This is a genomic window from Pseudolactococcus hodotermopsidis, from assembly GCF_011170085.1.
Classification (GTDB): domain Bacteria; phylum Bacillota; class Bacilli; order Lactobacillales; family Streptococcaceae; genus Pseudolactococcus; species Pseudolactococcus hodotermopsidis.
On sequence record NZ_BLLI01000005.1, the window covers coordinates 1 to 57,671 of the forward strand.

Sequence of the window (57,671 nt, forward strand, 5' to 3'; positions counted from 1 at the left end):
TGAACGACGAAGTCGTGAAGAGTTTAGGGAAGTAGCTATGCACAACGTGCCTTAGCGGTTTACCGCTTAGGCGTTGGGTTAGCTACTCCCTTAATGATTGAACGACGAAGTCGTGAAGAGTTTAGGGCCTAGCTATGCACAACGTGCCTTAGTGGTTTACCGCTTAGGCGTTGGGTTAGCTACTCCCTTAATGTTTGAACGACGAAGTCATAAAGAATTTAGGCGCTTGTTACATACAACGTATCTTTACGATTTATCGCTTAGCTGTTGGAGGTAACTACTCCTAAAACATTTACTTCACAAATTATTTTACCAAAAAAGGCGGAAAACCGCCATGATTATAACTCGTTAAAAAGCGCTTGTGAATTTTCATCATCTGGTACAAGTGTCAAATATTTTTCAAGGACAGCTTTGGCATCGGTTTTCCGAGCATTTCTAAGCAAAATTTGAGCATAATCTCGTAAAAATTCTGGATTATCTGCTAAAACGCTCCCGCTAATCTCATCATAAATTGGCAGTGATTTTTCGTCATTGTCAAGCTCTTGATAAGCTTTAGCAATGTTCCACTGGGCAAGCGAGTGTTCCTCGTCTAGCAAAGTTTCAAGCCCAATCACTGCCTCAAAATCGTTTTCTTCCATGTAGAGATTGGTCAGTAAAAAGACGGTTTCGTCATGCAAATCGGGCAAATCAAGCGCTTGGCTCAGATAATTTTCAGCCTGTTTTAATTCATGCAAGGCATAGGCGATTCGGCTGGTCAGATGAATCAGCGGCACATCAGTCGGATTCTTCGCTAAGCCTGTTTTAGCAACTGCAAATGCGCTGTCGAAGTCATTTTCTTCTACCAGTGCTTGTGCGTAAGGATAGGCATAGCCATCAAAATCTGGCGCTAGCGTGTCTAACTGTTTGAAATAATTAATGGCACGGCTAAATTCACCAATTGCAAAATTGACTTGCGCTAATTCAAATAAAACGTTGTCATCATGATCAAGTTCTAGTGATTTTTCAAGGAATTTCTCAGCATTTTCAAACTCACCTAGCAAGGCATATGCCGTGCCAATGCGCTGATAAGTTGAAATTTTTGTGAGTTCTAATATCTGCCGTTGGCTGAGTTTTGCGAAATGTTCGATTGCCTCACGCCATTTCCCTTGATTATAATAAAGCTCAGCAATGGCGAACGTGACTAATGGCGACTCTGTTAGACTTGCCGCCTCATTGAGCTTAGTGAGAGCAGCCTCCCAAACACCGTCAGCTTGGTATAAATCAGCAATCATCACAAGAGCCGCAACATAGTTGTCATCAGTCGGTTCAATCTTGTAGAGAAGTTCCAGCGCGCCGTCAAGATCGCCGTCGTCGAATTTCATCTCAGCAAGATTGAGTAAACTGTCAGTATTTTGAGAATCAACTTGCAAAATTTTCTCATAAACTTTGCGACTTTCAGAAATAAATCCCATCATTGATAGATATTCCGCCAAATCCGTCAGCAAGTCCATGCCGTCAGTCGCAACCGCTTTGTCTAATTCAAGTGCCATTTCATCAAATTTACCCGCATGCAGTAGCTCGACTACTTTTTCAGAATGTGTCATGTTGCTTACCTCTCCAAATAAAATTCAAAACGCTCGCCAACATATTGTGATAAAACGTACTCGAATGGTGTTTCATCGTTATTAGCAAAGTAAGAAATTTGTGTCAAAGCCAAAATAGCAGCGCCAGTCTTGACTGACAAAAAAGTCGCAATTTCTTTGTTGACAATTTTCGCTGAAATCACTTGCTCACTTCTGCCAATTTTTTTGCCTGCATTTTCCAAAGTTTCATAGAAATGATTGGTAATGTCGTGTTTGGCAAAATCAGCAATCAAACGGTAAGGTATGCTTGCGACTTCATAGCAAATCGGCAAGTCATCTGCATAGCGAATGCGCTCCATTCGGATAATTTGTGCACCTTTTTTGAGTTGTAATTTATCGCATTCGACTTCGTTTGCTGCTGTTTTTTGATAACTGAGTACCTTTGAAGTCGGCGTTTTACCGAGATTTTTGATAATATCTGTGAAACTGGTTGTGCCACGCATTTTTTCACGCACACGGTCGCTAGCAACAAAAGTCCCAGAACCAACATGGCGTACTAAAATTCCCTCTTCGACTAAGCTGGTTACAGCTTGACGTAAAGTCATGCGCGACACACCAAACTCTTCTGCCAGTTCGCGCTCGCTTGGCAAACGTTGCCCCACTTCGTAAATGCCCATTTCGACTTGATGTTTGAGTTCATCATGTATTTTGATATATATAGCTGTCATTTTTTTTCTTCCTGTTCTTTTTTTACAGATTTTTTAATCATCTTATCTATCGGCGCATCGTGGATGAGCGCTGTGTTCAGTACTGTTGCAACAATTACCCCAGAAAATGTATCCAGTACGCGATTGACCGCATAAATCACGTAGTCGGTTTCAGTTATCGTTAGCGCGATAATCAAAAGCGTTGCGTTTGCGCCAACAAGACCTGGATGAAGGTCGAAACCGTCCATGATGACAATGTTGATAAGCACAAAGAACGGCAGCAAAATCACTTGAACAGCAAAGTTATGGTGACTCAGGATATAGAGAAAGTAGTAAACAACGGCAAGAAAGCCACCCAAAGCCGAGCCAATAAAACGCGCTTTAGAGGCGTGAAGTGTCGCTGTATAAGACTCTCGAATAGCAATTATCGCAGCAACACCCGCAATCATAGCGGCAGACTGCCCCCGATGAAAAAGATGTGTGAAAATGAGAATGATAAAAATTGCAAGCGCTGTTTTTATCGTCCGAAGTCCGAGACGAAATCGTCCAAATTGGAATGACATAAGAAACCTTTCAAAATAAATTATCTATACCAATTATACCACAAAATAACGTTTGCATTTTGTTTATTTTCATGTTATACTTATTAGGTATTGTGTTTATTGCAATATCTATCTTAAAATAAGGAGAACAAACATGGCTAACATTAAATCTGCCATCAAACGTGCTGAGTTGAACGTTGTTCAAAACCAACGTAATTCTGCTCAAAAAACAGCTTTGCGCACTCAAATCAAAAAATTTGAAACTGCCGTTGCTGCTGGCTCTGATGATGCGCAAGCATTGTATGTCGCTGCATCTGCTGCAATCGACAAAGCTCATTCCAAAGGTTTAATCCATAAAAATAAAGCTAACCGTGATAAATCACGTCTCGCTAAAAAATTGGCGAAATAAGCTGATTTTGGATTAAAGATGAAAACTCCCAGATTCTTTTCAGAGAATTTGGGAGTTTTTGTTTGGGAACACATTCAAATTAGATGACTTAGGCTTTATCATCACTGCCAACAACTTTAATCTTAGATGAAACCAAGCCATAGACTTCTTTCATGCCATATTCTCCGTATTTTTTAGGATTAATGACTTTTTCATCTTGCAAGTCAGTCGCATAATTGACTTTACAAATACCACGTTTAATCGCCTTGCGAACTTGTTCATCAGGGACACCACTTTTAATTGCATCAGTCTCCTATTTTTGGAATCTTTGCTTACACGAAAATGTAAGCGTATCTATCTTTATTTTACTATACTCAATTCGTTAAAAATAAAGAACGCTTTCAATAGCTTCACTATCGGCATAAGCCAAAATTCTCTTTTGGATTGTTTTATCATAGGTCATACTTACAGTATATCGTGCGTTTCGCTTTTTTATCGAATTGAGTATAAAAGCAAATACAAAGGGTGATTAATCGCTTTTTCCTTACTCGTTTCAGTTTGTTTATATAGCTGAAGTGGCAGACTTGCGACCGCCTCAGATAAAATTCTCACACATGAATGAACTGCGGTCATCTGCATAGCACTTCGTTCTGTAACAGGTTTGCCAGCTGTTGTTCCTCCCATTAAAAAATGATAGCTACTTCCAACAGTGCTATCGCTTGGTTTGTCTCTTGATTTGAATAAACCTGTAAGTATTCCCATACACATCAACCTCCTTTCTGATTTTGGACATAAGAAAAGTACCTATCGACTTGATAGATACTTAATAATAATTTTTGATTTTATCTCAATTCAATTTACGATATATTAGTCGGAAAGCATTGTCAAATATGACTCTAGTCTCTCATCTACATATCCTGCAAATAATTTCTCCATAGCTGCTAGATTGTGTTTAACATGATAGTCATCAAAAGCTGTATAATAATTGACCCTATCAGTAAACTTAATATCAATTGGCGGAAACCCTGCTTTCATCAACTCTAGGTTGACTAGCAATCGACCTGTTCTACCATTCCCATCAATAAATGGATGTATGCTTTCAAATTCAATATGAAATCGTGCCAACCGAGGAATAACATGTTCGTCACTCTCATGATATTTTTTCATTAACTGCTCCATACTTGGTGCAATCATATAAGGTTGAACAGGTTCATGTGCTGCTCCCATAATGCGTACAGGAACTTTTCGATAGATACCTCTATCTTCTTTCTTATCGGCCAAAACAAGATAATGAATTTGCTTGATGATACTTTCAGAAATTGGTGCATTTTCCTTCACTAAACTGCTAACAAATTCAAATGCTTCTTTATGACCAATCGCCTCCATATGGTCTTTTAACGGTTTCTTATCAATAGTGAGACCACGTAAAACCATATCTGTTTCACGAAGCGTTAAGGTATTCCCTTCAATCGCATTAGAATTATAAGTATATTCTACAATAAATTCTTCCGTCAACCTCTCTAATTCCCCTGAAGTTAGTGGACGTTTGGAATCAAGTTCACGTTTTTTTTCATCAATCTTTTTCAATTGATTCTCTTCTGACTTGTACCTACCATCAGAAGGTTTTACAACATCATGAGGAATCTTCCAAGCACGTCCAAGTTGAATTGCACCAACTATTTTTCCTTCAGCACAAAGAATCCTAACTCTTCTATCAGAAATCCCCCACTTCTCGGCGGCTTGTTTCACGGTAATATACATGGTATTCCTCCAATCTTTCACTAATTATAACCTTTTATCGGAACAATAGCAACTTATCGGAATAACATGGAACGAATTAACGGAACAATAGTAAGCTTTTTTAAATCACAAATAGCCCTCTATCATCATAGACACTTGCGCCGTTATCATTGCCACATCTAATTGCTCTATCAAGTGCCATAATAGTCGCAATCGCACCGTCAATCTTCTCCGTGGACTTTTCTTTATCAGCTTTGATATTTCCTGCGGGGTCAGTTCGGATGAAGATAGTAAAAAAAATTAAATTTCAAATCCATCTTCGAGTATAAATTTTCTAAGCAATTCATTTACTTTCATGTTCACCTGAAAAGGTTTAATTTTTTCTCCTTCTAACTTTTCAATAAACTTTCTAGCTTTCTCTTTATCAACTGTATTTATTAAATCGTCAAAACGTCCAAATTCATTGATATTACCTTCAGTAACTCTCAAATTCATCAAATTACGAAGCTTTTTTTCGTCAATACCCAACGCAGTGGATATGTTGTGAATCTGATCATTTTGAGATTTTGCTTGGTACTCATTGATATAATCTCGTAATGTTTTACTGGCATCTGGTGTCTCAGCGCCACTTTGAATATCGTGCAAGAAAATATTGGCATATTTCTGTTCTTCTTGCGACAAAGTTGCAAAAGTTTTGTGTAGTTCATCCAATGCTCTTTGTGCCTCTTCAGAACCGATAACTTTCAAATACTTAGAAAATCTAGAATTCATATAATCTGCATCAATTAGACCAGTATCAATTTCATTAATATATCCATCCAAATCAAACGGAATATCGTCCCCACTAGGTCCACCTCCACCACCTGGACGCGTTAATTCTTTATACCGCAAGACGAGAATCAAATAGGTTTTCTTATCTATTTCTAAAGTAACACTCGTTTTCGGTTTCCCAGAACCATGAGAAAACTCATATGTTAATTGTTCCCAAGTAAATCCTTGAACCTCTGCCGCTTCTAAAAGATCATTAAAATCTTTAAACAGACTGGCAAATTTCGCTTTTTCTTCCTGTTCATTAGGTAAGTTTTCAAAATTTTCGACACCAGCATTTTCAAACACCTCTTTAATTTCATGGTAAATTTGATTCATCTTAGTTAAGTTCTTTTCTAACTTGTCCACAAATAAATCAATAGGTTTATCGCCTGAATATAATTTGAGTGCCGCATCGACGTTTTTCTCCATAGTATTTGGTTTTCGATAATAACGGATGGTGCCATGTGGCTTTTCTTTTCCAAACAAACGATTCGTTCGAGAAAAAGCTTGAATAATATTTTCATACTTCATCAATTTGTCTAAATAAAGGGTATTTATCCATTTTGAGTCAAACCCTGTAAGCATTTGGTCCACAACAATTAATAAGTCAATTTGTTTTTTTGGTTCACGTTCAATAAATTTATATTGAAACTTGTGTGCCAAGCGATGAGAAATATCTTGTTTGAATTTTCCGTGAGTGCCAATTTCAAAACTTTGCCCATATCTCTTATTGTAATCTTCAATAATTTCAACAAGACCATCTTCTTTATAAGCAACGTCACCACCATTATCAATGGTTGAATCAAATAATGCGGTCGTTTTTAAGTCAGGTTTTGCAATTTTTAATAACCGATAATATTTAATAGCTTCTGGAATACTGCTAGTTGCAAAAATAGCATGAAATTTCCCCGCTCGGCTCAAAGTCATCCAATTATTAACAATATCTTCGACCACTTTTTTTTGATGTTCGCTACCCACATTAATTTTTGTTGGATCTATATATAATTTTTTTAAACCAGGATATTGCGTTTTTGGTAAATAATCTTCTATTCCCTTGTGATAAATACCTTTATCATCTTTGAAGCCTGCCATTTTTATTTTATCCATAAATTTATAAAACACTTCAGATTTGGCGGGGTCGCTAATCGCTTCTTCTTCATTTGTTGCTTTTGCTTCGTGAATTGCCACAACTTTACGAACTTCGTTATCTTTGAAAGTTGATACTTTACAAGGGTCAAAACCAAGAACGTTTTTATCCCTAATGCCATCAGCAATTGTGTATCGATGTAACTCGTCACCAAACACATCTGAGGTAGTGTTATGTTTTCGTTCATTTTCATCTTTTATTGGCGTCCCAGTAAATCCGAAAAAGATGGCCTCTGGAAATGTTCTTTTTATCGTTAACAGCATATCTCCAAAAGTAGAACGATGAGCTTCATCTATAATAAACGCCATTCGTTTTTTATTCATATTTTCAATATCTTTGGCATTCATCCCCCCCTCATCATCTTTAATATTACTCATTTTTTGAATCGACGTCACAAGCAACGTATCAGCTGGATTTGAACTTTTAAGTTTCGTTTTTAGCACTGCGGTATTTTCAGTAGCTTGAACAGATTCATTTTCATCAGCAAATCCACGATATTCTCGCAGTGATTGTGTGCCAAGCTCAATTCTATCCATCAAAAAAATGACTTTATCCGCATCTTGTGAGTTTGCAATAAGCTGTGCCGATTTGAAACTTGTCATGGTTTTTCCAGAACCAGTTGTGTGCCAAATATAGCCACCACGTTGATTTTTCTCATCCCATTGAGTTTTAGAAACCTTATCAGAAATAGCATTTGCTGCATAATATTGATAACTACGCATGACTTTTAAAATGCCATCCGTATCATCTGCGACAGTGTAAAAACCAATCAATTGATGAGCCATCGGAATCGAAAGCAAACTCGCTGCAATGTCTTTCCAATTTTTTACAATTTCATTGTTAAAGTCTTCCCAGTGGAAATAATAGTCTGGGTTAAACTTGTTATCTGGTCCTGGATTTGCGAAATATTTTGTTTCATTAGGTTCCATCGCAACAAATATCTGAACTAAAGAGAATAGCCCTGTAAAGATTCCTTCGCCCGCATATTTCTCGATTTGATTAGATGCTTGGCTTACAGGAATACCGCTTCTTTTTAATTCAATATGGAATACAGGCATTCCGTTAATCAGAAGCATGACATCTCCTCGGCGATTATTAAGGATTTTAGACTTCGTTGGAAACTTAGGCTGTTGCGCAATTTGATATCTGCTCTGTCCAGCTGCTATCTCACGACGATCATAAATCTTTAGACTTACTTCTTTCCCAAAATGAAGTATATCTTCTGAATTATCTCGTTTTATCGAAATGGTCTTCCCGTTAATGAAACTGTTTAATTTTAACGGTGTGCGTAAATTATTGATTTGTTCAATAATTTGTGCCATTTCACCCGATGTTAAAGGCTGACCATTTAAACGGTCTAGCTCTTTATTATTGTCATATAAAATTTTCGCCCAATTATCGATTAATTCTTGTTCTGTCGGATTTTTTAGTACTTTTCTCTCCCAGCCTTTGGTAAATAGGAGGTTGATTAAAGCTTCTTCAAAATCAGATTCTTTTGTAAAAGTTGTCATTATTTTTGTCTCCTAAATAAACATTTTTTCAAGCATAGCTTTTTTGATATTTTTTAACTTATCAAGCTCACGCTGATGAAGGGTAATAAGATTGTCGAGTTGTTTGAAAAAGATGCCGATTTTCGTTTGTTCTTCATAACTAGGTGTCTTAATCTTCAAATCAGATAGTATTTTCTTATTTAGCCCTCCACGAGTTCCATCGCCAGATGATGACATTCGAAGTTCGTCGTATCTATTACCCAAGTTCTGAAATACAAACTCATAATATAATGTTTCGTCGGGTTCGATTGCTGCGATTGACTGATTTGTTGTAAGCTGAACCTCGTTAACAGCGACTATTCCACGAGTTTTACCTTGACCCGCTAACGCAATCAAAATTGAATTTTCTTTCACCCATCTTGCACTTGAATTATCCAAACCTACTTTTGAAATCATGTCATTGGTACCAGTTAATCTTTTTTTATTAACTTCCCCTGAAGACATCCAAGGTATTTCTTTTGGCTCCCAATATTCGGGCTTCTGAGTGCTAGGTGTTCCACCCGCAAGAATATTTGAATGGTCACCTAACTTCCGCTGTTCCCAAGCGTCAGTAAACCCATCAAAGCGAACTTCGGGAAATTTTTCTCCTTTTTTCGGGAACATTTTTTCAAGCATAGCTTTTTTTATATTAACAGTCTTTTCATACTTACGCTGATGAAGGGCGATGAGGTTGTCGAGGTCGGCAAAGAACACGCCAACGCGTTTCTGTTCATCAATGTTCAATGGGATATTGATGTCCAACTCGGTTAACATATCCATAACGATGTAAGGAATATTCCCCGTTCTTGCTTCTTCTGATATTTTGCGTGGAAGTCTATTTCCGATTTCTGAATATAAGAAACTCCTATCGGCGCGAAAACCTGTTAAGACGTATGTACGTTGGTATGCGTTGAATTTGCCATCCGCCAAGTGCATATATCCAACCGTTGCCCCATTGCCCGCTATGGTTATTGCAGGGCCTTCAAATGCAGGAATGTCGATTCTATACTTCTTTATACCTGATGTATAAAAATCAAATTTGCCGTCTTCGACCATTGCATTTGCATCCAACTTTCCCGTTGTCACATCAACGAACTCACCCAACTTCCGCTGTTCCCAAGCAGTAGCATTTTCTCCATTAAATTCTTTGAAACGAATCTCTGGAATTTTCTTTTTTTCTTCCATACTACTCACCTTTAATCAGCGATTGAAATTCGCTAAGTCCTTTTATATCAAAGTCAGATCCATCAAGTTCTCCAATCATCTGAATCAATGACTGTTCGACTTTTACTAATTCATCCGTAACATCCGCATATGTTACGGCATATTTATCGGTAAGCTCTGCAATTTCGCTAACTAATTTATTCAAAACAGTATCTGGCAACTCGCTAATGCCATTAACAATAGGTGAAATCCACTTTTGTGATAATAATGCGCTTGCTTCATCATCTGACAGTGATTCAATAACCACCTTTGTTTTTAAATGAAGTTCGTTATCTGCTTTTTTCACTTCTGCTTTTATTCGCTTTTCTTCAGCCATTAAGTCTGAAACTATTACAACTTTAGCCTCAAAGCTATCCTCGGGGAAAGAGAATTTTGCTTGCAGTTGTTTCAGATAGGCATTAACTTTTGCTTTTGCATAGGTCTTATCTTTTTTGGATTCAATATGATGCCATGCAACTTCGGTATGTTGCGCAATAAAATCTAGTTGTTCTGCCTTTTTAGCCTTTGCATCTAATAAACGACTATAAGCATTAAGTCCATCAATTTCAAGATTAGACACTTCTGAATAAATTTCTTTAATTTGCTTATTCACCTCTGCAGTCACAAATGCGTCGTTTGAATCGTTTAGAATGCTTGAATCTTTTTCTTCTTCACTAAATGATTCAATGATTTCACTGTATTCATTGACAATTTCCAACAAACGATTTTGTTTCTCGGTCAATTTCAATAACTCTTCAGATAAAAGAGATTTCTGAACTAAGTCAAAAGGTAAGATATGTCCAATAAAACCGTCTTGAACTTCAGTATCTTTTCCATCTTTCTTCTTAATGACGATGTTTTCATCAACTTTTTTCACAGCCCCAAAACCTTCTGTTTGAATCATTTCAAGATCAATAGATATAATTTGCCATTCGTCATCTAGCACTTGATATGCTTGATATTTATCAACTAACGGTGTCCCATTCAAGCTATCGAAAATATAATGACTTAACCTTGTTTCTTCTTGTGGTATTTTCACTTTGGTTGACTCATCAATAAGTTCTAGAACTAGGTATTCCCGCAACCCTTTAAACGCATTTTTATAATTTGATGTAAAAGATTTCACTTGTTTATTTGCAAGAATAGCTTGTTTCACGTTATCAACTTTAACTGTTACATAAGGCGAGCCATTGTCTTCAAATAAAGCTTGTTTTAAGTTAGGAAATGCTTCCCAATATCCGTTAAGACGATTAATTTCAGATTTTGGTATGCCACCAAACATGGTCGCATAAATATCCCATGATTCATTTGCTTCAGCTGAATCAATATACCGTGGAATATTTAAATTGTAGTCATTTTCTCGAATTTCATTTTTAGTTACCACTCGTGAATATTTTTCAATCTTTTCTCTATTTATAACCGTATCGACGATTTTTTTAATGTCGGATGCTTGTAATTTATTATTTTTCCCTTCTTTGATAAAGCCTTTTGAAGCATCAACGATCAGTACATCATCATTTTCTCGTTGTTGTTTGAGAACCAGAATAATAGTCGGGATGCTAGTACCAAAGAAAATATTTGCTGGGAGGCCAATAATTGCATCAATTTTATCTTTTTCAATTAGATTTTTCCGAATTTCTCCTTCTTCCCCACCACGAAACAGAACGCCATGAGGCAAAACGATCGTCATGATACCATTTGATTTAATATGAAATAAATCATGAAGCAGGAAAGCGTAATCTGCTTTTGTTTTAGGCGCAAGACCGTATTCTGCATAACGTGGATCATTGTCTTTATTTGAAGGGTCCCATTTTTGAGAATACGGTGGATTTGAAACAACGGCATCCACATATAAAGGGTCATAAGTATTTACTGGATCATTATCATCAAAGAATGGCCAATCTTCTTCTAAGGTATCGCCATTTCTAGTCATAATATTATCAGGTAAAACCCCACGCATCACTAGATTCATACGAGTCAAATTATAAGTATTCCCTTTCAACTCTTGCGCGTAATACTTAATATTGTTTTCATCATTAATATGTTTAGCAACAGATTGACCAATATTAATTAGTAATGAACCCGAGCCACTCGTTGGATCATAAATTTTTATTTCATCACGATCCTTAACGTGATTTGCAACAATTTCTGACATCAATAATGAGACTTCATGAGGCGTATAGAACTCTCCCGCCTTTTTACCAGCATTTGCGGCAAACATACTGATTAGGTATTCATAAATAAAACCGAGAACATCATAGTCCTGTTTACCATTCATTGGAATTACCTTAATAAGTTGAATCAAACTACTTATTGCTTTGGTTTGTGAAGCAGCAGAATCACCTAACTTGGTTAATCCAGTTTCTAAAGTAGTAAAAATTCCATCAAAAACCTTCTTATGGCTTGAATTAATCAAACGACTAAAAGCAGATAATGCATCATGTACATCAGATACATTAAAGTCTATCCCTTTTTCAATCCATGTAGAAAACAAATTATCATATGAAATGAAATAACCAATATTTTGTTGGATAAATTTCACCTGTTCTTCATCTTCTTCGGTTAAATTTTTGATGTCCTCTTCATCGTAATCATTTTCCTTTAAAAAACGGACTTCCTTATCTGAAAGGAATTTATAAAAAACAAATCCTAAAATATAATCCTTATATTCGTTGGCCTCAATTTTTGAACGCATTTCATTTGCTGAAGCCCATATTTTTGATGCTAATTGCTGTTTGTTCATAGCTATTGCTTTCCTCCAATTGTTACTTTTCTTCTGATTTCTTAATTTCTATAATATCTCCAATATCAACTTCCAAGACTAAACAGATTTTCACCAATGTTTCTAACGACACAGTTTCATCTCGTCCCATCTTTGCAATGATATTCGTGCTGATATTTGCTTCGTCCTTCAACTGAGTTTTGTTCATCCCTTTATCAATAAGAATTTTCCAAAGCTTATTATAGCAAATCGGTATCATCTAGTCAGCTCCTTCTATAAAACTACAAATACCATTATATTATATCACGAAACATCAAGAAATAATACCATCTAAATCATCTTTTTTTACTGACGCTTGGGAACAGCGGAAGTTAGGTGACCATTCAAATATTCTTGCGGGTGGAACACCTAGCACTCAGAAGCCCGAATATTGGGAGCCAAAAGAAATACCTTGGATGTCTTCAGGGGAAGTTAATAAAAAAAGATTAACTGGTACCAATGACATGATTTCAAAAGTAGGTTTGGATAATTCAAGTGCAAGATGGGTGAAAGAAAATTCAATTTTGATTGCGTTAGCGGGTCAAGGTAAAACTCGTGGAATAGTCGCTGTTAACGAGGTTCAGCTTACAACAAATCAGTCAATCGCAGCAATCGAACCCGACGAAACATTATATTATGAGTTTGTATTTCAGAACTTGGGTAATAGATACGACGAACTTCGAATGTCATCATCTGGCGATGGAACTCGTGGAGGGCTAAATAAGAAAATACTATCTGATTTGAAGATTAAGACACCTAGTTATGAAGAACAAACGAAAATCGGCATCTTTTTCAAACAACTCGACAATCTTATTACCCTTCATCAGCGTAAGTATGTTTATAATAATGAATAGTTTATAATAATGGATAGTTTATAAGAAAGGAATGAATTACATGAACAACCAAGAATTTTTACACACCTACTTCAAAAAATGGGTAGCAACCTACAAAGTCGGCGCAATCCGAGATGTAACCATGACGAAATATCAAATGAGCCATCATTGGTTGCAACAACTTGTGCCGAATCTTAAGCTTTGTGAGGTAACACGTTTATCCTATCAAGGACTACTAAACGACTATTCCCAATTCCATGAACGAATAACAACGATGGATTTTCACCATCACGTCAAAGCAGCTATCTTGGATGCCGTTGACGAAGGGCTCATCGATCGAGATCCCACCCGACGTGCAATCATCAAAGGAAAACCACCACGCCCAAAGAAAAGCAAATTTCTCAACCAGTTTGAATTACAATCTTTAATTAGCCATTTAAATCTAAAAGAAGAGATAAATTGGGACTGGCTTATCTTATTAATCGCAAAAACTGGGCTCCGTTTTTCTGAAGCACTCGGTCTTACACCTAGCGATTTCGATTTTGCTAGACAGACCATCTCTATCAACAAAACTTGGGATTACAAAAAAAATGGTGGATTTCAACCTACTAAGAACAAATCTTCCGTTAGAAAAGTGTCGCTTGATTGGATGACCGCTATTCAGTTTGTAGGGCTAATTAAGGATAGACCTATCGACCAACCTATCTTCGTAAGAGAAGGGCAAAAAATTTACAATTCAACACCTAATGGCATTCTGGCTCGTCACTGCAAATCTCTAGGCATTACCATTATTTCAATCCATGGTTTGCGACATACACACGCTTCATTGCTTCTTTTTGCTGGCGTCTCAATCGCCAGCGTATCAAGGCGACTTGGTCACTCTAGCATGAGTACTACGCAAAACACATATCTTCATGTTATTCAAGAATTAGAAAATCAAGATACAGACATAGTAATGCGGTGTTTAGCTAATCTTCAATAACTATTTATGGACTCTCCTGCACATTATTTAGCGGAGAGTTTTTATTATTTTCCCAATATGATGTGTTCTATGACATCTATTTTGGAGTGACAACCTAAAAGCACAAAAAAGTATCCAAGCCACTAACTCAACAGCCCTTCGACCGCTGTAACCAACCCGCACACTCAGCGGTTACCCTAAAAATCGCATCATATCGCCATTTCAAACACTTAAAAAGGCTCTCTAGACACAAGTCCAGAAAGCCCAATAAGTCTTGTAAATAAAGGGTTCAAGCCCTATTTTACCCGTTGTAGCAATGCTACCAACTCAACGTGATGTGTCTGCGGAAACAAATCAACAGGCTGCACCTTCTCAAGCGCATATCCCAGTTCTTCAAATCGCACGACGTCACGCGCAAATGTGGCTGCATTACACGAGATATAGACAATACTGCGTGCGCCCACATGAACTGCCGACTTGATAAAAGCCTCATCAAGTCCTTTGCGTGGTGGGTCAACGACAATCACATCGGGTTTTATCCCCTCAGAAAGCCAGTCAGCCATGACAGTCTCGGCTTTTCCTGTCACATACGTTGCATTTGTGATAGCATTCACTTCAGCATTTCTCCTAGCATTTTCAACCGCAGTCGCAACGACCTCGACACCATAAACGTGCGCAACTTGCTGAGCGAGCGACAGCCCAATCGTTCCAATGCCCGAGTAGGCATCGATGACAATGTCGCTAGGCTGCAAGTCTGCAAATTCAATCGCTTTGGTGTAAAGAATTTCAGCCGCTTTCGTGTTGACTTGGTAAAATGATGGCGCAGAAATCTCATATTTGTGACCGAGCATAACATCCGTGATGAAATCTTGCCCATATAACACCTGCCAATCACTACCAAAAATGGCATTGCCAGTGGTCGTATTAACATTCTGCATGATTGATTTTATGGCTGGAAATTGTGTCGTCAGTGCATTCAAAACATTATCAACTTTGAAAAATGCTACCTTGCGCGTCACAAAAATAACCATGATTTCACCAGTCGCATGCGCACGGCGAACGACAATATTTCGCATAAAACCAGTATTTTCAACTTCATTATAAGCCTTGAGACCGCATTTTCGTAGCAAATCACGCGCAAAAACGACAACTTCATCAATCTCAGGTTGCTGAATGAAAAAATCTTCAACAGGAACGAGCGCATGCGAATGTTTGCGGAAAAATCCAGTTTCTAGCACACCATTAACCGCACGCACAGGAATGCTAGCTTTATTGCGATATTTCGTAACATCTGGACTAGGAATCGTCTCAGCAACAGGAAAATCAGCTTTACGCGCTGTTTTAGACAGCAACTCAACAATCTGCTTACGTTTAAATTTCAGCTGCTCGCCATAATCAAGATGTCCAAAATCAGCAATCCCAGTCCGCAAATAATCAAGATTGATATCAGTCACGCGATGCGGTGAAGTCGTCAAGTAGGTGTCAACCTTACCAAATCCGAACTTCTTTCCCGTTTTCAGCACACGCATTTTGATTCGCTCGCTAGGCAAGGCATTCTCGACAAAAAATGGATAACCGTCAATTTTGACAACACCAGCACCCTCATGAGTCAAATCAATCACGTCCACTTCAAAAATATCATTTTTATTAAAATTAGTCATATCTCATTATAACACATCTTTTGAGGTGACAAGTCTGCGCATTAAAAAAACTGAGTTGTTTCACTCAGTTTTACATATGAAAAATGATCAAACCAACAAATTCTTCCGCAACTTCTCCTGTTCAGTCAAACTAAATTTCAAGCCTTCCGAAACAAATTCATCAAATCCACCATACAAACGCAACATTTCATCATAAGCTACCTCAAGATTATCCTTTTTGACCGTCAGCATATCATACAAATTAGCCAACAAAACCGAATCACTGGTCACATCACGATAATCCGCCATTTTCGCCGTTACCATATCAGCATTATAAATATTTGTGAGCAGAAAATCTGCCAAAATCGTTTCTTTAGGCACACCTAAAATACCCAGAATTATCGCAACCCCAAAGCCTGTTCGGTCTTTTCCGCCACGACAATGCTGAATAATCCCGTAATTGTCCGCATTGAGATAAACTTCCAGCATTTGCCGATAAATAGCACGGTTGCCCGCATCTGTCACAAAAGTTTTCATCATGTCAAGCATATCTTGCCTAACAGTCATGAACTTCTCCGTTTTACCCGCTTGAATCAGCTCAACCGATGACTTGCGCACGGCGTTTTTTAAGTCGCGAGACTCACTCGCATACTCAGCAAGCTCGGCTTTGGGTGCAAGCGCATGGTAAGCAACACCACCTATCTCAGGATCGGGCTCAGTCGCCCGCTCAAAATCGCTGCGAAAATCAATAATCGTCTTTATCCCAAAATCATCCCGCAAGCTGTCTGCCTCTGCTGGATAAAGCTTAGAGAGTGCATCACTGCGGTATAAAATGCGAGACTTTACCTGACGACCAGATGTCGTCTCGTATCCACCAAAATCACGGAAATTATCCAATTTTTTGAAAGTCATTTTTCTCCTCACTAAAACATCAGAAAATTATTTCCGATACATTTTGAATTGTAAAAATAAGTCATTATAAATCCCCAAATATTCGGGTCCGAGATTTTTATAAACTTCCAAATGCGCAATTACCGCCTCATCTGGATAAAATTGCTTATCATTTTTAATCTCGTCAGGCAACAAGCTTTCAGCTTTGCGGTTGGGGGTCGCATAGCCAACGTATTCAGCATTTTGCGCTGCATTTTCAGGGTCTAACATGAAGTTAATGAAAGCATATGCCGCCTCGTAATTTTTGGCTGTTTTGGGTATCACGATATTGTCAAACCAGAGATTCGAGCCTTCGCTCGGTACTATATAATGCAGATGTTCGTTTTCATCGACCATTTCTGCCGCCTCGCCAGAAAAAGTTACCGCTGCCGCTGCCTCGTTGTTAATCATGTACTGCTTGATTTCGTCAGCAACAATCGCCTTGACGTTAGGTGACAGCAACTTCAAATGTTTATAAGCCAAGTTGAGCTGCCCCATATCAGTCGAGTTGAGCGAGTTGTTTTCGGCATTTAGCGCCATGCCGATAATCTCACGCGCACCGTCAATCAACATCAGATTATTTCGATAAGTCTCCGACCACAAATCATTCCAATGCTCAGGCGCATTTTTGACAAATTTATCATTGTAAACAATGCCGACTGTTCCCCAAAAATAAGGAATCGAATAGTTATTTTCAGCATCAAAATCAAGATCAAGAAAACGACTGTCAATATTAGCCAAGCCCTTAATCTTCGACTTATCAAGCTTGACCAACAAATTCTCCGAAATCATCTTGTCAATCATGTACTCGCTTGGAATCGCGATGTCATAAGTCGTCCCACCTTGCTTAACCTTGGTATACATGGCTTCGTTCGAGTCAAAGGTCACATAACTGACCTTATATCCCGTCTCTTTTTCAAACTTTTTGAGCAATTCTTCGTCAATATAATCGCCCCAATTGTAAATGGTAAGCTGATTAGTGAGACTTGATGTGCCGCTATCCGCGGACAATTTGACGGAGAACACCCCAAGCACAGCAATAATAGCTAGAACGCCGCCCATAAAATACACTAATCTTTTCATTATTTATCAGAATCATCCGTCTCAAAATTAACTTTTGGTGCATTTTTTGCCGATTCATCAGCAGTGAAATATTCTGCCTTATCAGCACCTTTCATACTTGCCACGATTGAGCTTGGAAACATTGAGATTTTCGTATTATAGGTTTTGACAACCTTGTTATATCTCGTTCGCGCAACCGCTATCCGATTTTCAGTACCAGCGATTTCATCTGATAACTGGATAAATTGCTTGTCAGCCTTAATGTCAGGATAAGAAACTTGCAAAGCAACCATCGCACGATAAGCAGAAGTCAATTGGCTGTTTGCTGTCGCTGTTTCAGAAACCGTACTTGCCTGTTTCATCGCATTTTGCGCATTAGCAATCTCTTCAAAGATTTTATCCTCATGATTCGCATAACCTTTTACGACCTCAACCAAATTCGGAATCAAATCGTTGCGCCGTTGTAGCTGCGTATCAATGTTGGCATAAGCCTCATCCACATTATTTTCTTGTTTCGCAATACCATTTCCAAGACCAAAAAATGCTACAATTACAAGCGCAAGAACGGCAACAAGACCAACCACAAGACCATTTTTTTTGATAAAATTCATTTTATTCTCTTTTCTATATATTAGCGCATTCAAATCAAAAAATGAACACACATTGTCATTATACCATAAATTAACGCCCAGCACCGCCACCAGAAGATGAGCCACTGCCAAAACCGCGACCACTCTTACGCGACGATGAGCCACCAGAACCACGACCACCGCCACGATTGTTGAGTAAGGTCATAATCAACCACAATATAATGTCGCCATGCCCTGTCGCAACCGCTAAAATGACACCGATAATGATGACAACAAGCAGAATAAGACCCGCAAAACTATCATTTCCCTCCTCAGGTTTATTAACACCTGAATTTTGAGTTGACGTTTGCGCACCAGACACTTGCAATTGCCCCGTCAAAACACCTGAAATCGCCGTAATTGTCTTTGAAATTGCCGTATCATAATCATTTTTATCACGATAAGGTACAAAATCATCGTCCAAAATTCTACCAACTTTGCCGTCATTAAGCTCGCCCTCAAGCCCATCACCAACCTCAATCCAGACACGTTTTTCTTGCTTAGCAATTAAAACAAGCAAACCTTTATCACTATTACCACCAATTCCAGTTTTCTCGAAAACCGTATTAGCATAATCTTCAATCGTGTGGTCTTTCAGTGTTGGCACAGTCAAGACGATAACCTGCGCCACATCAGTCACATCAAGCCTATTCAGCTCACTATTCACAACATTTTCAGTCGTATCCGTCAGCATAGCTGCATCGTCATAAACATAAGTACCATTTTGCCAAACAATCTTTTCAATGTCGTCAGCACCATTTTCATCGTTGCGCCATTTAAAAAAGCCAAAAACGCCAGCCACAGCCACTAGTACAACGGTTATCACGATAATTTTTTGCGTGAATTTATTTTTCATCAGCAGACCTCATAATCATATAATAGCCAATAACAAGCAAAATTGAGAGGATAAAAACAAGTGCGCTCAAAGCGTTGATTTCAAGCGAAATGCCTTGTCGCGCCCGAGAATAGATTTCGACGGATAAAGTCGAAAAACCATTGCCTGTAACAAAGAAAGTCACGGCAAAATCGTCCAGCGAATAAGTAAATGCCATAAAAAATCCTGCAATAATCCCAGGTGTCAAAAAAGGCAAAATAACCTCTGACATAGCTTGACGATGTGTTGCACCCAAATCATAAGCCGCATTGACCATATCAGCATCCATTTCTTGCAAACGTGGCAAAACCATTAGCACAACAATGGGAATCGAAAAAGCAATATGCGCTAGTAAAACAGAGGTAAAACCGAGTTTAAAACCGATTGAGGTCAGCAATATCAAGAAACTTGCACCAATCATCACATCTGGCGAAACAAGCAAAACGTTATTTAAAGACAAAATCACATTTTGCGGTTTTTTCCTAGCTTGATTGATATAAATTGCACCAAATGTTCCAATAATCGTTGCCAAAAATGCTGAAAGAAATGCTAGTAAAAAAGTTTGTACGACAATCAGAATCAGCCGTTTATCAGCAAATAAATCTTGAAAATACTCGAAAGTAAAACCTGTAAAAGCAGTCATATTTCCATTTGCATTAAAAGCATAGAAAATGAGATAAAAAATCGGCAGATATAACAGTGCAAAGACGGCTATCAAATATAGATTTTCAAATTTGAATTGACGTTTCATAGCTTATCACCTCGCTCCCGTGTCAAGAACATGACCACAAACATTGTCACAATCAAAACCATACCAATGGTTGCACCCATGCCCCAATTTTGCGTGACGAGAAAATGTTCTTCTATCGCTGTGCCAAGCGTAATCACGCGATTGCCACCAATCAAGCGCGTTAGCATAAAGAGACTCAGACTAGGAATGAAAACTGCCTGAACGCCCGCTCTCACGCCATTCATAGACAGAGGAAAGATAATCTGAGTAAAACTCTGACGGCGCGTTGCGCCCAAATCGTAACCAGCATTAATCAAATTGTCATCAATCTCATCAATAGCGTTAAAAATGGGTAGCACCATAAAAGGAATCTCGATATAAGCCGCAACGAAAATGAAAGAGAAATCGGTAAAGAGAATCTGCTGCGAGCCAATTCCCATGAAATTCAGAAAACCATTAACCGCACCATTTTGCCCGAAAATGCCGATAAAAGCATAGGCCTTGAGCAAAAGATTAATCCACGTCGGCAAAATAATCAGCATCAGCCAAAGTTGCTTATGCTTGAGTTTGGTCAGAAAATAAGCCGTCGGATAACTGATAATCAGCGTTGCGACTGTGATAATGCCCGCATAAATCACGGAATTGACCGACATTTTCAGATAAGTCCAGCTGGTAAAATAAGTCGTATAATTACCCAAAGTCGCCCGACCGTCAATATCAAAAAAAGATTTGTAAATCAGCAAGATAATCGGCGCAATCACAAAGAGGAAAAGCCAGAGCCAATAAGGCGCGGCATAAAATTTATTTTTTTTAGTCATCATTTTTTTCCGTTTTTTCAATCAATTTAACATGCCAACGATGATCAGCCTGAGTCATTTCTTGCATTGTGTTAATCAGCATAACAAGCCAAACGAAAGCGATAGCAAAAGAGATAATCTCAAAAAAAGTAAGCGACAAATAATGAACCCCCTTAAAGAGAATCGCTGCTAATATCAACAGTCCCATTGTTACCGCCGAAACAATCATAAATTCCTTAGAAATATCGGGTAGCAGCCATTTTAACAAAAGAATCAAAACGCCAATAGACATGACAATCCCATAAGCTGCCCAGTTATGGACAAGGCGTGTCCATGAGCCGATATTAGCTGGAAAAATGCCAACGCAGGCAATCAAAAGCGCTAGCAGATAGTAGAAAAAGCGCACCACACGAGCCTTAGCCGTATAATAGCTACTGCGAGAAAACTCGGAAAAAAGATAATCCGTAATCGTCAGCAAAATCAGCGCCGAAAAAACCAACGTGAAGTTAAATTGCCAGTTATCTGTTGCCCTAGCCGTTCCTAAAAAACTGAAATTTATCTGCCACCAATCCTTTTGACTATTCATCGCCATAGCAAGGAAAATACCGCCAATCGAAGTCGTAAAAAGCATATTTATCAGGTCAGACACTCGCACAGAAACAGCAGCTGAAATCATAAAATAATTCATAATTGCCGAAAAAACTAGGACAAAAAGCGAGGCTGTTACTGGGTCAAAGCTAACACCGTTAAACGTGTGGCGCATGACATAGAAAATAATTGCCGCAATCGCCAAAATAACAAGTGTATAAGTCACTGTAAGCGTCAAAGTTTCACGTAATTTAGTCAACCAATGACGTTTGAGCTTGATGTGTTGCGACTTGATATAAGCCACCAGAAAAGAGAAAAAACCAGTCACAGCACCAAAAGCAAGCGTAACATTCCCAACGGTTACAATTTCATCGCCTGTCAAAATAATCTGCTCTTGTTTTGTCATGATAAAGGCAATCAAAGCAGCAAACCACGATAAAAGGCTCGGAATTAAAAGTCTGTGGAGAGAAAAATTTTGCCGACTCCCCGACACATTATCGGTCAGTTTGATAACAAATTTATCATCCCGCGTTTCAAGAATCAGCGCATTTTCCTTGCCAGCAACTTCTTCTGTGAGTTGGCGGGCTATCTCTTCAGGTAATTCAATGTATTTTTTCATGGTTTTACCTTTCTAAGAATAGTATTAAACTTCTTGGTCAACCTCTTCTTCGCGAATCGCATTGATAATCCCTGCCTCAGCGACCTCATCCTCAACATACTCCTCAATCCGCGCATCAAATTCAGCCTCTGTCTCATTAAGTCGCATGATGTGAATGTCCTCAGGCTCAAAATTCAAACCAATCACCTCGCCAACAATCGCTTGGCGCGTCGAGTGAATCATCCATTCTTGACCCAGCTCATCAACAGCAATAATCTCATAATGCACCCCACGAAAAAGCTGTGTCGTCACCTTGACAACCAGTTTGCCCTCGTCTGGCAAAGTCAACTGCAAATCTTCGGGACGAATCACCACTTCAACCGGCTCATTCTTCTTCATACCGCCGTCAACCGCCTCAAACTGCTTACCATTAAACTCAACCAGATAATCATCCAGCATAATCCCCGTAACAATGTTGGACTCGCCAATAAACGTTGCCACAAAGCGATTGATTGGCTCATCATAGATGTCAACAGGCGTGCCAGACTGGACAATTTCGCCCTCATTGATAACAAAAATCCAGTCACTCATGGCAAGCGCCTCCTCTTGATCATGCGTAACAAAAACAAAAGTTATCCCAAGTTTTTGCTGCAATGCGCGCAGTTCATACTGCATCTCCGTGCGCAATTTCAAGTCGAGAGCACTTAAAGGCTCATCCAAAAGGACAACCTTAGGCCGATTGACAATGGCACGGGCAATGGCAACACGTTGGCGCTGACCGCCAGACAATTTCTGAATCCGCCGATGTTCAAAACCAGTCAACCGCACCATTTTCAGCGCCTCTAAAACACGTCTGTCAATTTCAGCCTTACTGATTTTCCGAATTTTCAAAGGAAAAGCAATATTGTCAAAAACATTTTTGTGTGGCAAAAGCGCATAATTTTGGAAAACCGTATGCACATCTCGCTTGTTAATCGGCACATCATTGATACGCTCGCCGTCAAGAAAAATATCGCCACTCGTCGCATCCATAAGCCCCGCAATAATATTAAGAATCGTTGATTTCCCAGAACCCGACGCCCCGAGTAACGTATAAAATTTCCCCGATTCCAGCTCGAAATTGATGTCGTTTAGGACGACTTGACCGTTGTCGTCAAAGATTTTTTTGACGTTTTTGAATTGGATGATTGGATTAGTTGTCAATTTTTTCTTCCCCCAAAATCCGAACCTCAGGCTCAAGCGTAATTCCCGAAGTTTTTTTAACCTGCGCAATCACATAAGCAATTAACTTCTCATAATCACTCGCCGTCCCATTGCCACGATTCACCATAAAACCCGCATGTTTTTCAGACACTTGCACGCCACCGATTTGGTATCCTTGCGCGCCAGATTCTTGGATCAGCTGACCAGCAAACTGCCCAACTGGTCGCTTGAAAACTGAGCCACAACTCGGATAATCAAGTGGTTGTTTCAATTCTCGCAAATGCGTCAGACGTGCCATTTCAGCCTTGATAAGTTGATAATCGCCATTGGACAGAGCAAATTTTGCCGAAAGTGCGATATAATGCGCAGTCTGTAAGAGCGATCGGCGATAACCAAACTGCAACTCATTAGCAGAAATCGTAAATATCTTGCCATTTTTATCCATGACTTGCACGCTTGATAGAATCGTTGCCATCTCACCACCATAAGCACCAGCGTTCATAAAAACAGCGCCACCGACAGAGCCAGGAATACCACAGGCGAACTCAAAACCAGTCAGCGAATTTTCAAGTGCAATCTGTGTCGTCTCAATCAAATTTGCACCTGCTTCAGCCTCAATTTCATAGCCGTCCGTGTGAATGGCGTTCATCTTTTCAAGTAAGATAACAAAACCACGAATCCCGCCGTCACGTACAATCAAATTGCTAGCATTTCCGAGAACAAGAAAAGGGGTCTGAGTCGCATTTGCCAACTTGACTATTGTTTGTAACTGTTTTTTATCTTCAGGAAAAGCTAGAAAATCAGCCTTACCACCAACTTTTGTAAAGGTATAATTTGCCAAAGGTTCATCAAATTTGATCAAAATCTCTGGTATTTTCTTAATAATTTCATTTTTAGTTATCATTTTAAGCTCATTTCATATTAAAAAATAGCTTGTACATTTTCGTACAATACTATTATTTTACCATATTTTAGCTAATTTTATCAGCGCAAATCTCTACAAACAACATTTTTATTGACAAAAACGTTCTTTGAAATTTTCAATCGTTTTTGAGTCTTTACGACAAGATAAACCAGTTGAATATTTTAATTGCCTAATTTCTTTCTAAAATTATCAATCTGCAATTGTTGATATTCCCGTACTGTTTTTTGTTCGTCTAACAATTTATTGCTCCGCTATTATTTTTTCTTTTATAATATCTTACCATATATTGGCACTCGATTTCATGTTCTCATAATACCATTTTAAAGGCTTTCACTCAATAAGCAACTATTTCACAACATTGACACCGACTGTGTCAACATGTAATTCTAGCAATTTGCCTGAAAAATTTTCAGCTTGAATTTTAGCTTTCAAATTCACCAGTTTAGCCACTGCTACCATGACCATAATCGTCGGCCCAGCACCTGATAAATAGGTCGCAAATGCTTGTTCAGCATGCCCAATCTCACGAATTTTCGCAAATTCTGGCACTAGACTGCCACGATAATTTTCATGGAATAAATCTTCTTCAATCATTTGTCCCGCAAGCAACATATTGCCTGTTAAAAGCGCTGCAATGGCAACATTTGCCACAGAACTGGCAGCTACGGCTGTTTTATAAGCAAACTCACTTGGTAGCACCTTGCGCGAATCGCTCGTTTTCAGCTCATAATCGGGAATAAAAGCAAGTAAACCAGTTTCTGGCATTTGCGCCACAACATGGCTTGTCTTGGCATCACGCGTACTGGCAATGACGAGATTACCAAAAATCGCAGGTGCCACATTGTCAGGATGTCCCTCAATTTTCGTCGCAAGTGCCAATTTTTCAGTCGGCGTCAACTGCAAATTCCCAAGCTGATTGGCAAGCTCAATTCCCGCTACGATAACCGAACTTGACGACCCAAGTCCGCGCGCTAGTGGAATATCACTCGTCATTTTAAGTTGATGAGGCGTGAGGTCGGCACACACTTCTAATGCCGTTTCAAGGAGCAGATTTCGTTCGTCGCAAGGCACTTCTGCACCCAAATCATGATGAATATGCCAAACATCCGATTGTGCCAGCACCTCAATTGTCAAATAAAGCGATACCGCAAGTCCAACAGAATCGAATCCTGGTCCGAGATTAGCAGATGTTGCGGGTACTGATATTTTCAAACTCATATTTTAAATCACCTTAATCGTATTACGCAAGGTAAAACCAGGCAAAGCTGAGATTTTCTCAACCAAACTATCAAACTGGTTCAAATCCATTTGATGTGAAATAATGGCAATACTTGCCCGATTTTCAGCCAAATTTTCTTGGAAAACTTGCCCAAATGACACATTTTCAGCCTCAAAAAGCTCAGCTAATTTCAAAAGTTGACCCGTTTTATCCTCAGTTTCAATGGCAAAATAATATTTGTCAAGCAAATCTTCTTTTTTCGCATAAACCGTTTCACGCGCAAAATTGTTAAATGGCGCAACTTTTTCGCCTTTAACAATACCATGCGCAAGGGCAATAATATCAGCAACAACAGAAGTAGCCGTTGGTTTTTGACCCGCACCAGGACCATAATACATGGCCTCACCAATACCGATAGATTCAACAAAGACAGCATTCATAACACCATTGACTGTCGCCAACTGATGATTTTTCGGCAAGAAAGTCGGCACAACCTCGGCATAAATACCAGATTCACGTTCAACAATTTCACCAACAAGTTTGATAACATAACCAAGTTTTTGCGCCAAAGTCACATCTTCAGGTGTGATATGTCGGATGCCCTCATGTCGAACATCCTCAAAGTTAATCGTCATGCCAAAAGCAAATTGACTGAGAATGACCATCTTATAGGCCGCATCAATGCCGTCAACGTCGTTTGTTGGGTCAGATTCGGCATAACCAAGGCGACTAGCCTCAGCCAGAGCCTCGTCATAAGTCCACCCCTCATCCACCATCTTGGTCATCATAAAATTGCTCGTACCATTTGCCACAGCAAGAATTTTCGTGATTTTGTCAGCTTGATAAGCACTCGCAAGCGTGCGCAAAATCGGAATGCCGCCCGCAACTGCTGCCTCATAGTAAAGTGCCACGCCATTATCACGCGCAATCGCAAGCAATTCAGCACCATGTACCGCAAGCAAATCTTTGTTAGCCGATACCACATGTTTTTTAGCTTGCAAAGCCTTTGTAATAAAAGTTTTTGCTGGTTCAATACGCCCCATTAGCTCGATAACGATGTCAATGCTAGCATCATTAAGAATTTCGGCAATATCCGTCACGAAATGATAAGCTTTTCCTTCCGCTAAAAGTGCATTTTTTTCAGCTTCATCCTTGACTAAAACCTTAGCAATTTTGATGTCAGCATTCGCCGCAGCCGTAATTTTCGCACCATTTTCCTTAAGCAAAAAAGGCACACCGCTTGCGACCGTCCCAAAACCGAGTAAAGCTATATTGATTGTCATATTAGACTCCTTTATTTGAGCTTCAAACTAACTTTCTAGGAAAGTTTGCGACTTCGTCGCACCGCTTTCAGCATCATGTTTTTAAATATTGTTATTACAATTATAACAGAATTTTCAGAACATTTCTATTGTCAGGCTTAGAAAGTTTTTATTATTTTTATCAGAATAATGCAACGATTAGCAATTTAGCGACTTTTCGTGTATAATTATATCAAAAGCAAACAAAGGATGTCAGCAAATGAAGTTAATTTTAGAGAAAATCAATAAAAAATTCGCCGAAAAAACGCTCTTTACGGACGCATCATTTACATTTGAAACAGGCAAAATTTATGGTTTATTAGGTCGAAATGGTGCTGGAAAAACAACGCTTTTTAATTGTATTTCTAAAAATATGTCGCTTGACAGTGGGCAAATTGCGCTGACAGACGAAACAGGAGAAGCTCATCAAGACTATGATAACACGGAAATTGGCTTTATTTATACGCAACCAATTTTGCCTAATTTTATGACCGCGGTGGAATTTGTTCAATTTTTCATTGACATCAACAGCACACGCCTTGTCACGCAAAAGACGGCGAGCGACTATCTGATTGCCGTTGGTATTCAAGAAATAGACCATAATAAATTACTCAAAGATTTTTCACATGGCATGAAAAATAAAGTTCAAATGTTAATCTCTGTCATAACCGAAACACCTGTTTTATTGCTTGATGAACCCTTGACAAGTTTTGATGTTATTGCTGCTCACGATATGAAAAAATTGATTTTATCTTTGAAAAAGGACACCGTTATCATCTTTTCAACGCACATTTTGCAACTAGCGCAAGATATGTGTGACGAAATCATCCTATTGCACAATGAAAAATTGACTGCTGTTAATCCTGAGATGATTCATGACAAGAACTTTGAGTCTGAAATCATTGAACTGTTAAGCGACAATTATGGTGTTGCCGATAAGGAAACTGCTCATGAATAATTTTATCAAACTCAACTGGTATTTTTTCCATTCTATCACTATCCATAAAGTTAATGGACTGATTTATTTTGCCAAGAAACTCCCATTTCTTGGTCAACATATTTCAGATACAATTTATAAAGACAAAGTGATTAAAAACGTTTTCTCCGTTCTTGTTAGCATTTTTAGTTTTTTGACTAGAACACTTCTGAGTGCCTTGATAGTGGGCATTTTTGCAGTAGCTTTTTCGGTCTTGGACGGTTTGATTCACTCAGGCAGACCTATGGGAATACTTGAGAAATCGCAGGCTCAAGCGGCCATTTTAGCCATGTTACTCATCACGGTTGTTTTGAAAAATAGCTTTAATCTTTTTTATGGGGCAATTTCAGAAGATATACTCGACTTTATTACCTATTTTCAACTTTCATATGTCAAAACAGTTACAACTCTAAGTTTTTATAAAGAATTAAACAAACTATTTTTCTATCTCCTACCACTCTTTACCCTAGCTACTCTTGCCAAAGCACAGGCGTTAAACTGCCTTTTGACTTACATTGCCTTTCAACTTTTTTTCTTCACGCTAGCACAATTTTTATCACGGAAAACGATTCCAAGCAGACTCCCAAAATCTCTTAAACTTGGTCTGTTTAGCACTTTATGTCTCATTTTTATTGGTCTTTTCCTTGTTTTTTATCTATTCATTGGAACAGCTGTTCTCTTCTCTCTTCCCCTTGCTTTACTATTACTTGTTATGTCAGCTTTCTTTATACGTCAAATTCTTCTTTTCAAAGGCGAAAAAAACTATATTGAAACACTTGTTAGCTCGAGTTATCTCGCAGTTGATGAACGTGCTATTGTCAAGTTAGCCTTGAAAACTAAAGAGTTTAATGAGGGTATCGCCATGCAAAAAAAATTGACTTATAATGGTCAACAAAATTTTGGCAAAGGCACCAGCATGCTCAATAAACTGTTATTTTATCGCTACAAAGATACTTTATATAAAGGGATTTACAAACGCCTTGCCTTATTTGGTCTCTTTTTGTTGCTCGTTATTGCAGCCGCTCTCATTTCTTTTGTCAATGGTAAACTTCTGTTCACGATAGATGAAAACGACTTATTAATTTTTTTTCCGGGTCTCTTTTTTCTCATGTATTGTATCGGCTATGGTAAAAAAATTGTTCAAATGTGCTTTTTAAATTGTGATAGTGCCTTACTCTATTATCCATTTTACCGTAAATCACAGACGATTTTATCAGGTTTCAATGAACGTTTCAAGAAAACTTTCATGCTCAATGGTATTATCATTCTCTGTATTTTTGCAGATACTCTTATCCTTTGTCTCATTTTTGGCAACCATATTTCGCCCAATTTCTATCTGATTTTAATACTCTTTTTAATCGCCTTGAACTTTCTCTTTTCATTCCATGAATTATTTGTTTATTACCTCTTACAACCTTATACCAGCGACTTAAACGTTGTCAATCCTGTTTATAGATTTATTTCATGGATTTTCTACATGATTTGTTATACGAGCTTGCAAATTCATCCAAAAGGTTATATTTTCCTTGCTATTTTGACGATTATCAGTCTTCTTTACGTCAGTATCGGTTACCTCATCATCAAACGCTATGCCCCTAAAACCTTTAGATTCAAAATATGAAAAATAATAAAGTCCAATTTCAACCCTGAAACTGGACTTTATCTATAGTTATAATCAATTACTTAGACTTTCCAAATAACCCTTTAACAGCTTGAACAGGCTTGTGATTCAGCAAATCAAGCATGGCAGTTAAGCGTTTAGGTGTCACAACGCCTTCGCTCATCATCGCAAGCCCACGCAAGGGTGTTTCCATAAGCGAAGCCTCAAACATCTTACGCCAACCATCGTCCTCCTCTTCTTTGGTACCCCCAGCCGTCAATGTCGCTTCTTGCTTGTTGCGCGCAACCTTGGCAATCGCTTTGCCGATAAGCGTGTGTTGAATATCACCAAGCGTTGAGTTGGCATGATAAGGCTGAGTTGGTAACTCTTGCGGTAACTCATTACCATAGATTTTGGCAAACTCTTCGTCAGAAATACTGAAAATACCTGTCTCGTCAATGGCACTTGCAATATTTTGATAAACAGCATTAACAGTTTGTGAAGGCTCAATACCCTGAATTTGAATTTCCCCACTTGCTTTTATATCACGGCTTGAAGCTGCGATTTGGACTGTATAAGTCCCCGTTTCAGTTACCCAGTCAGCTTTTTCAACATCATAATAAGCAAAAGTCCGATCATCGTATGAAAAATTGACGACTTTTTTCTCACCTGGATTGAGCGTAATTTTGTCGAATCCTTTGAGTTCGTGGGCGGGTCTTGGGCGTTTACTATCAGCTGGTGCTGCAATATAAAGCTGAACAATTTCAGCGCCTGTCATCTTGCCAACATTTTCAATCGTAACTTTAGCACCTGTCTCTGTAATCTGAGCCTTGCTATAAATAAAGTCGGTATAAGTCAAGCCGTAACCAAAAGGATAGGCAACATCGCAAGCCACCGTATCATAGTAACGGTAGCCAACAAAAAGGCTTTCGCGATAAGTAACAAGACGTGAGTTGGTCGCAAAATAGCGATAAGAGGGCGTGTCCTCAAGTTTCAAAGGCCAAGTTTCAGCAAGTTTGCCAGACGGCGACTGAGCACCAGTCAGCAAATCAGCAGTCGCTTGTCCTCCCGCCTGACCACAGAGATAAGTCAGCAAAATACCTTTAACTTTGTCTGCCCAAGGCATGGCAACAGGCGAACCACATTGCAAAACGACAATTGTTTGAGAATTAGCCTTAGCGGCAGTTTCAATCATATGATTATGCGAGTCAGGCATGGCAAGGGTTTCACGGTCAAATCCCTCACTTTCATAATCATCAGTCAATCCCACAAAAACAAGGACAAGGTCGCATTCACTTGCCAAACGTGTCACTTTCTCTAAGTCTTTGCCACTCGCGTACTCTAGCGCATAACCCGCAGTCTTTAGCGCATCAAAAGCGTTATCAACCTTAAATGGATTGATTCGACTTGAACCTGCACCTTGATAACGTGGTTTTTTGGCAAATTCGCCAATAATCGCAATTTTCTTATCTGCTGAGATAGGCAAAATTTGCGCTTCATTTTTTAATAAGACGGCTGATTCTCTAGCAATTTTGCAAGCAAGTTGGTGGTGTTTTTCCTTGCTAAATGTCGCTGCAAAATATTTATTTTTCTTAGCTTTAAGTGCGAGTTCGACCAAGCGAATGACACATTTATCCAAATCAGTTTCTGACAACTGACCAGTTTTAACAGCTTCCGCAACAATTTTATCCAAAAAATTACCAGAATTTGGCATTTCAAGGTCAAGTCCTGCCCTAACACCAATTACACGGTCATTTACCGCTGACCAATCGCTGATAACAACACCATCAAAGCCCCACTCATCACGCAAAATTTCCGTCAACAAGCGATGACTTTCACTTGTATAAATACCATTTAGCTTATTGTAACTAGACATGACTGTCCACGGTTGCGCATTTTTGACACATTTTTCAAAAGCCGAGAGATAAATTTCACGCAAAGCACGCTCATCAACAATCGAATCCGATACCATGCGCCACTTTTCCTGAGAATTTGCCGCAAAATGCTTGAGCGATACACCAATTCCCTTACTTTGCACACCTTTGATATAAGCTGTACCAAGTTCGCCAGAAATATAAGGATCCTCGCTAAAATACTCAAAATTTCGCCCACAAAGCGGACTGCGTTTAATATTGATACCTGGTCCCAAAAGCACTGAAACTTGCTCAGCACGTGCCTCTTCGCCTAGCGCCACCCCCATTTCATAGAGCAATTCACGGTCAAATGCCCCTGCTGAAGTTACAGCAGGTGGGAAAGCCGTTGCCTTTTTACTCGCATTAATGCCAAGATTATCAGACTGATCCTCTTGCTTACGTAAACCATGCGGTCCATCCGTCATCATCAAACTCGGTACGCCCAAACGCTTAATTTCCTTAGTCTGCCACGTATTTTCGCCACTTAGTAAACTTGTTTTTTCGCTCAATGTCATCTGAGCAACAAGGTCGATTGCTTTTTGTTTAAAATCAGTCATTATAATTTACCTTTCAATAATTCTTCTGCTTGTTCACGTGGCATTTTTCCTGTATTGACAGCGGTCATAATCTTTACCGTTTCATCACGCAATTTATATTTGGCAAGAACTGGTAAAGAAATCAGCATGCCAAAAGCTGGCACAAGCAGATAAATTGCCCACAAATTATCGTTAAAACCCGCATTTTGCACAGCCCCTTCACCAACAGTAAAATGAATCAGCCAAAGCATAAGAGCCGCTGCCGCTGTTGAAATTGCAGCAACAATTTTCGCTGCAAAAGTTTGAATCGCAAAAGAAATTCCTGGCGCTAAAATACCTGTTTTATAATGCCCATACTCAGCACAATCAGGCGTGAACATGAACATCAAAACACCAACAAAACCACTTGGAATCGCACGCAAAAATGAGAAGATATAAAGCACCAACAAGTTATCATAGCCGATAAAATAAGCTGCGACATTGAAAGCCACACCAATCGCTGATGACCAAAAAAAGACGTAAAATTTATCTATCTTCCGTGTTACAATAGGAATCGCAACAGCTGCCAAGATTGACGGTACAGCCGTTAATAATGCCAAAGTCGCCATAAGTCCCTCATTGCCTAAGTTATATCTAGCAACATACATATGGAGCATTGAAGCAACATTAAAACCACCTGATAAGATAAAAGCAATATAAAATATCAAGAGATACTTGTTATTTTTAACAAAAGAAAACATCTGTCCAAAGCTAATATCAATCTCATCATCCTTGGCTTTCACGCGCTCCTTTGCCGTAAAACAAATCGGTGCCATAAAAATAAGCGCCGCAATTGACAAAACGAGCGCCGATGGCAACCAACCACCAATCGACTCACGTACCAAGGGTACGATAACATAGACCGCTAAAGTCGCAATCATGGCAAAAATTCGCCCAATTGAAATCAACTCCGTCCGCTCTTCTTGCTGATCCGTCATCGTCGTCACAAGTCCAAAAATCGGCACATCACAGACTGTATAAGAAGTATCCCAAAGAATATAGCCGAGCGCTGCCCAAGTGATTTTCAGCCAAATCGGTACATCACTAGGAATAGCAAAAAGAAAAATCGTTGTAATCGGAATCGCTAAAAGCGACATTTTTATCCAAGGTAGAAATTTACCCGATTTGAACTTAATTTTATCAACCATTCCACCAAAAATCGCATCATTAACTGCATCCCATACCTTGACCAATAAAGTAATGACAGTTACGGCAAGAACAGGAATACCAACATCAGTAAAGTAAGTCAAAAGATAAGTCAGAAGCAAATAATAAAAGATATTTTGCCCCATAAAATAGAGTCCATAACTGAACTTTTCAATCGTCTTTGTTTGTTTCATAAAACCCCTTTTATATTTGTAAACGTTTCCTTTTGTTATTCTACCATATTTAGTAATGATACTCAACTCAAGTGACAGTTGATGAAAGATTAGCAGGAAGTTTTGTCTTTGTGCTTGAACGCCTCTACATATTTATGCTATACTTTTTATTGTAAAGAGGTTAAAGATATGACAAGTGAACAACTTTTTGAACTAATTTTAAAAACTGGACGAGAAAATAATGAGATTTTGATGATTGGAAGCGAGGGGTCACGCAATAATCCGTCGATTACACCTGATATTTATCAAGATTTTGACATTACTTATTTTGTCGAAAATGAGCGTTTTGCTGATTTTAAAAGTTTTAATCGTACAATGTTCGGCGAGATAATGATTGAACAGATTTTGCCTGAAAGCAATCGTTGGTGCTGGCTCATGCACTTTATGGACGATAATCGACTAGATTTAAAGATTCAGCCTATCTCTAGCGTATCAAATTATCTGTTGGCAGATACGCTCAACACAATTTTACTCGACAAAACTGGCAAATATTTGACTTTACCTGCTACTTCTGAGCGCAGTCATTTTATTAAACGCCCAAATCAACAAGAATTTGACGACACGATTAACGAGTTCTTTTGGCTGGCAACTTATGTGGTCAAAGGTATTTTACGTCATGAATTTTTATATGCGACATATTTTTTTGAGCAACATGTTCGCCTTGAATTTTATAAACTCTTAGCTTGGCACGTTGGGATTGAAACTGATTTTTCTATATCTCTTGGCAAAGCTAATAAAAAATTACTAGATTATTTTTCTGAACTCACACAAACTTACGACTTGTCAAGTTTATCTAAGATTGCTTTCGCCCTGAAATTTTCAGTCAACTTAGTCATCAATATTTTACCAAACTTGAGTCAAAACTTGCAATTAACCTATGAGTTTTCAGCTGTTGAAAAAACAACAGACTACATTTTCCGCAAACTAAAAAGCCTGTGATGGCTTTTACTTTTTTCGTCTTGATTTTGTAATTATCAACCAAGCCGTCACAAGAATAGCCAAAATAACAATAAGTAAAATCAGAGCTGTCTTGAAATCGCCATTTGATACACGCTCGCCAAGCAGGCAATAAAGAAAAGTAGACGGTACAGCTACTGTCAGCACAGATAAAATAAATGTTCGATAAGTCATACCTCGATTTGAAAAAACAATCGGCAATATCAGATTCGGCACAATCGGAACCAGATAGACAACAAAAATTACTTGTCTTTCCGACTTTGCCTTATCAATCAAGCTGCCAATTTTATTAGAAGCCTTGCTAGACGACTTTTCATCAAAAAGGAATGACTGAATCTCACGACTGAACAAAAATAAAAGTGAATTACTGATGAAAATGCCGACAATGCTGACCGCTGCACCCAAAAAAGCCCCGTAACAAAGCCCCGATAAAATGCTAACGGAACTTGGCGGAAAACCTGGAATAAAAAACGCTACGACTTGTAAAGCAAGTAAAACAGGTAGCGCTTTAGCACCATATTTTTCGATGTAAGAGGTTATATCAGCCATATCCTTAGGATGTTTGAGGATTTGCTGAAGTATCGGATATAAATTAACCGCAAGCAAAGAAAGGATGCCAACAAAGATAACGGATACGAGAGTTATAAATATGATTTTTGATTTTTTCTGATTTTTCATTACATATTATATTATACACTAAAAAACGACAATTGCCATTCTTATTTTTCTCTCACAAAAGTCTTAACAATCTCAGCAATATACATATCATGATAATCATGCTCAGGATAGTAGTCGTCAACACTTTTATCAAGAAAATACTCAGGCAAAATAGGTGCTTGATACAACTTTTTCATGACAAAAACGATTTCAGCCTCCTCAAAACCGACTGTTTCCTCAAACGAAATCGGTGTTAAACCAGATTTAGCGATTTTAGCCTCATCACGACCACTCGTTTGCCCTAGATAAGTCAATTCTTGACGGAAACCACGACCAAAAAAACTCAAGGTAAACGTATCATTAGCGTCCACAAAGTTTTTGGTATAGCGTTGGGGACGAATGTAAATCGTCGCCACATTGCGCTGCCACAAAAAACCGAAACCGCCCCAACTTGCGGTCATTGTATTATGTTTATCAGCCGTTCCCGCTGTAATCAGCAACCATTCTTTGCCAATTTTTGTAAAGGGATTCATGTCTAATTTATTGCTATTGATTTCTTTAAATGCCATTATTATTTTATTTCCTTTTCTAACAAATGCCCTGACTTATTTTCGATTTTTAATCACAAGCAATTTTATATCTTCGGCTTTATTTTCAAATGTTCAAACAAATTTCAAAAATGTCCGATAATCGCGGTCAAACAACTTTTCTTCCAATATAAGCCACTATACCAGCTCATGTTCCCGTACTTGCGAAAACGAAAAGAACGTTTCATCACTTGATAAAATAGACTTTCCACTACCCGATATACCGATAATCATTGTTTTTCATACGACTATTGTTCAAATTGACAAAAGAGCCTTACGACTCTCATTTTTTTAACATCATTCTCTTCAAAACCTCAGGATAAAGCACATATTCCATATCATGAATGCGACTCTCAAACGATTCAAGTGTATCATTTGGCAAAATCGGCACACGTCGTTGGGCAATAATCTCGCCTGTATCAATCCCATTATCCACATAATGTACCGTTACACCACTCTCAGACACCCTAGCATGCCAAGCATCCGCAATGCCATGCGCACCCGGAAATTCTGGCAGATAAGCGGGATGAATGTTAATAATTCGCCCCGAGTAAACGTTTAGTAAAGTAGGGCTGACGATTTTCATATAACCTGCGAGAACAATCAAGTCAATCTCATGTTTTGCTAATAAAGTCAATATCGCAGTCTCATAATCAACCTTGCTTTCAAATTCTTTCAACTCAAAGCAATAAGCGCTAACACCCAATTTTTCAGCACGTTCAAGCGCCTTAGCACCACGTTTATCTGTAAATAAGAACTCAACTGGAATCCCTTTTTTAACCAAATTTTCAAAATTCGTGCCAGAACCACTGGCAAATACTGCTAATTTCATTTGATAATAACCGCTTTTGTGTCACGTTTGACGATTTTTCCGATTTCAAAACACTTGTCATCTAGCAAAGCCTTTGTCTGTGCGACATTTTCGGGAGAAATGGCAAGTACCATACCCAAGCCCATATTGAAAATTTCAAACATTTCCTTATGTTTGAGATTGCCTGTTTTTTCCATCAAGTCAAAAATAGGTAGAATCTCCCAACTGCCCTCATTTATCTCAGCCGCCAAATCGTCGCCAAACATGCGCGGAATGTTTTCGATGAACCCACCACCTGTGATGTGGGAAATGCCGTTAATCACGCCAGCCTTGACCAAAGGTAGCAAGTCTTTGACATAAATCTTGGTCGGTGTCAGCAAGTTATCAATCAACTTTTGACCGCCAAGTTCAGCTATTTCAGCGTTTAAGTCAGAATTTTCAAAAACTTTGCGAACAAGAGAAAAACCGTTTGAGTGAATGCCAGACGATGCCAAACCAATCAACACATCTCCCTCGGAAATTTTTTCGCCTGTGATAATTTGAGACTTCTCAGCCACGCCCACCGCAAAACCAGCAAGATCATAGTCATCTTCGCCATACATACCAGGCATTTCGGCTGTTTCGCCACCAACAAGGGCAGCATTTGATTGAACGCAGCCTTCAGCAACACCCGCCACGACCTGTTCCAATTTTTCGGGAATATTTTTGCCAGTCGCAATATAATCAAGGAAATAAAGTGGCTCAGCCCCCGCAGCGATGATGTCGTTGACACACATGGCAACACAGTCAATCCCAATCGTATCATGCTTATCAGCCTCAATCGCAAGAAGCAATTTCGTGCCAACACCGTCCGTGCCAGACACCAAAACAGGTTCTTTAACACCCGTTGTTGTCAAGTCAAACATCCCACCAAATCCGCCAAGTGCACCCATAACACCCATACGTTCCGTGCGTTTCACGTGTTTTTTGATTCGCTCAACAACTTCATATCCAGCCTCTACATCAACTCCTGCTTGCGCGTAAGCATTTTTTTCAGACAATTTGATTCCAACTTTCTTTGTATTTATTATCATTATAGGCTAAATTTGTGGAAAATGATGAAAAAAACTGTCTTTTAGGACAGTTTTTGCTTGTAATGTTCGGTTTTTTAGATTTTCAACATCCTATTTTTATCATTCAAATCTAACTCTCAACACATATTGCGCAAGCAACCGCTCATGTTGCCAAAACTGATATTGCGTTTGACAGCCGTCCGATAACTTTTCATAACTTTGTGTTCTAATCTCAAAACGTTGTAAACCAAGTGGTGTGGCAATAGCGGTTGTCGTATTAATGTCTGGTAACAGTTTCATTATCATGTTAGGCTTTGAAAATCGTGTCATTATAAGCATTTTCTCATTATATTTCATGACGACTTTTTCATTTAATTCATTTTGATAAACAAGAAAAATCATGTCATTTTTCTCATAAAATTCTCCTGAAAATTCTTCATGAATTTCTTCTTTTTCAGAATCAATTTCAATAAGATTGTCAATGATAATTTTCGTCATTTCAATAATTCCTCAATTACCTGTAAAATAGCCTCTTCACTCGGAATCTGCTCAGATTCAATAGCTTTTGCAGCTGAAATTGGCATAAATTTACCACCCAAACGCTTGATTTTTCCTGTAAAGCCATTCTCCACAAGTTGCGCTAAAATCTCACCTGAAATCCCTGATTGCGCCACAGCCTCAGTTACTATCAGCACTTTCCTTGTTTTTTGGGCAGACGTCAATAAAATCGCAATATCCAGTGGCGAAATTGTAATCGGATCAACAATTTCAATTGACAGCTCAGTTTTTTCAGCTACTGATTTAGCAATTTCTACCATACAACCTAGGGCAATAATCGTCAAATCAGTGCCAGTTTTGACAACTTTTGCCTGTCCTAAAGCTACTTCATATAGTTCTCTTGGCACTTTAGCTGTCACTTGATAAAGCGATTTCGGCTCAAAAATCATGACTGGATTGTTATTTTTGACCGCTGCAACCAAAATCCCCTTGGCATCGTAGGCGTTTGAAGGCATCGCAACAATCAAACCAGGGATATGGGCAAACCAATTCTCCAAACTCTGGGAATGCTGTGCACCTGCACCAGTTCCTGCACCACTCGCAGCACGAATCACAATTGGCACAGACTGCTTACCATTTGACAAAAAATGAATCTTTGCAGCTTCATTGACCAACTGATCGACTGCAACCGTCAGAAAATCAGAAAATTGTATCTCTAAAATCGGTCGCTTACCTAAAAGTGCCGAGCCAGTCGCTACACCAGTAATTGCCGCCTCAGAAATCGGCGTATCAAGCACCCGATCAGGAAAATCAGCAATCAATCCTTTTGTTGCACCAAATCCACCGCCATAAGTGCCAACATCTTCACCCAAAATATAGCTTTCGGGAATCGTCTCCAGAATCTGGCGTAAACCGTCATTAACAGCCTCTAAATATGTTTTAATCACTGTAAACCGCCTTCCAGATGTCTGCAGAAAGGGTTGGCGCAATGTCTGAAAGCGCTTGTTTGGCCTCGCTAGAAAGTTGTGCATAGATTTTCTCATCAATCAAAGCCAACTCCTCAGACGACACATCATATTCAGCCAGCAGATTTTCGCGCAGTTTACGAATCGGATCTTCCCAGTTGAAAAATTCATCAGGCGTCCGATATTGCTCGCTATCCGAACGTGAATGCCCCTTGAAACGGTAAGTCACAGCCTCTATCAAAACAGGACCATGGACCAAATCTTGACGTGCTTGTGCAAAAGTAGCATGGACAGCAAAAACATCCTGACCATCAACTTTGTAAGTTGACATCTGATAGTTTTTAGCGCGTTCCGAAATGCTACCTGCAATCATGACAGACGAGTCACTGGACATGGCATACTGGTTATTTTCAACGACAAAAATAATTGGTAACTGCCAAATACTTGCTAAATTTAAACTTTCGTGAAAAGTGCCTTCATTTGTTGAGCCGTCACCCGAAAAACAGACAACGATATTATCAGAGTTATCCATTTTCAGCGCTTTGGCAAGTCCTAAAGCCACTGGATAATTTCCACCAACAATACCATTGCCACCGATATTACCGACTGAACGATCGCTGATGTGCATAGAACCACCATGACCCCCATTTGTTCCTGTCACTTTACCGAAAATTTCAGCAAACATGGCATAAGTTGCTGTTCCTTTGGCAATGGCGTGTCCATGATTGCGATGCGTTGAGAGAATCAAGTCTTGTTCTCTCAACAAATCACAAACCGCCGTGGCAATCGCTTCTTCGCCATTATACAAATGCGTTGTGCCATGCAAATGCCCTGCACGATTGCTATCATCAATAATATTTTCAAAATTGCGAATCGTCATCATTGTCTGATACCAGTTCAAAGCACGATTTTTATCAATATTTTGCATAAAACCTTTCTTTATAGAATACACCGGTTACAAAAACAAAGAGCATTCCATTATTTTTTTATTTTCAAAAGTACATGTATCTCTATTATACGACAATATCAGGTAATTTGTACAAGATTTATATTTCAGTCATATTAAATTTACTATTTCACGTGCATTTTTGTCAATTTTAGGTTATAATAAAACTAAATAAACATTACAGAGTCTAAAACTCTAAGAAAAACCGACTTTTTCAGATATTTTCATCTGTGTAGAAAGGAAATCATGGCAACTCAAAAATTGGAAAAAGTTTTCCGCGATCCCGTGCATAATTATATTCCTGTCAATAATCAAACAATTTATGATTTGATTGCAACCAAGGAATTTCAGCGTTTGCGTCGTATTAAACAACTTGGCACTTCTAGCTATACCTTTCATGGCGCAGAACACAGCCGTTTCACGCATTGTTTGGGTGTCTACCACATTGCCAAGCAAATCACGGAAATGTTTACCAAAAATTATCCTGAGACTTGGTCTGCTGATGAAAATCTCGTTACTCAATGTGCCGCCCTCCTTCATGATGTCGGGCATGGCGCTTTCTCCCATACTTTTGAGAGCATTTTTGACACAGACCACGAGGCGATTACGGTTGCGATTATTACTGAGTCCTCAACCGAAGTGAATGCTGTTCTGCGCAAAGTTTCACCTGATTTCCCCGAAAAAGTCGCAAGTGTCATCACACACGATTACGGCAATCAACAGGTCGTTCAGCTGATTTCCAGTCAGATTGACTGCGATCGCATGGACTATCTTTTGCGCGATTCTTACTACACTGGTGCGACTTATGGCGAGTTCGACCTGACCCGCATTATGCGTGTCATCACGCCAATTACGGATGGTATCGCCTTTAAAATTCAAGGCATGCACGCTGTCGAGGATTATATCGTCAGTCGTTACCAGATGTATATGCAGGTTTATTTTCATCCAGCAAGCCGAGCAATGGAGGTGTTATTGCACCAACTGCTAAAACGTGCAAAACTGCTCTATCCGCTGCAAAAAGATTATTTTTGTATGACAAGCCCACGTTTGGTGCCATTTTTTGAAAATGATTTCAGTCTATCAGATTATCTCAATCTTGACGATGGCGTGATGACAACCTATTTTCAAAATTGGCAATCACATCCTGATGAAATTTTATCAGACTTAGCCACATCATTTGTGACTCGAAAATTAGCCAAATCAATCAAGTATGACTGTGCAGATAAAAAAGATTTAGATGTTCTTCGTGATATTATTGCGAAAGTTGGTTTTGATACGGACTATTACACAGCTATTCATTCTAATTTTGACTTGCCTTATGACTTATATCGACCAGAACTTAAAAGTCCGCGCACGCAAATTGAAATTATGCAAAAAGACGGCACATTGACTGAATTATCTGAGTTGTCAAGCCTTGTCAAGTCGCTAACTGGCACGTCACACGGTGATAATCGTTTCTATTTCCCACGAGAACTTCTCAAGTCTGACACACTTTTCAAAGCTGAACAAGAAGCCTTTACTAGCTATATCAAAAATGACCATTTTTTAGGAAAAGGAACAAAATAATATGACAATTAAACTTGTCGCTATCGATATTGACGGCACGCTCGTTAATAATAATCGCGAGATTACTCCCGAGGTTTTCGATGCGGTGCAACAAGCTAAGGCGGCTGGTGTCAAAATCGTTATTGCCACAGGTCGACCGCTTTTGGGTGTCAAAAATATTCTTTCGGCACTCAATTTGCTTGAGGCAGGCAACTACGTCATTACCTACAATGGTGCGCTAGTTCAGGCGACTGACACTGGCGAGGCCTTTATTGACGAGCCGCTAACCTACGAGGATTACCTTGATATTGAGACGGAGAGTCGTCGTCTTGAGACACCACTACACTCGATTACCATGCGCGCAATTTACACTCACAATCGTAACATCAGTAAATACACGGTCAATGAAGCTTATATCACAGGACTGCCACTGAAATATCGGACAGCTGCTGAGATGTCAGGCAAAGAAATTGTCAAAATGATGTATATTGATGAGCCAGAAAAACTTGATGAGACAATTAGTAAGCTGCCAACACGTTTTACTGAGCGCTATAATATCGTCAAATCAACACCATTCTATCTGGAAATTCTCAACAAAAACGCCAGTAAGGGCTTGGCTGTCCAACATTTGGCGGAAAAACTTGGCATTTCTCATGAGGAAACAATGGCAATCGGCGACGAGGAAAATGACCGTTCTATGTTAGAGGCGGTCGGCACTCCTGTCGTCATGGCAAACGGCAATCCTGAACTCAAAAAAATTGCCAAACACATTACCAAATCTAATGACGAATCCGGCGTTGCTCACGCAATTAACGAATGGGTTTTGAATTAATATAACAAACGTACTTAACCAAGTATAAAAGGAAGGCAAATGCCTTGAGTTGACAGAAAATCTTGTCTTACTTTTATACTTGATTAAGTATAAACTACTCTCTTACAAACAGAAAGGACATAATTATTATGCCACGTAAAAAAGTTATCACAGACGAAATGCTTCTCGACTTCGGGTTTAAATACCTGCAAAAGTACGGCTTTGAAAAATTCACTGCCCGCGATGTCGCTAAAGAATTTAGCATTTCAACACAACCTATCTACGGCGCTTTCCAAAACATGGAAAAATACAAACGCGCTGTACTTGATCACGTTTTCCATTACATGTTTGATGTCAAATTGGCTGAAAAATATGCTGATGATCCACTCGTCTCACTCGGTATCGCTTTCATTCGCTTTTCTGAGGAAAATCCGAACCTTTACCGTGCTTTGTTCGTTGAAGGTTTTGCACGCAATCAAGACATGTTCGACTATTCTTTTGATAATTTCAAAAAACTTGTACTTGTCTCTGACAAATATAAAAATTTGGCTGCAGATCGTGTTGAAGCCCTTCACGTTCGCATTTGGGTTGTTGTCAATGGTATGGCTGCTTCAAGTATCGCAGGCATCCGTAGCTATAACGATGAGTATTTGAAAGCTATTTTTGAAGAAATCATCACAGCTATCATCAACAATCCAAAATTAGTACCACTTTCTCGCTAAGCTAGAAAGCTGTCAAAAATGCTTATATTGATAAAAAATTGACAGCTAACAAATGGCAAATTGCCCCCTGAATACTGGTTAGAAAAAGTGATGACTCCTGATTTAGTTGAACAATTTTATATAAATTGGATCGCTGAATTAAAAGAATTACAAAAGTATATTAAAAAATGATGCGTGAAATTGACGCATCATTTTTTTGTCTTAACATTTAAAACTGCACAAACGGATTAGTGTTGCTCTTACTCTCAATAATGGTAACATCTGTGGCAAATTCTCGCAAAATTTCAGCGACTTTTCTAATAAATAAAACTTCAATGTGATGACCTGGGTCAATCGCCACAATTTTTTCAGCCAACATATCATGCGCCGTATGATAATATATATCTCCCGTGATATAAACATCAGCAGATTTTTGAATGGCATCCGTGTAAAATTTGCCACCACTGCCACCACAAATGGCAACACGCTTGATTTCTTGTGACAGACTCTTATCATAAGAAACGATTGACAGACCGTCAAGATTGAAAACTTTCTTGATGGCTTCAGAAAATTCTCCCAAAGTTTGCGGTGTGATAGTCCCAACACGTCCCAAACCAAAATCGGTCAGATTTTCAGTTTCTGTGATGTTCAAAAGCTCACAAAACCAATCATTTAAACCATTTTCAACAATATCAATATTCGTATGGCTCGTATAAACGGCAATGCCCGCCTGCGCCAAATCAAGCACGATTTTCTCTTGCGTATCAAGGTCGGTCAAATTCGCCAAAGGACGAAAAATAACAGGATGTTTAGCCAAAATCACATCAACATCTTTAGCAATCGCCTCAGCAACTGTCTGCTCACGGATGTCAAGTGTGACCATGAGTCGCTTGATTTCCTTGTCAAGCGTGCCAATTTGCAAACCGACAGGATCACCAGCCATAGCAAGTTCTTTGGGACAATAGGTTTCATATAAACTGAAAAAATCACGCGCTAACATTTAAAATCTCCTTAATTTTGGCAAGTTTTGCTGAAAATTCTTGTCGTTTTTGTTCGGCTGTTTCTGGTAAATTTTCTAAGATTTTGCTAACTGCTTTTTCTTCAGATTGCCATTTTTTTTGGAAAACATCATTTTTTTCTTTCAATAAAAATGGTCCAAAATTCAGCTCATCTTCTGTCAATTCAGACGCATTGCCATGATGAACAACAAGGATTTCATAAATTTTCTCATTTTCTGAGAGAATTTTTTCAGCTGAAATCTTAAAATTATGCTTAATTAACCATTTTCTCAGATAATATTCGCCGTTATTAGCTTGTAAGATTAAAGTGGACACCTTGTCCAATTTTTCGATACCATTTGCCAAAATGTCCGCAATTAAATGCCCACCCATGCCCGAAATGGTAATCGTGTCAATCTTATCAGACGGTTCAAAAGCAGCCAAGCCATTCGCCAGACGAACCCTTATTTTATCAGTCAAATTCGACTGCGCAACATTTTCACATGCACTATTAAAAGGGCCTTCTACAACTTCGCCAGCAATCGCAAAAGTAATTTTACCAGAGCTGACAAGATTTATCGGCAAATAAGCGTGGTCACTCCCAACATCAAGCAAACGCGCATTTTCAGGTACAAAATCTGCCACACTTGACAAGCGTTTCGACAATTTTTCGTTAATCATTGTATAGATAATTTTTCTCCAAATTTACAGTAGGGCAGGACAGGGCAGAGCGTGCATTTGGGACTGCGCGCGGTGCAGTGATAGCGCCCAAAAAAGATTAGGCGATGATGGGTCACGACCCACTCGCTTTCAGGCACAACTTTCATCAGCTTGTCCTCCACTTCCGTGACCGTTGCTGACTGTTTGACCAATTGCAAGCGTTTCGACACACGCTCAACATGCGTATCAACAGCGATACCAGGAATGCCAAACGCATCGCCTAAAACAACATTCGCCGTTTTACGCCCAACACCTGGCAATTTTTGGAGCAAGTCCTTGTCATGTGGCAGTTCACCACCAAAGTCTGTCTCAAGCATTTCCGCCGTTCTGATGATATTTTTTGCCTTGCTATGATACAGACCAATGGTCTTAATCAAGCTTTCAACGTCAGAAATATCAGCAAGGGCAAGACTTTTACTATCTGGATACTTGGCAAATAGTGCTGGCGTTGCTTTATTAACCCCCTTATCAGTTGCTTGAGCTGACAATATAACCGCTATCAGCATTTGAAATGGCGTGTCAGACCTCAGCTCGCCATGTGCACGAGGGAACATCTCAGCGATAATATCAAGAATTTTCAAAAAATTGGCTTTACTCAGCATTATCAAACCCCCAAGCCTTGCGTAAGGCATCAGCTGAACTGAAAAACTCTTCTGAAAGTGGGGCAGCTGTTTGCTGATTAGTCTTGTAACTCTCACGTTCTTCACGATTATCAGCAACATCACGTGCTGTTACAATGCCGTCATTGCGCCAATTTCGCAAAATTGCCCGAATATAAGGGAGGGCAACTTTACGATTTAAGGCTGCCTCGCGTAAGGCTTGCAAAATCAAATCAGCCTCAAATTTATCTTCTGTCAGCCACTTTTGCAATTCTTCGATGTTAATCGGTGTCAATCCCCCTGGCATTTCTGGCTCAAATGCTGCAATTAAACGAGAAATATCGGAAACTGAATCGTCATTTTCAGCACTCACTTCTGGCAAAGGACTTGCTAAAAGTTCGTCCAATTTAGCAAAAGCTAGACGTGTATCAAAACGCACGTTACCTGTTATTTCATCAAAATCTGCTGTCATGGTCTGCGATTCTGCCAAAATCTCAATCGTCTGGTTGACCTCAGCTGTCGTCATCTGCAAATAAGCTGCAACTTGACTGGGTGCTAGCGATTCATTACCATAAAAATAAAGCCACACGTTAAAACTCGCTAAGTTTGGAAAAATGTCCAAAAGATGTGCCAAAAACAGTTCTGGCAACACGATATTTTTTTTATACTGGTCATAAAATGTCATAATTTTATTATACCAAAAAAACCACTCCTGTGGTCAAAGATTAAAATATTCATACTTTGCTAAATCGCGTAAATCGTAGGGCGTATCTTGATAGACAGCATAATTCAACCAATTCGAGAAAAATAAACTCGCCGCACTCGCCCAATTCATGCGCGGCTTCTGTGTTGAATCGTCATTTGGGAAATAGTTGTCAGGCATAATATTTTCACCAAAAATTGCTTTATCACGCTGATATTCAAAATCTAAGGTCATGCGATCGTATTCCAAATGCCCAAAACTGTAAACTTCCCGTAAATTTTTCTTGACCGCAATTGCTAACCCTGAGCGCTCTCCACACGATAAAACCTCAAAATCATGTGGTAATTCACTGGCATAAGTCGTCGTACAGCGAGAATGAGGTGCAACAAAATCGTCATCAAAACCACGAAATAAAACATGTTTGGGATTTTCGACTGTTTGATGATAGATACCCCAAAGTTTTTGTGTAAGCGCATGTTTCGGGATACCATAACGTGCATAAAGCCCCGCCTGTGCGCCCCAACAGATATGCAAAGTCGAGTAAACATGAAGACGTGACCAATCAAAAACCGTACTTAATTCCTGCCAATAATCAACTGCCTCAAAAGCCAAATTTTCAACAGGCGCCCCAGTCACAATCATACCGTCATAAAACTCATCCTTAATTTCATCAAAAGACTTGTAAAATGTATCCAAATGATTTTGCCTAATATTTTTAGATTGATGGGTCGCCATATACAAAAAATCAACGTTAATTTGCAAAGGTGTATTGGATAAAAGTGCCAAAAGTTGCGTTTCTGTGACCATTTTTCGGGGCATAAGATTGACCACCAAAATTTTCAGCACGCGAATCTCTTGTTGCTCCGCCCGCTTGTCATCCATAACAAAAATATTATCCGACGCCAAAATTTTGACTGCTGGTAAATGATGATTGACTTTTACAGGCACAATATTACCCCTTTTCCTATTTTTATAAAAACCTATACTTAATTTTATCACTTTTCATCATAGTTTGAAACTATGATGAACTTATAGTTAGCTATAAAAAAAAACTATAACAAAATATAGTTTTCTAAGCATTCAAAGCTTGATAAAGCGGAAATAACAGCTCAAACGTTTCTAAAATATAACTTTCTGGCGTTTCTTGCCAAATTTTCGACTTACGAAGAATGACCCGCCCGACTTCAAACTCGCCTTTCTTGACATCGTGGAGACGTTTAATGCCAGTCTCTAGTTCTTCAGAGACGGAAAAATAGTCAGCTTTCGTATGATCCAAAGAATAGACAAAATCGCTCGGAAAGTCATGATGGTCAGCCAAATACTCCGCATATGCTACACGATTCACAGGATTATCAATGATTGACAGATACATAAAGATATAATCACCCCAAATTCCCAACTGCAAATGCGCTTGAGATTTATAGCCACGTTTATTGTCAGAAATCGCTGCCCACGTATTTTCTGGCGCATATTTCGTCCGTCTGCGATGTTGGGCAATGTGAACAAAAGTCTCATTTCCCGTGAAAGCTGTCAAACGATGAGAAACCTCTGCCATTATCTCCGCAAAAATCGGCTGAATTTTCGACCGTATAGCTGCCATTCTGTCATCTAAACCAATAACATCAAAAACCTCAAAAGAACTATCATCAAACATTAACATTTTCATCTCTCCAATTTAAATAGCTATCAACGCTTGTTCTTCAAATTAAATAACACAATGCACTATAATCAAACTTCATGATAAACAATCTCTCCGTCACAAATCGTATATTTAACAACACCTTGTAAACTATCACTAATAAATGGCGAATTACTAGATTTTGAGGCAAAATCAGCCAAAATTTCACGACTTTCATTGGCATCAAAAATTACCAAATCAGCTGGTCCATTTTCCGCCAAATAACCTGTATCAAAACGATAGACTTTCGCAGGATTTATCGTCATTTTCTCAAGCAATTCTAATAATGTCAAATGCCCCTTTGCTACCAAATGCGTTATTCCAAGCGCAAGCGACGTTTCAAGCCCAATCATACCACTCGGTGCTTTCTGCAACTCTTGATTTTTTTCATCATGGGTGTGGGGGGCATGATCGGTCGCAATCATATCAATCGTGCCGTCTTTTAAGCCTATTATCAACTTTTCAATATCTGCTTGACGGCGCAAAGGCGGATTGAGCTTGGCGTTTGTGCCGTGCGACAAAATCGCATTTTCCGTAATTGAAAAATGTTGTGGCGTCACCTCACTTGAAACATTCGCGCCCATATTTTTGGCAAAACGCACAACAGCCACCGATTCCCCAGCTGATAAATGCTGAAAATGGACACGCGCCTTGGTATCAAGCGCAAGCATCGCATCGCGCGCCACCATACTGTACTCAGAAACGGTCGGCGCACCATTAAACCCACAGTGATGCGAAATTTTACCGTCATTAATCCCCAAAACACCCGTCAGCTGTGGATCTTCCTCATGCAAAGACAAGAGCGTGTCAAACTCGACCGCCTTTTGCATCGCCTCACGCACCTTGCCCGCATCAGTAAAAGGAATGCCGTCATCAGAAAAGCCCGCCGCCCCCGCTTGTAAAAGCGCCTCAAAGTCAGTGAGCGTTCTGCCATCAAAGCTATTGGTAATGGTCGCAACACTCTTAACATGAATCTTTTCATGCGCCCCAGCAGCCAAAACCTCTCTCAAAGTTTCAACAGTAGAAACCGTCGGATTGGTATTTGCCATCATGACAACAGTCGTAAATCCACCGCGCGCCGCAGCAAGCGAACCAGTATGAATATCTTCCTTATGTGTCTGACCTGGCTCTCGAAAATGCACATGACAATCAATCAAACCTGGCGCAACGATTTTATCCGTCGCATCAATAACATCAGCCTTTTCAGCCGACAAATTTCGGCCAATTTTGACAATTTTCTTGCCATCAATCAAAACATCAGCAATCTCATCAAATTTAGTTTTCGGGTCAATAACACGACCGTTTTTAATTAGTAACATGGCTACTCCTTTAGTGATTGAAGCATGAAATGCCGAAGAACTTAGGGAAGTAGCTATCTACAACGTGCCTTAGCGGTTTAACGCTTAGGCGTTGGAGTGGCTACTCCTTTAGTGATTGAGGCATGAAATGCCGAAGAACTTAGGGAAGCAGCTATCTATAACGTGCCTTAGCGGTTTAACGCTTAGGCGTTGGAGTGGCTACTCCTTTAGTGATTGAGGCATGAAATGCCGAAGAACTTAGGGAAGTAGCTAGGCACAACGTGCCTTAGCGGTTTAACGCTTAGGCGTTGGAGTGGCTACTCCTTTAGCGATTGAGGCATGGAATGCCGAAGAACTTAGGGAAGTAGCTAGGCACAACGTGCCTTAGCGATTTATCGCTTAGCCGTTGGATGACCTTATGAATTCCGTTAGGTTAGCTACTTCTTTAATGTTTAAGGAACAAAGTGAGGGGCAACTTAGGAGCTTGCTACACACAACACGCTTTAATAATTGTGCGACGAAATCATGGAAAATATCACTCCTCATTCCCATACAAAAATAGTTTGGTTAAAAGCAACCAAACATATTTTGTATTAATCTTGCCAAGTCGTCTGATTTTCCTTGAATTTCTTCAAAAGTTGCAATTCATCTGCATTGACATAGCCAATTACCTTAGCAATTTCAATCAAATCAGAATAATTTGACAAAGTAATCAAAGGCAAGTTTGCTTTGGCAAAATTTTCGATACCACGTGGCAATTCATAAGTGAAAATCGCAGCAACACCAAGTACATCAGCACCTTCACGACGCGCAGCCTCAGCTGTCCCAATAACAGAGCCACCCGTCGAAATCAAATCTTCGATAATGACCATTTTTTGCCCTTTGGTAATCCGCCCCTCGATTTGATTGCCAGCACCATGGTCTTTAGCTTTGGCACGAATGTAAACCATCGGCAAATCAAGAATTTCAGCCACCCAAGCAGCATGTGGAACACCACCAGTTGCTGCTCCCGCAATCACTTCAACATCTGGAAATTCCGCACGAATCCGCTCAGCAAACCCTTGCGCAATACGACGGCGCACTTCTGGATAAGAAATCGTAATCCGATTATCTGTATAAATCGGCGATTGGATACCACTCGCCCAAGTAAACGGCTTAGTTGGCTGAAGAAAAACCGCCTTGATGTCAAGCAAATCTTTGGCAATTTCACGGGATAAATTTTGCATGTTAGTCTCACTTTCAAATAGTCTTAAACTATTTTATCATAAAATACCACTTTATGCTAAAAATTTTAACTACTTTTCACCACAAACACAACCTCAAATATCTCTCACTGTTAAAGAAGTAATAGTTAAAGTCACACCTGCTTTTGCAATTGCACCAGATGAAATAGCAACACCCTCACGATTACGCAAGTCAATCTCAAATTCTGTGTCAAAAACAACAGGTTCATCTGCCTTAACATCAAAATAGGTCACTATCCGTAAACTATCCCCACCTATGTTATTTTTGGCAAAAGATAAGAGTTTAAGACCATTAACATCTTCTGATAAGGTAAATTCCAGATGTAATTTAACATGATGTGCTTTAAGTTTCAAAAGTTCTGAAAATGGGAAACGTACCCAATCTGTCCCATCATTAACCGTTTCATAAGTCATCGGTGCAGATTCAAGCCAAGTTGAACCAAATGAAATTTGCTCACATGCAATGCCACCTTGCCCAATCAGCTTAGACAATTGAACATTGTAAAAGTCCATAACCTCAAAGGTCGCCATATCTTGCAAAATAATCTCAGATTTTATTTTAAACTTTTGATAATAGAAATTTAGCTCAGGAAAACCGTCTGATAACATTGTTTGAAAAGTCTGCTTATGTGCTTTCGCCCAAAAACCATATCTGTTGACCATGTGAATAAAACGTGTCGGATGTTGCATAAAATCAGCACTTTCAATCCGATTTATACCATGCTTAACATCATCACGCTTGGCATAAAGATAATGCCCCTCAAGCGCAACATACATCAGACCTTGGTCAGCGAAAAAATGAAAAGGTGTTTGGAGCAAATTTTTGTTATAAATCGGTTGTTCTTGATTTAATTTGTCTGCAACATTAATAAAAAAATGATAATCAATCTGATGCTCACGATAAGCCGCAACATCAATCAATAAAACACCAGAATTGGTAAAACCGCCTAAACGTTTTTGATTCCAAGTAAATGTTTCAGGTGGTGTCCAATCACCAAAATTCGCCGCATAATTCCCTTGTAAATCCATGTCATAGATTGGCCAAATATCCTCGAAAAAGAGAATATCTAAATCAAAGTAGATGATTCGTTTAACAGTTTCAGGTAAATATTTTGCTACCAACATATGATAATATGTTTGCTTAGGCCAGCGTTCAATCCCCGCCTCGTAAGAAGCCAACTCAGAAAATTCAGCATCAATAATCTGGATATAAGTCACTTTTTGATTGTAAAAATCAGCAATTCTTGTAAGATTTTGCACATGCACATCAGACATATAATCTGTAAAAGCATAAAAATGAACATCATAATCTTGATGTAGCTCGTAAAAATTTGTCATAAATGTTGGTGCATATTGGAAATATGACTCATCTCCAGCTATTAAAACATTAAGTTCTTTCTTCATTTTCAGCTACACTTTCTTCTATCGTCAAATCAATCACATCAATTCGCGTACCAATCACATCCATTGCCGCATTTGAAAAACCGACACCTGAATAATCTCTCCAGCCAAAATTAATTCTAGCTTCAAAAACAGTCAGCTCATCTTTGACAACGTTCAAACTTTGCAAAACTTGAAATCTGCCACCATAATAACCGATGAAGTTAAAACCTGAAATAGCCTCAGAAGATTTAAAAGTCAACTTAACCACATATTCTTGAGGTTTTTTCTCAAAATAGTGTGAAAAGTAGAAATTAAGTCGCCACATTCTTCTCTCAGTATTGAGATAAGATGCCAAAAATTTTGACGGCACACGCTGCCAAGCAAGAACAGCATAAGGAATCTCAAAATCTTTATGCGCAATGCGTGGTGTAAACGATTTATTAAAATAATTCAAAACATAAGTCGCAGAAATATTTTGCGTAATTGTCAAGGCCTCAAGTTTATAATAGTGATAAGACCAGTAAATATCAGGGTTTGGCGCACCAATCAAATCGCCTGGTTCAGACTTGTGTGGCTTAACATGCAGATGATTAAAGTGAACAATCGCTGCTTTTTGATAATGCGCACGATAATGAGCATTTGACCAATGAATCACATCAAGATTATCTTTAATGACAAGTTGCGTTCTCAAGGCAGCGTTAATCAACCCTTGATCAGCGAAAAAGAGCCGACCAGAATTATTACCCTTTATTGTATAGTTCCCTTTAGGAACAATTTCAGTATCAATATAATTTTGGAAAAATGTCGCTTCAAGGTTATTTTTCCGCATTTTTTTGACATTAAGTAACAGCACGCCCGCATTGACAGGATTGCCTTTGCGATACAAATCACGTTCAAGCCAGTCACTCATATCAACCAAAGGCTCCAAATCAAGCCAACCAATCAGATATTTATTTTCAAAATCATCAAAATAGAAATTTTCAATCGAACGGAAAAACATGACGTCAAGGTCAACTTTCAGAATACGATCAACATCGTGCGGCAAATATTTCCCAGCCAAAAGGTAATAATACAAATGTTTTGGCCAACCAACAAGACCACCAGGATAATCACTCATAAAGGCAAACTCAAACTCAGGAATTTCGATAAAAATAAATTTCGCATGATATTTATTAGCGATTTTGGTCAAATCGTCACGATTTTTCTTAGAAATAAAGTCTGAAAAAGCGTACAAAGTTACCTCAAACTCTTTGTGCAAGGTCAAAAAGTTCACAAAAAGTGTCGGCGCATAGGTTAAATAGCCATCGTCGGATGATAATAATAAATTAATTGTTTTCTTTGCCAAATTCTTCCTCCACTGCAATTAAAGCGGCATGGAAAACTTGATCCATGTCGTAATATTGGTAATTCCCAAGACGCCCACCCATGATAACCTTAGCAACTTTTTTCGATTCCTCACGATATTGCTTGAATAATTCAGAATTTTTGCTATCATTAACAGGATAATAAGCTTCTTTCGTGCGATCCCAATCTTGTGGGTATTCACGGGTCAAAATTGTAACATTTTCATCGCCTTTTTGATCGAAATGACGCCATTCCATGACACGCGTATAAGGTGTATCAGCATCTGTATAGTTGATAACTGAATTGCCTTGCGCATTTTCTGTTGGCAAAGTTTCAGACTCAAAACGCACGCTCCGATATTCTAATTCGCCAAACTTGTAGTCGAAAAATTGGTCAATCATCCCTGTGTAAACAATGCGCGGAAATTCCGCTAAATAAGTTTCTTTATCAGCAAAAAAGTCTGTATCAAGTTGCACATCAATCAGGTCACTGTCAAGCATTTTATCAAAAATCGCCGTATAGCCATCCACTGGTACACCTTGGTAACGATGATTGAAATAGTTGTTATCAAAAGTAAAACGCGTCGGCAAACGACGAATAATGAAACTCGGCAATTCAGTTGCTCTTCTGCCCCATTGTTTCTCAGTGTAACCCTTAATCAATTTTTCGTAAATATCTGTACCAATCAAAGAAATTGCTTGTTCTTCAAGATTTTTGGGCGTGCCTGAAATCCCCGCAGCTGCACGCTGTTCAGCAATCTTTGCTTGCGCCTCTGCTGGCGTTTTAACCCCCCACATCTGATAAAAAGTGTTCATGTTAAAAGGTAAATTATACAAGTCTCCTTTATAGTTTGCCACAACTTGATTGATATAGCCATTAAATTCTGTGAATTGATTGACATAATCCCAAACTGGTTTGTTATCTGTGTGAAAAATATGCGCACCATATTCATGAACATTAATACCATTTTTCTTGTGCGTAAACGTATTGCCACCAATGTGTTTACGGCGCTCAATAATGAGCGAACGTTTGCCACGTTTAGCTGCCTCATGTGCAAAAATTGCGCCAAATGGTCCTGCACCAACAATTAAATAGTCATAGTTTTTGGTGTTATGTTTCATTTATTTACTCTCCCAATTCTTCCGATTTTTCTAGCCAAACTTCTTCAGCTAATTCTTTTTCTACTGAAATTGTGTCTAATTCTTTTTGCAAAATTCCTAATTTAACGAAATCTTCTGACGATACAATCATTTCTTGATGTAAAACATCGATTTTTTCGTCAAAAGTTTGTAGCTTTACCTCCAGTTCAGCAATTTCTCGTATCAGCTTTCTGCGCCACTTTTGGTCGGCTTTTGAGGCTTGATAATCTGACGTTGCGATTTCTCCTGCGTTTTTATCAGCTTCCGTTGAAAAAAGTGCTACGATTTCAGCCTCCTCAGCTTTTTTTTCCAAATAATAATCATAATCTCCTAGATATAGCTTGCTGCCTTCGGCAGAGATTTCAAGGACTTTATCGGCAACTCTGTTAATAAAATAACGGTCATGACTAACAAAAAGGAGCGTGCCATCAAAGTCAATCAAGGCATTTTCAAGTACCTCGCGGCTGTCAATATCTAAGTGGTTAGTCGGTTCATCAAGCACCAAAAAATTATCGTTTTGCATGGCTAATTTTGCCAAGAGCAAACGTGCTTTTTCGCCACCCGACAGCATGCCAACAGCCTTTTCTACGTCATCTCCTGAAAAGAGAAAAGCACCTAAACGATTGCGAATCTCAACCTCAGGTGTCAAGCTATGATTATGCCACAGCTCCTCCAAAACGCTGTTAGACGGTGTCAAATCACGCTGTTCTTGATCATAATAGCCTAGCGCAACGTTAGCACCGAGCTTAATTGTTCCCTGAATTAACGGTGTCTTACCAACGATGGATTTAATCAGTGTTGACTTGCCAATGCCATTTGGTCCGACAATCGCAATCGAATCATATTTTCGTTCATCCAAATTAATCGGTCTTGATAAAATGGTATCACCATAACCAATTGCAGCATTTTCAACTGTCAAAACAACATTTCCTGATTCAATTGCAGGTTGAAAAGCAAAATTTGCTGACTTTTCATTGCCTGTTGGCTGCGCCAAGCGTGTCATTTTCTCAAGTTTTTTACGCCTAGACTGAGCCCGTTTAGTCGTTGAGGCGCGTGCCAGATTACGATTGACAAAATCTTCTAAACTTGCAATTTCCTTTTGCTGCTTGTCGTATTGCTTGGCTTGCGTTGCTAATTTTTCAGCCTTTAAGTCGATATATTTACTGTAATTTCCGACATATCTTTCAAGCTGACCACGCGATAATTCCAATGTTTCAGTTGTCACTTTGTCCAAAAAATAACGGTCATGGCTAACAATCAAAATTGCGCCACGATAATTTTTCAGATAATTTTCCAACCACAGCAAGGTTTCAATATCCAAATGGTTAGTCGGCTCATCCAATATCAAAAATTGCGGATTTTCCAGTAAGATTTTCGCCAAAGCCAAGCGCGTTTTCTGCCCACCTGACAAACTTGCCACCGTTTGCTGCCAAAAACTGTCATCAAATTTAAAACCGTTCAGCACATTTTTGATGTCAGATTCATAGGTAAAGCCTTTATTTTGACGAAATTCCTCGGTCAAGGTGTCGTAACGTAACATCAGAGATGCTAATTCCTCGCCTGATAACTCGCCCATTTGCGACTCCATTTGGCGAAGTTGCTTTTCTTGTGCAATAAGCGTGTCAAAAACGCTAAGCATTTCATCATAAACTGTACGTTCTGATGAAAAATTGGTCTCTTGTGCCAAGTAAGACAGGGTCAAATTTTTAGTCTTTGACATCTCGCCTGAGCTTGGCGTTTCAACGTCTGCAATAATTTTCAGCAATGTTGACTTGCCTGCACCATTTCTCCCAACAAGCGAAACCCTAGAATTATCCTGAATTGTAAAATTTATTTTCTCAAACAAAACATCTGCGCCAAAAGTTCGCGAGATGTTATTTCCTTGTAGTAAAATCATATTCCCATTTTATCATAAAATGACAAGATTATCTAATATTTTATCACTTATTGTTTGACAACTTCACAAACTTTTGGTAACATATTCACAAAGAATACTTTTTAGAAAATGGAGTTTACTCAAAAAATGGTCGTTACAAAATTTAATGAAGTGTTGCCCAAGGCAACTGCCAAGCGGTTGCCACAATATTATCGAATTTTTAAGCAATTTGTTGCTGACAAGATTGAACGTACAAATTCACAAGCTATCGCCGCAAAACTAGGCGTTGATTCAGCAACAGTCCGCCGTGATTTCTCACTCTTTGGCGAACTCGGACGTCGTGGCTATGGCTATGATACCGCTGTTCTTCGCGACTTTTTCAGCGACCTACTTGGCGACTCAGCCGAAACAAATATTGCCCTTGTCGGTGTCGGCAATCTTGGACGTGCGCTCATCAACTATCGCTTTCATGACCGCAATAAAATGCGAATTACCCAAGCCTACGATGTTGCGGGCAATCTGCTTGTTGGGACAACAACAGATGATGGCATCCCTGTTTATAACATTTCAGACATCAAAAAGAACCTCCCAAATTCCGATATTGAGACAGCTATCATCTCCGTTCAAACAGATAAAGCACAAAAAGTCGCAGACATACTCATTGATGCAGGCATTAAAGGTATCCTCAATTTCACACCGCACCGTTTAGAAGTCCCTGATGAGATTACCGTCCAATCTGTTGATTTGACAAGTGAACTCCAAACGCTCCTCTTTTTTATGAATGATAAAAAAGAAACTGCTAAGAAAAAATGACAACTTTACAACCAATTATCGGTGTTGCTGCAAATGAACGGCGCGATGCAGGTGGAGAAATGGGGCATATGGCGATTTCCTACAATCCGTCTGGTTATATTAAAGCTGTTCAACTTGTCGGCGGTCTACCCATCATGTTGCCAATCGGCGATCCGATGAATGCTAAACGTTATGTTTCGATGATTGACAAGCTCGTTTTAGCTGGCGGTCAAAATGTTGCACCCGAATTTTACGGTGAAGTTGAAACAATTAAGTCTAACGACTACAATCGTGAACGTGATGCTTTCGAGATTGCGCTAATTAACGAAGCCATCAAGCAAAATAAGCCGATTCTCGGTGTCTGTCGCGGTATGCAGCTAGCAAATGTCGCCCTCGGTGGGTCGCTTAATCAAAATACACCCAATCATTGGCAAAGTACGCCTATCACACAAACTTCTCATGATGTGTTAATAAATAACGCATCTCCGCTGATGAAAATTTACGGTCAAAAAGCGCAAGTCAATTCATTTCATAGGCAAAGCCTCAAACAGATTGCCCCTCAACTCGAAATTATCGCTAAATCTATCGGTGACGATGTGATTGAAGCCGTTCAGTCAACTGACCCGAACTTACGTTTTCTCGGTGTTCAATGGCATCCGGACTTTATGTATAATGTCCGTGACGAGGATTTGGCTTTTTTTCGTTATGCGGTTTATCATTTATAAAATTCAAAAGTTTTATATACATGATTTTCACATTATAATATTATGTGAAAATCACTTATTCTGTTGCGCTTTTGCCTCTATAAAATCAAAAGGTGATAACATTAGACCATTTTCTTGAAACGAAAAATATCGAGAATGTCCGATAACGATATGGTCAATGAAATTGATCCCAACATTATCGCAAGCATTTTCCATACGCTCGGTAAAAATCATATCTGCATCGGATGGTTGCGGATCGCCAGACGGATGATTATGCGCAATCAAAAGACCAGCAGCCAAAGTTTTGAGCGCAAAATGTAAAATTTCACGCGGATTAGCACTTGCTGAATTAACGGTACCAACAAAAATGGTTCGTTTTTTTATAATCTTATTTTTACCATCAAGATAAACGGCAACCAAATGTTCTTGATCAAAATCTGACATCTCGTCCATCAGCACACTTGCAAATTGTTGCGAGCCCTTGACCTGACCATAACGCTTGCGTTCAGTCGTCTGAATCCGTTTACCAAGCTCAATCATC

55 protein-coding genes and 1 pseudogene (1 of these 56 running past the window's edge) are annotated in these 57,671 nt (G+C 39.1%); 11 read left to right on the top strand and 45 right to left on the bottom strand.

Features of this window, described 5'->3' with window-relative positions; translation table 11 throughout:
- Window positions 1-338: 338 nt before the first annotated feature.
- From Hs30E_RS01525 to Hs30E_RS01535, 3 genes are read right to left on the bottom strand one after another with little or no spacing between them, the layout of a single operon-like run.
- Window positions 339-1,583 carry a tetratricopeptide repeat protein gene (locus Hs30E_RS01525; protein ID WP_172207468.1) on the bottom strand — a complete coding sequence of 415 codons (1,245 nt, stop codon included), beginning with the start codon at window positions 1,581-1,583 and terminating at the stop codon, window positions 339-341.
- A gap of 5 nt (window positions 1,584-1,588) precedes the next feature.
- Complete coding sequence (locus Hs30E_RS01530) at window positions 1,589-2,290, bottom strand: GntR family transcriptional regulator (protein WP_172207469.1); 702 nt, start codon at window positions 2,288-2,290, stop codon at window positions 1,589-1,591.
- Window positions 2,287-2,832, bottom strand: coding sequence for an FUSC family protein (locus tag Hs30E_RS01535; protein ID WP_172207470.1), 546 nt, complete (start codon window positions 2,830-2,832; stop codon window positions 2,287-2,289). Before Hs30E_RS01535 ends, Hs30E_RS01530 begins: the two co-directional genes overlap by 4 nt.
- A gap of 133 nt (window positions 2,833-2,965) precedes the next feature.
- Between Hs30E_RS01535 and rpsT the strand changes: the two genes are divergently transcribed.
- Window positions 2,966-3,220 (top strand): 30S ribosomal protein S20, encoded by a 255-nt coding sequence (gene rpsT, locus Hs30E_RS01540; protein WP_172207471.1) that lies wholly within the window; start codon window positions 2,966-2,968, stop codon window positions 3,218-3,220.
- 88 nt (window positions 3,221-3,308) lie between these two features.
- Here the strand turns inward: rpsT and Hs30E_RS01545 are convergent, their stop codons facing one another.
- The 8 genes and pseudogenes from Hs30E_RS01545 to Hs30E_RS01580 all read right to left on the bottom strand — a co-directional run bounded on the left by Hs30E_RS01545 (window position 3,309) and on the right by Hs30E_RS01580 (window position 12,606).
- Entirely contained in the window at window positions 3,309-3,500 is a 192-nt protein-coding gene (locus tag Hs30E_RS01545; protein WP_228461965.1) for a class II fructose-bisphosphate aldolase, read from the bottom strand.
- A 191-nt stretch (window positions 3,501-3,691) separates the two neighbouring features.
- The gene (locus Hs30E_RS01550) at window positions 3,692-3,961 is read right to left on the bottom strand and encodes an HK97 family portal protein (RefSeq protein ID WP_228461964.1); all 270 of its coding nucleotides are present in this window, start codon (window positions 3,959-3,961) and stop codon (window positions 3,692-3,694) included.
- Window positions 3,962-4,066: 105 nt separating this feature from the next.
- Entirely contained in the window at window positions 4,067-4,960 is an 894-nt protein-coding gene (locus Hs30E_RS01555) for a Fic family protein (RefSeq protein WP_172207472.1), read from the bottom strand.
- A gap of 100 nt (window positions 4,961-5,060) precedes the next feature.
- A pseudogene (locus Hs30E_RS01560) lies at window positions 5,061-5,228 on the bottom strand (terminase large subunit); the annotation flags it as partial.
- Between the two features lie 11 nt (window positions 5,229-5,239).
- Window positions 5,240-8,407, bottom strand: a complete 3,168-nt coding sequence (locus Hs30E_RS01565; RefSeq protein ID WP_172207473.1) for a type I restriction endonuclease subunit R — start codon at window positions 8,405-8,407, stop codon at window positions 5,240-5,242.
- Between the two features lie 12 nt (window positions 8,408-8,419).
- On the bottom strand, window positions 8,420-9,610 hold the full coding sequence (locus tag Hs30E_RS01570; RefSeq protein WP_172207474.1) for a restriction endonuclease subunit S: 1,191 nt from the start codon (window positions 9,608-9,610) through the stop codon (window positions 8,420-8,422).
- Between the two features lies 1 nt (window position 9,611).
- Window positions 9,612-12,371, bottom strand: a complete 2,760-nt coding sequence (locus Hs30E_RS01575; protein ID WP_172207475.1) for a type I restriction-modification system subunit M — start codon at window positions 12,369-12,371, stop codon at window positions 9,612-9,614.
- A gap of 22 nt (window positions 12,372-12,393) precedes the next feature.
- Window positions 12,394-12,606 (bottom strand): helix-turn-helix domain-containing protein, encoded by a 213-nt coding sequence (locus Hs30E_RS01580; RefSeq protein WP_228461966.1) that lies wholly within the window; start codon window positions 12,604-12,606, stop codon window positions 12,394-12,396.
- Window positions 12,607-12,673: 67 nt separating this feature from the next.
- Between Hs30E_RS01580 and Hs30E_RS01585 the strand changes: the two genes are divergently transcribed.
- Both Hs30E_RS01585 and Hs30E_RS01590 read left to right on the top strand, forming a co-directional pair.
- A complete protein-coding gene (locus tag Hs30E_RS01585) occupies window positions 12,674-13,243 on the top strand; it encodes a restriction endonuclease subunit S (RefSeq protein WP_228461967.1) in 570 nt (189 codons plus the stop codon).
- 31 nt (window positions 13,244-13,274) lie between these two features.
- A complete protein-coding gene (locus tag Hs30E_RS01590) occupies window positions 13,275-14,204 on the top strand; it encodes a site-specific integrase (RefSeq protein WP_172207478.1) in 930 nt (309 codons plus the stop codon).
- A gap of 275 nt (window positions 14,205-14,479) precedes the next feature.
- Here the strand turns inward: Hs30E_RS01590 and rlmD are convergent, their stop codons facing one another.
- The 12 genes from rlmD to Hs30E_RS01650 form a co-directional block, all read right to left on the bottom strand.
- Window positions 14,480-15,844: a 23S rRNA (uracil(1939)-C(5))-methyltransferase RlmD gene (gene rlmD, locus Hs30E_RS01595; RefSeq protein ID WP_172207479.1), complete on the bottom strand. Its 1,365-nt coding sequence runs from the start codon at window positions 15,842-15,844 to the stop codon at window positions 14,480-14,482.
- Window positions 15,845-15,931: 87 nt separating this feature from the next.
- Window positions 15,932-16,735, bottom strand: coding sequence for a tyrosine-protein phosphatase (locus tag Hs30E_RS01600; protein ID WP_172207480.1), 804 nt, complete (start codon window positions 16,733-16,735; stop codon window positions 15,932-15,934).
- A gap of 27 nt (window positions 16,736-16,762) precedes the next feature.
- Window positions 16,763-17,836 carry an ABC transporter substrate-binding protein gene (locus Hs30E_RS01605; RefSeq protein WP_172207481.1) on the bottom strand — a complete coding sequence of 358 codons (1,074 nt, stop codon included), beginning with the start codon at window positions 17,834-17,836 and terminating at the stop codon, window positions 16,763-16,765.
- Window positions 17,836-18,426: a LemA family protein gene (locus Hs30E_RS01610; protein WP_172207483.1), complete on the bottom strand. Its 591-nt coding sequence runs from the start codon at window positions 18,424-18,426 to the stop codon at window positions 17,836-17,838. Before Hs30E_RS01610 ends, Hs30E_RS01605 begins: the two co-directional genes overlap by 1 nt.
- A gap of 70 nt (window positions 18,427-18,496) precedes the next feature.
- Window positions 18,497-19,300: a TPM domain-containing protein gene (locus tag Hs30E_RS01615; RefSeq protein ID WP_172207484.1), complete on the bottom strand. Its 804-nt coding sequence runs from the start codon at window positions 19,298-19,300 to the stop codon at window positions 18,497-18,499.
- On the bottom strand, window positions 19,290-20,069 hold the full coding sequence (locus Hs30E_RS01620; protein WP_172207486.1) for an ABC transporter permease: 780 nt from the start codon (window positions 20,067-20,069) through the stop codon (window positions 19,290-19,292). The genes Hs30E_RS01615 and Hs30E_RS01620 overlap by 11 nt, the downstream gene beginning before the upstream one ends.
- A complete protein-coding gene (locus Hs30E_RS01625; protein WP_172207487.1) occupies window positions 20,066-20,866 on the bottom strand; it encodes an ABC transporter permease in 801 nt (266 codons plus the stop codon). The genes Hs30E_RS01620 and Hs30E_RS01625 overlap by 4 nt, the downstream gene beginning before the upstream one ends.
- Complete coding sequence (locus tag Hs30E_RS01630; RefSeq protein WP_172207488.1) at window positions 20,859-22,052, bottom strand: DUF998 domain-containing protein; 1,194 nt, start codon at window positions 22,050-22,052, stop codon at window positions 20,859-20,861. The genes Hs30E_RS01625 and Hs30E_RS01630 overlap by 8 nt, the downstream gene beginning before the upstream one ends.
- A gap of 24 nt (window positions 22,053-22,076) precedes the next feature.
- Window positions 22,077-23,234 (bottom strand): ABC transporter ATP-binding protein, encoded by a 1,158-nt coding sequence (locus Hs30E_RS01635; RefSeq protein WP_172207490.1) that lies wholly within the window; start codon window positions 23,232-23,234, stop codon window positions 22,077-22,079.
- Window positions 23,224-24,138, bottom strand: coding sequence for a UDP-N-acetylmuramate dehydrogenase (murB, locus tag Hs30E_RS01640; protein ID WP_172207491.1), 915 nt, complete (start codon window positions 24,136-24,138; stop codon window positions 23,224-23,226). The genes Hs30E_RS01635 and murB overlap by 11 nt, the downstream gene beginning before the upstream one ends.
- A 366-nt stretch (window positions 24,139-24,504) precedes the next feature.
- Entirely contained in the window at window positions 24,505-25,371 is an 867-nt protein-coding gene (thrB, locus tag Hs30E_RS01645; protein WP_172207531.1) for a homoserine kinase, read from the bottom strand.
- A gap of 9 nt (window positions 25,372-25,380) precedes the next feature.
- Complete coding sequence (locus Hs30E_RS01650) at window positions 25,381-26,661, bottom strand: homoserine dehydrogenase (RefSeq protein WP_172207492.1); 1,281 nt, start codon at window positions 26,659-26,661, stop codon at window positions 25,381-25,383.
- Window positions 26,662-26,899: 238 nt separating this feature from the next.
- Between Hs30E_RS01650 and Hs30E_RS01655 the strand changes: the two genes are divergently transcribed.
- Complete coding sequence (locus Hs30E_RS01655) at window positions 26,900-27,637, top strand: ABC transporter ATP-binding protein (RefSeq protein WP_172207493.1); 738 nt, start codon at window positions 26,900-26,902, stop codon at window positions 27,635-27,637.
- Window positions 27,630-29,276, top strand: a complete 1,647-nt coding sequence (locus Hs30E_RS01660; RefSeq protein ID WP_172207494.1) for a hypothetical protein — start codon at window positions 27,630-27,632, stop codon at window positions 29,274-29,276. Before Hs30E_RS01655 ends, Hs30E_RS01660 begins: the two co-directional genes overlap by 8 nt.
- Window positions 29,277-29,334: 58 nt before the next feature.
- On the opposite strand, the gene Hs30E_RS01665 is transcribed toward Hs30E_RS01660, so the two are convergent.
- Window positions 29,335-31,725, bottom strand: a complete 2,391-nt coding sequence (locus tag Hs30E_RS01665) for a glycoside hydrolase family 3 C-terminal domain-containing protein (RefSeq protein WP_172207495.1) — start codon at window positions 31,723-31,725, stop codon at window positions 29,335-29,337.
- On the bottom strand, window positions 31,725-33,083 hold the full coding sequence (locus Hs30E_RS01670) for an MFS transporter (protein WP_172207496.1): 1,359 nt from the start codon (window positions 33,081-33,083) through the stop codon (window positions 31,725-31,727). The genes Hs30E_RS01665 and Hs30E_RS01670 overlap by 1 nt, the downstream gene beginning before the upstream one ends.
- A 168-nt stretch (window positions 33,084-33,251) precedes the next feature.
- Here Hs30E_RS01670 and Hs30E_RS01675 point away from each other — a divergent pair, with 168 nt between their 5' ends.
- Window positions 33,252-34,061 carry an aminoglycoside 6-adenylyltransferase gene (locus Hs30E_RS01675; protein ID WP_172207497.1) on the top strand — a complete coding sequence of 270 codons (810 nt, stop codon included), beginning with the start codon at window positions 33,252-33,254 and terminating at the stop codon, window positions 34,059-34,061.
- Between the two features lie 6 nt (window positions 34,062-34,067).
- Here Hs30E_RS01675 and Hs30E_RS01680 read toward each other — a convergent pair whose 3' ends face one another.
- The 7 genes from Hs30E_RS01680 to Hs30E_RS01710 all read right to left on the bottom strand — a co-directional run bounded on the left by Hs30E_RS01680 (window position 34,068) and on the right by Hs30E_RS01710 (window position 39,577).
- A complete protein-coding gene (locus Hs30E_RS01680) occupies window positions 34,068-34,757 on the bottom strand; it encodes a TVP38/TMEM64 family protein (RefSeq protein WP_172207498.1) in 690 nt (229 codons plus the stop codon).
- Window positions 34,758-34,798: 41 nt separating this feature from the next.
- A complete protein-coding gene (locus tag Hs30E_RS01685) occupies window positions 34,799-35,305 on the bottom strand; it encodes a flavin reductase family protein (RefSeq protein WP_172207499.1) in 507 nt (168 codons plus the stop codon).
- Window positions 35,306-35,606: 301 nt separating this feature from the next.
- Complete coding sequence (purN, locus tag Hs30E_RS01690) at window positions 35,607-36,155, bottom strand: phosphoribosylglycinamide formyltransferase (RefSeq protein WP_172207500.1); 549 nt, start codon at window positions 36,153-36,155, stop codon at window positions 35,607-35,609.
- Window positions 36,152-37,174, bottom strand: coding sequence for a phosphoribosylformylglycinamidine cyclo-ligase (gene purM, locus Hs30E_RS01695; protein ID WP_172207501.1), 1,023 nt, complete (start codon window positions 37,172-37,174; stop codon window positions 36,152-36,154). The genes purN and purM overlap by 4 nt, the downstream gene beginning before the upstream one ends.
- A gap of 132 nt (window positions 37,175-37,306) precedes the next feature.
- Window positions 37,307-37,684 (bottom strand): YwiB family protein, encoded by a 378-nt coding sequence (locus Hs30E_RS01700; protein ID WP_172207502.1) that lies wholly within the window; start codon window positions 37,682-37,684, stop codon window positions 37,307-37,309.
- Window positions 37,681-38,631, bottom strand: coding sequence for an alpha-ketoacid dehydrogenase subunit beta (locus Hs30E_RS01705; protein WP_172207503.1), 951 nt, complete (start codon window positions 38,629-38,631; stop codon window positions 37,681-37,683). Before Hs30E_RS01705 ends, Hs30E_RS01700 begins: the two co-directional genes overlap by 4 nt.
- Window positions 38,624-39,577 carry a thiamine pyrophosphate-dependent dehydrogenase E1 component subunit alpha gene (locus tag Hs30E_RS01710; RefSeq protein WP_172207504.1) on the bottom strand — a complete coding sequence of 318 codons (954 nt, stop codon included), beginning with the start codon at window positions 39,575-39,577 and terminating at the stop codon, window positions 38,624-38,626. Before Hs30E_RS01710 ends, Hs30E_RS01705 begins: the two co-directional genes overlap by 8 nt.
- A gap of 264 nt (window positions 39,578-39,841) precedes the next feature.
- On the opposite strand from Hs30E_RS01710, the gene Hs30E_RS01715 reads away from it, so the two are divergent.
- The 3 genes from Hs30E_RS01715 to Hs30E_RS01725 all read left to right on the top strand — a co-directional run bounded on the left by Hs30E_RS01715 (window position 39,842) and on the right by Hs30E_RS01725 (window position 42,673).
- Window positions 39,842-41,161 (top strand): HD domain-containing protein, encoded by a 1,320-nt coding sequence (locus tag Hs30E_RS01715; RefSeq protein ID WP_172207505.1) that lies wholly within the window; start codon window positions 39,842-39,844, stop codon window positions 41,159-41,161.
- A 1-nt stretch (window position 41,162) separates the two neighbouring features.
- A complete protein-coding gene (gene yidA, locus Hs30E_RS01720; protein ID WP_172207506.1) occupies window positions 41,163-41,972 on the top strand; it encodes a sugar-phosphatase in 810 nt (269 codons plus the stop codon).
- Window positions 41,973-42,100: 128 nt separating this feature from the next.
- A complete protein-coding gene (locus Hs30E_RS01725; RefSeq protein ID WP_172207507.1) occupies window positions 42,101-42,673 on the top strand; it encodes a TetR/AcrR family transcriptional regulator in 573 nt (190 codons plus the stop codon).
- A 208-nt stretch (window positions 42,674-42,881) separates the two neighbouring features.
- On the opposite strand, the gene Hs30E_RS01730 is transcribed toward Hs30E_RS01725, so the two are convergent.
- The 12 genes from Hs30E_RS01730 to Hs30E_RS01785 form a co-directional block, all read right to left on the bottom strand.
- The gene (locus tag Hs30E_RS01730; protein WP_172207508.1) at window positions 42,882-43,652 is read right to left on the bottom strand and encodes a Nif3-like dinuclear metal center hexameric protein; all 771 of its coding nucleotides are present in this window, start codon (window positions 43,650-43,652) and stop codon (window positions 42,882-42,884) included.
- Window positions 43,639-44,328 (bottom strand): tRNA (adenine(22)-N(1))-methyltransferase, encoded by a 690-nt coding sequence (locus tag Hs30E_RS01735; RefSeq protein ID WP_308780659.1) that lies wholly within the window; start codon window positions 44,326-44,328, stop codon window positions 43,639-43,641. The genes Hs30E_RS01730 and Hs30E_RS01735 overlap by 14 nt, the downstream gene beginning before the upstream one ends.
- Window positions 44,328-44,972, bottom strand: coding sequence for an endonuclease III (gene nth / locus Hs30E_RS01740; protein ID WP_172207510.1), 645 nt, complete (start codon window positions 44,970-44,972; stop codon window positions 44,328-44,330). The genes Hs30E_RS01735 and nth overlap by 1 nt, the downstream gene beginning before the upstream one ends.
- Window positions 44,962-45,654 (bottom strand): DnaD domain-containing protein, encoded by a 693-nt coding sequence (locus tag Hs30E_RS01745; RefSeq protein ID WP_172207511.1) that lies wholly within the window; start codon window positions 45,652-45,654, stop codon window positions 44,962-44,964. Before Hs30E_RS01745 ends, nth begins: the two co-directional genes overlap by 11 nt.
- Before the next feature lie 33 nt (window positions 45,655-45,687).
- Entirely contained in the window at window positions 45,688-46,620 is a 933-nt protein-coding gene (locus Hs30E_RS01750) for a homoserine O-succinyltransferase (RefSeq protein ID WP_172207513.1), read from the bottom strand.
- Window positions 46,621-46,744: 124 nt separating this feature from the next.
- Window positions 46,745-47,332 carry a DUF1054 family protein gene (locus Hs30E_RS01755; RefSeq protein ID WP_172207515.1) on the bottom strand — a complete coding sequence of 196 codons (588 nt, stop codon included), beginning with the start codon at window positions 47,330-47,332 and terminating at the stop codon, window positions 46,745-46,747.
- A gap of 68 nt (window positions 47,333-47,400) precedes the next feature.
- Window positions 47,401-48,669 (bottom strand): dihydroorotase, encoded by a 1,269-nt coding sequence (locus Hs30E_RS01760; RefSeq protein WP_172207516.1) that lies wholly within the window; start codon window positions 48,667-48,669, stop codon window positions 47,401-47,403.
- Between the two features lie 572 nt (window positions 48,670-49,241).
- Window positions 49,242-49,874, bottom strand: a complete 633-nt coding sequence (gene pyrE, locus Hs30E_RS01765; protein ID WP_172207517.1) for an orotate phosphoribosyltransferase — start codon at window positions 49,872-49,874, stop codon at window positions 49,242-49,244.
- A gap of 93 nt (window positions 49,875-49,967) precedes the next feature.
- A complete protein-coding gene (locus Hs30E_RS01770) occupies window positions 49,968-51,296 on the bottom strand; it encodes a glycosyltransferase family 8 protein (RefSeq protein WP_172207519.1) in 1,329 nt (442 codons plus the stop codon).
- A complete protein-coding gene (locus Hs30E_RS01775) occupies window positions 51,280-52,620 on the bottom strand; it encodes a glycosyltransferase family 8 protein (RefSeq protein ID WP_172207520.1) in 1,341 nt (446 codons plus the stop codon). Before Hs30E_RS01775 ends, Hs30E_RS01770 begins: the two co-directional genes overlap by 17 nt.
- Entirely contained in the window at window positions 52,601-53,740 is a 1,140-nt protein-coding gene (gene glf / locus Hs30E_RS01780) for a UDP-galactopyranose mutase (protein WP_172207522.1), read from the bottom strand. The genes Hs30E_RS01775 and glf overlap by 20 nt, the downstream gene beginning before the upstream one ends.
- A 4-nt stretch (window positions 53,741-53,744) precedes the next feature.
- Complete coding sequence (locus Hs30E_RS01785; RefSeq protein WP_172207523.1) at window positions 53,745-55,655, bottom strand: ABC-F family ATP-binding cassette domain-containing protein; 1,911 nt, start codon at window positions 55,653-55,655, stop codon at window positions 53,745-53,747.
- Between the two features lie 126 nt (window positions 55,656-55,781).
- On the opposite strand from Hs30E_RS01785, the gene Hs30E_RS01790 reads away from it, so the two are divergent.
- Both Hs30E_RS01790 and Hs30E_RS01795 read left to right on the top strand, forming a co-directional pair.
- Window positions 55,782-56,447 (top strand): redox-sensing transcriptional repressor Rex, encoded by a 666-nt coding sequence (locus Hs30E_RS01790; RefSeq protein ID WP_172207525.1) that lies wholly within the window; start codon window positions 55,782-55,784, stop codon window positions 56,445-56,447.
- Window positions 56,444-57,151: a gamma-glutamyl-gamma-aminobutyrate hydrolase family protein gene (locus Hs30E_RS01795; RefSeq protein WP_172207526.1), complete on the top strand. Its 708-nt coding sequence runs from the start codon at window positions 56,444-56,446 to the stop codon at window positions 57,149-57,151. Before Hs30E_RS01790 ends, Hs30E_RS01795 begins: the two co-directional genes overlap by 4 nt.
- 51 nt (window positions 57,152-57,202) lie before the next feature.
- Here Hs30E_RS01795 and radC read toward each other — a convergent pair whose 3' ends face one another.
- On the bottom strand, window positions 57,203-57,671 hold the 3' portion of the coding sequence (gene radC / locus Hs30E_RS01800) for a RadC family protein (RefSeq protein ID WP_172207527.1). 254 nt of this gene lie beyond the right edge of the window; only the last 469 of its 723 coding nucleotides appear in the window; its start codon lies off the right edge, out of view; its stop codon occupies window positions 57,203-57,205.

Coding starts and splice junctions, on each gene's coding strand:
- Hs30E_RS01525 (WP_172207468.1), bottom strand. CDS start 1,583: ATGACACATTCTGAAAAAGTAGTCGAGCTACTGCATGCGGGTAAATTT.
- Hs30E_RS01530 (WP_172207469.1), bottom strand. CDS start 2,290: ATGACAGCTATATATATCAAAATACATGATGAACTCAAACATCAAGTC.
- Hs30E_RS01535 (WP_172207470.1), bottom strand. CDS start 2,832: ATGTCATTCCAATTTGGACGATTTCGTCTCGGACTTCGGACGATAAAA.
- rpsT (WP_172207471.1), top strand. CDS start 2,966: ATGGCTAACATTAAATCTGCCATCAAACGTGCTGAGTTGAACGTTGTT.
- Hs30E_RS01550 (WP_228461964.1), bottom strand. CDS start 3,961: ATGGGAATACTTACAGGTTTATTCAAATCAAGAGACAAACCAAGCGAT.
- Hs30E_RS01555 (WP_172207472.1), bottom strand. CDS start 4,960: ATGTATATTACCGTGAAACAAGCCGCCGAGAAGTGGGGGATTTCTGAT.
- Hs30E_RS01565 (WP_172207473.1), bottom strand. CDS start 8,407: ATGACAACTTTTACAAAAGAATCTGATTTTGAAGAAGCTTTAATCAAC.
- Hs30E_RS01570 (WP_172207474.1), bottom strand. CDS start 9,610: ATGGAAGAAAAAAAGAAAATTCCAGAGATTCGTTTCAAAGAATTTAAT.
- Hs30E_RS01575 (WP_172207475.1), bottom strand. CDS start 12,371: ATGAACAAACAGCAATTAGCATCAAAAATATGGGCTTCAGCAAATGAA.
- Hs30E_RS01590 (WP_172207478.1), top strand. CDS start 13,275: ATGAATTACATGAACAACCAAGAATTTTTACACACCTACTTCAAAAAA.
- rlmD (WP_172207479.1), bottom strand. CDS start 15,844: ATGACTAATTTTAATAAAAATGATATTTTTGAAGTGGACGTGATTGAT.
- Hs30E_RS01600 (WP_172207480.1), bottom strand. CDS start 16,735: ATGACTTTCAAAAAATTGGATAATTTCCGTGATTTTGGTGGATACGAG.
- Hs30E_RS01605 (WP_172207481.1), bottom strand. CDS start 17,836: ATGAAAAGATTAGTGTATTTTATGGGCGGCGTTCTAGCTATTATTGCT.
- Hs30E_RS01610 (WP_172207483.1), bottom strand. CDS start 18,426: ATGAATTTTATCAAAAAAAATGGTCTTGTGGTTGGTCTTGTTGCCGTT.
- Hs30E_RS01615 (WP_172207484.1), bottom strand. CDS start 19,300: ATGAAAAATAAATTCACGCAAAAAATTATCGTGATAACCGTTGTACTA.
- Hs30E_RS01620 (WP_172207486.1), bottom strand. CDS start 20,069: ATGAAACGTCAATTCAAATTTGAAAATCTATATTTGATAGCCGTCTTT.
- Hs30E_RS01625 (WP_172207487.1), bottom strand. CDS start 20,866: ATGACTAAAAAAAATAAATTTTATGCCGCGCCTTATTGGCTCTGGCTT.
- Hs30E_RS01630 (WP_172207488.1), bottom strand. CDS start 22,052: ATGAAAAAATACATTGAATTACCTGAAGAGATAGCCCGCCAACTCACA.
- murB (WP_172207491.1), bottom strand. CDS start 24,138: ATGATAACTAAAAATGAAATTATTAAGAAAATACCAGAGATTTTGATC.
- Hs30E_RS01650 (WP_172207492.1), bottom strand. CDS start 26,661: ATGACAATCAATATAGCTTTACTCGGTTTTGGGACGGTCGCAAGCGGT.
- Hs30E_RS01655 (WP_172207493.1), top strand. CDS start 26,900: ATGAAGTTAATTTTAGAGAAAATCAATAAAAAATTCGCCGAAAAAACG.
- Hs30E_RS01660 (WP_172207494.1), top strand. CDS start 27,630: ATGAATAATTTTATCAAACTCAACTGGTATTTTTTCCATTCTATCACT.
- Hs30E_RS01665 (WP_172207495.1), bottom strand. CDS start 31,725: ATGACTGATTTTAAACAAAAAGCAATCGACCTTGTTGCTCAGATGACA.
- Hs30E_RS01670 (WP_172207496.1), bottom strand. CDS start 33,083: ATGAAACAAACAAAGACGATTGAAAAGTTCAGTTATGGACTCTATTTT.
- Hs30E_RS01675 (WP_172207497.1), top strand. CDS start 33,252: ATGACAAGTGAACAACTTTTTGAACTAATTTTAAAAACTGGACGAGAA.
- Hs30E_RS01680 (WP_172207498.1), bottom strand. CDS start 34,757: ATGAAAAATCAGAAAAAATCAAAAATCATATTTATAACTCTCGTATCC.
- Hs30E_RS01685 (WP_172207499.1), bottom strand. CDS start 35,305: ATGGCATTTAAAGAAATCAATAGCAATAAATTAGACATGAATCCCTTT.
- purN (WP_172207500.1), bottom strand. CDS start 36,155: ATGAAATTAGCAGTATTTGCCAGTGGTTCTGGCACGAATTTTGAAAAT.
- Hs30E_RS01700 (WP_172207502.1), bottom strand. CDS start 37,684: ATGACGAAAATTATCATTGACAATCTTATTGAAATTGATTCTGAAAAA.
- Hs30E_RS01710 (WP_172207504.1), bottom strand. CDS start 39,577: ATGCAAAATATTGATAAAAATCGTGCTTTGAACTGGTATCAGACAATG.
- Hs30E_RS01715 (WP_172207505.1), top strand. CDS start 39,842: ATGGCAACTCAAAAATTGGAAAAAGTTTTCCGCGATCCCGTGCATAAT.
- yidA (WP_172207506.1), top strand. CDS start 41,163: ATGACAATTAAACTTGTCGCTATCGATATTGACGGCACGCTCGTTAAT.
- Hs30E_RS01725 (WP_172207507.1), top strand. CDS start 42,101: ATGCCACGTAAAAAAGTTATCACAGACGAAATGCTTCTCGACTTCGGG.
- Hs30E_RS01730 (WP_172207508.1), bottom strand. CDS start 43,652: ATGTTAGCGCGTGATTTTTTCAGTTTATATGAAACCTATTGTCCCAAA.
- nth (WP_172207510.1), bottom strand. CDS start 44,972: ATGCTGAGTAAAGCCAATTTTTTGAAAATTCTTGATATTATCGCTGAG.
- Hs30E_RS01745 (WP_172207511.1), bottom strand. CDS start 45,654: ATGACATTTTATGACCAGTATAAAAAAAATATCGTGTTGCCAGAACTG.
- Hs30E_RS01755 (WP_172207515.1), bottom strand. CDS start 47,332: ATGTTAATGTTTGATGATAGTTCTTTTGAGGTTTTTGATGTTATTGGT.
- Hs30E_RS01760 (WP_172207516.1), bottom strand. CDS start 48,669: ATGTTACTAATTAAAAACGGTCGTGTTATTGACCCGAAAACTAAATTT.
- pyrE (WP_172207517.1), bottom strand. CDS start 49,874: ATGCAAAATTTATCCCGTGAAATTGCCAAAGATTTGCTTGACATCAAG.
- Hs30E_RS01770 (WP_172207519.1), bottom strand. CDS start 51,296: ATGAAGAAAGAACTTAATGTTTTAATAGCTGGAGATGAGTCATATTTC.
- glf (WP_172207522.1), bottom strand. CDS start 53,740: ATGAAACATAACACCAAAAACTATGACTATTTAATTGTTGGTGCAGGA.
- Hs30E_RS01785 (WP_172207523.1), bottom strand. CDS start 55,655: ATGATTTTACTACAAGGAAATAACATCTCGCGAACTTTTGGCGCAGAT.
- Hs30E_RS01790 (WP_172207525.1), top strand. CDS start 55,782: ATGGTCGTTACAAAATTTAATGAAGTGTTGCCCAAGGCAACTGCCAAG.
- Hs30E_RS01795 (WP_172207526.1), top strand. CDS start 56,444: ATGACAACTTTACAACCAATTATCGGTGTTGCTGCAAATGAACGGCGC.